At 63.1% G+C, this 55,110-nt stretch carries 57 protein-coding genes and 1 pseudogene (1 of these 58 only partly in view); 31 read left to right on the top strand and 27 right to left on the bottom strand.

What is annotated here, in order from left to right:
* Positions 1-68: 68 nt before the first annotated feature.
* Positions 69-1,220: pseudogene (locus GHK62_RS29760) on the top strand (DUF1513 domain-containing protein).
* Here the strand turns inward: GHK62_RS29760 and GHK62_RS29755 are convergent.
* Positions 1,166-1,720, bottom strand: a complete 555-nt coding sequence (locus tag GHK62_RS29755; RefSeq protein WP_167528399.1) for a GNAT family N-acetyltransferase — start codon at positions 1,718-1,720, stop codon at positions 1,166-1,168. The pseudogene GHK62_RS29760 and the gene GHK62_RS29755 overlap by 55 nt on opposite strands.
* Before the next feature lie 284 nt (positions 1,721-2,004).
* Between GHK62_RS29755 and GHK62_RS29750 the strand changes: the two genes are divergently transcribed.
* From GHK62_RS29750 to GHK62_RS29730, 4 genes are all read left to right on the top strand, one after another.
* Positions 2,005-2,391: a PaaI family thioesterase gene (locus GHK62_RS29750; RefSeq protein ID WP_380785582.1), complete on the top strand. Its 387-nt coding sequence runs from the start codon at positions 2,005-2,007 to the stop codon at positions 2,389-2,391.
* Positions 2,388-3,026, top strand: a complete 639-nt coding sequence (locus GHK62_RS29745) for a 5'-methylthioadenosine/S-adenosylhomocysteine nucleosidase (protein ID WP_153442532.1) — start codon at positions 2,388-2,390, stop codon at positions 3,024-3,026. The genes GHK62_RS29750 and GHK62_RS29745 overlap by 4 nt, the downstream gene beginning before the upstream one ends.
* Positions 3,027-3,116: 90 nt before the next feature.
* The gene (gene guaA, locus GHK62_RS29740) at positions 3,117-4,679 is read left to right on the top strand and encodes a glutamine-hydrolyzing GMP synthase (RefSeq protein WP_153442531.1); all 1,563 of its coding nucleotides are present in this window, start codon (positions 3,117-3,119) and stop codon (positions 4,677-4,679) included.
* 454 nt (positions 4,680-5,133) lie between these two features.
* Entirely contained in the window at positions 5,134-6,195 is a 1,062-nt protein-coding gene (locus tag GHK62_RS29730; protein ID WP_184108407.1) for a M14 family metallopeptidase, read from the top strand.
* A 204-nt stretch (positions 6,196-6,399) separates the two neighbouring features.
* Here the strand turns inward: GHK62_RS29730 and GHK62_RS29725 are convergent, their stop codons facing one another.
* Complete coding sequence (locus GHK62_RS29725) at positions 6,400-6,870, bottom strand: Lrp/AsnC family transcriptional regulator (protein WP_153442529.1); 471 nt, start codon at positions 6,868-6,870, stop codon at positions 6,400-6,402.
* A 218-nt stretch (positions 6,871-7,088) separates the two neighbouring features.
* Here GHK62_RS29725 and tatA point away from each other — a divergent pair, with 218 nt between their 5' ends.
* The 4 genes from tatA (at position 7,089) to ybaK (ending at position 9,823) form a co-directional block, all read left to right on the top strand.
* Entirely contained in the window at positions 7,089-8,258 is a 1,170-nt protein-coding gene (gene tatA, locus GHK62_RS29720; protein ID WP_153442528.1) for a tyrosine aminotransferase, read from the top strand.
* A 14-nt stretch (positions 8,259-8,272) separates the two neighbouring features.
* A complete protein-coding gene (locus GHK62_RS29715) occupies positions 8,273-8,908 on the top strand; it encodes a YitT family protein (protein WP_153442527.1) in 636 nt (211 codons plus the stop codon).
* Positions 8,909-8,988: 80 nt separating this feature from the next.
* Positions 8,989-9,339, top strand: a complete 351-nt coding sequence (locus GHK62_RS29710) for an ArsC family reductase (RefSeq protein WP_153442526.1) — start codon at positions 8,989-8,991, stop codon at positions 9,337-9,339.
* Between the two features lie 10 nt (positions 9,340-9,349).
* Positions 9,350-9,823: a Cys-tRNA(Pro) deacylase gene (gene ybaK, locus GHK62_RS29705; RefSeq protein ID WP_153442525.1), complete on the top strand. Its 474-nt coding sequence runs from the start codon at positions 9,350-9,352 to the stop codon at positions 9,821-9,823.
* A gap of 10 nt (positions 9,824-9,833) precedes the next feature.
* Here the strand turns inward: ybaK and GHK62_RS29700 are convergent, their stop codons facing one another.
* On the bottom strand, positions 9,834-10,283 hold the full coding sequence (locus tag GHK62_RS29700; protein WP_234887096.1) for a MarR family winged helix-turn-helix transcriptional regulator: 450 nt from the start codon (positions 10,281-10,283) through the stop codon (positions 9,834-9,836).
* Between the two features lie 86 nt (positions 10,284-10,369).
* Between GHK62_RS29700 and GHK62_RS29695 the strand changes: the two genes are divergently transcribed.
* The gene (locus GHK62_RS29695) at positions 10,370-11,056 is read left to right on the top strand and encodes a glutathione S-transferase family protein (protein ID WP_153442523.1); all 687 of its coding nucleotides are present in this window, start codon (positions 10,370-10,372) and stop codon (positions 11,054-11,056) included.
* A gap of 151 nt (positions 11,057-11,207) precedes the next feature.
* Positions 11,208-12,464 (top strand): aminopeptidase, encoded by a 1,257-nt coding sequence (locus GHK62_RS29690; protein WP_153442522.1) that lies wholly within the window; start codon positions 11,208-11,210, stop codon positions 12,462-12,464.
* A gap of 135 nt (positions 12,465-12,599) precedes the next feature.
* On the opposite strand, the gene GHK62_RS29685 is transcribed toward GHK62_RS29690, so the two are convergent.
* Positions 12,600-13,475 carry an EamA family transporter gene (locus tag GHK62_RS29685; RefSeq protein ID WP_153442521.1) on the bottom strand — a complete coding sequence of 292 codons (876 nt, stop codon included), beginning with the start codon at positions 13,473-13,475 and terminating at the stop codon, positions 12,600-12,602.
* A 135-nt stretch (positions 13,476-13,610) separates the two neighbouring features.
* Here GHK62_RS29685 and GHK62_RS29680 point away from each other — a divergent pair, with 135 nt between their 5' ends.
* Positions 13,611-14,108 carry a MarR family winged helix-turn-helix transcriptional regulator gene (locus GHK62_RS29680; RefSeq protein ID WP_153442520.1) on the top strand — a complete coding sequence of 166 codons (498 nt, stop codon included), beginning with the start codon at positions 13,611-13,613 and terminating at the stop codon, positions 14,106-14,108.
* A gap of 157 nt (positions 14,109-14,265) precedes the next feature.
* On the opposite strand, the gene GHK62_RS29675 is transcribed toward GHK62_RS29680, so the two are convergent.
* The 3 genes from GHK62_RS29675 to GHK62_RS29665 all read right to left on the bottom strand — a co-directional run bounded on the left by GHK62_RS29675 (position 14,266) and on the right by GHK62_RS29665 (position 18,397).
* On the bottom strand, positions 14,266-14,856 hold the full coding sequence (locus tag GHK62_RS29675) for an NAD(P)H-dependent oxidoreductase (RefSeq protein WP_153442519.1): 591 nt from the start codon (positions 14,854-14,856) through the stop codon (positions 14,266-14,268).
* A gap of 10 nt (positions 14,857-14,866) precedes the next feature.
* Positions 14,867-16,465, bottom strand: coding sequence for an exodeoxyribonuclease VII large subunit (xseA, locus tag GHK62_RS29670; RefSeq protein ID WP_153442518.1), 1,599 nt, complete (start codon positions 16,463-16,465; stop codon positions 14,867-14,869).
* 78 nt (positions 16,466-16,543) lie between these two features.
* A complete protein-coding gene (locus tag GHK62_RS29665) occupies positions 16,544-18,397 on the bottom strand; it encodes a hypothetical protein (protein WP_234887095.1) in 1,854 nt (617 codons plus the stop codon).
* Between the two features lie 263 nt (positions 18,398-18,660).
* Here GHK62_RS29665 and GHK62_RS29660 point away from each other — a divergent pair, with 263 nt between their 5' ends.
* The 3 genes from GHK62_RS29660 (at position 18,661) to GHK62_RS29650 (ending at position 20,800) form a co-directional block, all read left to right on the top strand.
* A complete protein-coding gene (locus GHK62_RS29660; protein ID WP_153442517.1) occupies positions 18,661-19,647 on the top strand; it encodes a glycosyltransferase in 987 nt (328 codons plus the stop codon).
* Positions 19,648-19,728: 81 nt separating this feature from the next.
* On the top strand, positions 19,729-20,421 hold the full coding sequence (locus tag GHK62_RS29655) for a class I SAM-dependent methyltransferase (protein ID WP_153442516.1): 693 nt from the start codon (positions 19,729-19,731) through the stop codon (positions 20,419-20,421).
* 13 nt (positions 20,422-20,434) lie between these two features.
* The gene (locus tag GHK62_RS29650; protein WP_153442515.1) at positions 20,435-20,800 is read left to right on the top strand and encodes a DMT family transporter; all 366 of its coding nucleotides are present in this window, start codon (positions 20,435-20,437) and stop codon (positions 20,798-20,800) included.
* 29 nt (positions 20,801-20,829) lie between these two features.
* On the opposite strand, the gene GHK62_RS29645 is transcribed toward GHK62_RS29650, so the two are convergent.
* Together GHK62_RS29645 and GHK62_RS29640 are read right to left on the bottom strand one after the other, a co-directional pair.
* Positions 20,830-21,609 (bottom strand): helix-turn-helix domain-containing protein, encoded by a 780-nt coding sequence (locus GHK62_RS29645; protein ID WP_153442514.1) that lies wholly within the window; start codon positions 21,607-21,609, stop codon positions 20,830-20,832.
* A gap of 151 nt (positions 21,610-21,760) precedes the next feature.
* Positions 21,761-22,747, bottom strand: a complete 987-nt coding sequence (locus GHK62_RS29640; protein ID WP_153442513.1) for a Gfo/Idh/MocA family protein — start codon at positions 22,745-22,747, stop codon at positions 21,761-21,763.
* Positions 22,748-22,926: 179 nt separating this feature from the next.
* Between GHK62_RS29640 and GHK62_RS29635 the strand changes: the two genes are divergently transcribed.
* Positions 22,927-23,877 (top strand): aldo/keto reductase, encoded by a 951-nt coding sequence (locus GHK62_RS29635; RefSeq protein ID WP_153442512.1) that lies wholly within the window; start codon positions 22,927-22,929, stop codon positions 23,875-23,877.
* A 101-nt stretch (positions 23,878-23,978) separates the two neighbouring features.
* Here the strand turns inward: GHK62_RS29635 and GHK62_RS29630 are convergent, their stop codons facing one another.
* The 3 genes from GHK62_RS29630 to GHK62_RS29620 all read right to left on the bottom strand — a co-directional run bounded on the left by GHK62_RS29630 (position 23,979) and on the right by GHK62_RS29620 (position 26,718).
* On the bottom strand, positions 23,979-24,605 hold the full coding sequence (locus GHK62_RS29630; RefSeq protein WP_153442511.1) for a hypothetical protein: 627 nt from the start codon (positions 24,603-24,605) through the stop codon (positions 23,979-23,981).
* Between the two features lie 109 nt (positions 24,606-24,714).
* A complete protein-coding gene (locus GHK62_RS29625) occupies positions 24,715-25,485 on the bottom strand; it encodes an SDR family oxidoreductase (RefSeq protein ID WP_153442510.1) in 771 nt (256 codons plus the stop codon).
* A 342-nt stretch (positions 25,486-25,827) separates the two neighbouring features.
* Positions 25,828-26,718 carry a LysR family transcriptional regulator gene (locus tag GHK62_RS29620; RefSeq protein ID WP_153442509.1) on the bottom strand — a complete coding sequence of 297 codons (891 nt, stop codon included), beginning with the start codon at positions 26,716-26,718 and terminating at the stop codon, positions 25,828-25,830.
* Between the two features lie 199 nt (positions 26,719-26,917).
* Here GHK62_RS29620 and GHK62_RS29615 point away from each other — a divergent pair, with 199 nt between their 5' ends.
* From GHK62_RS29615 to GHK62_RS29605, 3 genes are all read left to right on the top strand, one after another.
* Positions 26,918-27,913 carry an aldo/keto reductase gene (locus GHK62_RS29615; protein ID WP_153442508.1) on the top strand — a complete coding sequence of 332 codons (996 nt, stop codon included), beginning with the start codon at positions 26,918-26,920 and terminating at the stop codon, positions 27,911-27,913.
* A 101-nt stretch (positions 27,914-28,014) separates the two neighbouring features.
* Positions 28,015-28,374, top strand: a complete 360-nt coding sequence (locus GHK62_RS29610; RefSeq protein WP_153442507.1) for a nuclear transport factor 2 family protein — start codon at positions 28,015-28,017, stop codon at positions 28,372-28,374.
* 20 nt (positions 28,375-28,394) lie between these two features.
* Positions 28,395-28,772, top strand: a complete 378-nt coding sequence (locus GHK62_RS29605; protein ID WP_153442506.1) for a VOC family protein — start codon at positions 28,395-28,397, stop codon at positions 28,770-28,772.
* A gap of 248 nt (positions 28,773-29,020) precedes the next feature.
* On the opposite strand, the gene pheT is transcribed toward GHK62_RS29605, so the two are convergent.
* From pheT to infC, 9 genes are all read right to left on the bottom strand, one after another.
* Positions 29,021-31,447 (bottom strand): phenylalanine--tRNA ligase subunit beta, encoded by a 2,427-nt coding sequence (gene pheT / locus GHK62_RS29600; RefSeq protein WP_153442505.1) that lies wholly within the window; start codon positions 31,445-31,447, stop codon positions 29,021-29,023.
* Between the two features lie 35 nt (positions 31,448-31,482).
* The gene (pheS, locus tag GHK62_RS29595) at positions 31,483-32,565 is read right to left on the bottom strand and encodes a phenylalanine--tRNA ligase subunit alpha (protein WP_153442504.1); all 1,083 of its coding nucleotides are present in this window, start codon (positions 32,563-32,565) and stop codon (positions 31,483-31,485) included.
* Positions 32,566-32,757: 192 nt separating this feature from the next.
* Positions 32,758-33,162: a 50S ribosomal protein L20 gene (gene rplT / locus GHK62_RS29590; RefSeq protein ID WP_153442503.1), complete on the bottom strand. Its 405-nt coding sequence runs from the start codon at positions 33,160-33,162 to the stop codon at positions 32,758-32,760.
* 36 nt (positions 33,163-33,198) lie between these two features.
* Entirely contained in the window at positions 33,199-33,402 is a 204-nt protein-coding gene (rpmI, locus tag GHK62_RS29585; protein ID WP_014330719.1) for a 50S ribosomal protein L35, read from the bottom strand.
* 193 nt (positions 33,403-33,595) lie between these two features.
* Entirely contained in the window at positions 33,596-34,933 is a 1,338-nt protein-coding gene (locus GHK62_RS29580) for a sensor histidine kinase (protein ID WP_153442502.1), read from the bottom strand.
* Positions 34,930-35,595 (bottom strand): response regulator transcription factor, encoded by a 666-nt coding sequence (locus GHK62_RS29575; protein ID WP_153442501.1) that lies wholly within the window; start codon positions 35,593-35,595, stop codon positions 34,930-34,932. Before GHK62_RS29575 ends, GHK62_RS29580 begins: the two co-directional genes overlap by 4 nt.
* 7 nt (positions 35,596-35,602) lie before the next feature.
* The gene (locus GHK62_RS33905; RefSeq protein WP_184108406.1) at positions 35,603-36,163 is read right to left on the bottom strand and encodes a PepSY domain-containing protein; all 561 of its coding nucleotides are present in this window, start codon (positions 36,161-36,163) and stop codon (positions 35,603-35,605) included.
* 227 nt (positions 36,164-36,390) lie between these two features.
* Positions 36,391-36,924 carry a hypothetical protein gene (locus GHK62_RS29565; protein ID WP_153442500.1) on the bottom strand — a complete coding sequence of 178 codons (534 nt, stop codon included), beginning with the start codon at positions 36,922-36,924 and terminating at the stop codon, positions 36,391-36,393.
* A 346-nt stretch (positions 36,925-37,270) separates the two neighbouring features.
* Positions 37,271-37,807, bottom strand: a complete 537-nt coding sequence (gene infC, locus GHK62_RS29560) for a translation initiation factor IF-3 (protein WP_136506618.1) — start codon at positions 37,805-37,807, stop codon at positions 37,271-37,273.
* A 221-nt stretch (positions 37,808-38,028) separates the two neighbouring features.
* On the opposite strand from infC, the gene GHK62_RS29555 reads away from it, so the two are divergent.
* On the top strand, positions 38,029-38,838 hold the full coding sequence (locus tag GHK62_RS29555) for an alpha/beta hydrolase (protein ID WP_153442499.1): 810 nt from the start codon (positions 38,029-38,031) through the stop codon (positions 38,836-38,838).
* Between the two features lie 265 nt (positions 38,839-39,103).
* Positions 39,104-39,724 carry a transglutaminase-like cysteine peptidase gene (locus tag GHK62_RS29550; RefSeq protein ID WP_153442498.1) on the top strand — a complete coding sequence of 207 codons (621 nt, stop codon included), beginning with the start codon at positions 39,104-39,106 and terminating at the stop codon, positions 39,722-39,724.
* 101 nt (positions 39,725-39,825) lie between these two features.
* Here GHK62_RS29550 and mbfA read toward each other — a convergent pair whose 3' ends face one another.
* The 3 genes from mbfA to efp form a co-directional block, all read right to left on the bottom strand.
* On the bottom strand, positions 39,826-40,809 hold the full coding sequence (gene mbfA, locus GHK62_RS29545) for an iron exporter MbfA (protein ID WP_153442497.1): 984 nt from the start codon (positions 40,807-40,809) through the stop codon (positions 39,826-39,828).
* Between the two features lie 322 nt (positions 40,810-41,131).
* Positions 41,132-42,373, bottom strand: a complete 1,242-nt coding sequence (locus GHK62_RS29540; protein WP_153442496.1) for an SAM-dependent methyltransferase — start codon at positions 42,371-42,373, stop codon at positions 41,132-41,134.
* 213 nt (positions 42,374-42,586) lie between these two features.
* Positions 42,587-43,156 (bottom strand): elongation factor P, encoded by a 570-nt coding sequence (gene efp, locus GHK62_RS29535; RefSeq protein WP_153442495.1) that lies wholly within the window; start codon positions 43,154-43,156, stop codon positions 42,587-42,589.
* A 176-nt stretch (positions 43,157-43,332) separates the two neighbouring features.
* Here efp and epmA point away from each other — a divergent pair, with 176 nt between their 5' ends.
* The 5 genes from epmA to GHK62_RS29510 all read left to right on the top strand — a co-directional run bounded on the left by epmA (position 43,333) and on the right by GHK62_RS29510 (position 48,321).
* Positions 43,333-44,385, top strand: a complete 1,053-nt coding sequence (gene epmA / locus GHK62_RS29530; protein ID WP_153442494.1) for an EF-P lysine aminoacylase EpmA — start codon at positions 43,333-43,335, stop codon at positions 44,383-44,385.
* Complete coding sequence (locus tag GHK62_RS29525; RefSeq protein WP_153442493.1) at positions 44,382-45,434, top strand: lysine-2,3-aminomutase-like protein; 1,053 nt, start codon at positions 44,382-44,384, stop codon at positions 45,432-45,434. The genes epmA and GHK62_RS29525 overlap by 4 nt, the downstream gene beginning before the upstream one ends.
* Positions 45,435-45,524: 90 nt before the next feature.
* Entirely contained in the window at positions 45,525-45,956 is a 432-nt protein-coding gene (locus GHK62_RS29520; protein ID WP_153442492.1) for a carboxymuconolactone decarboxylase family protein, read from the top strand.
* A gap of 1 nt (position 45,957) precedes the next feature.
* Positions 45,958-46,845: an RNA polymerase sigma factor SigJ gene (gene sigJ / locus GHK62_RS29515; RefSeq protein WP_153442491.1), complete on the top strand. Its 888-nt coding sequence runs from the start codon at positions 45,958-45,960 to the stop codon at positions 46,843-46,845.
* A gap of 27 nt (positions 46,846-46,872) precedes the next feature.
* On the top strand, positions 46,873-48,321 hold the full coding sequence (locus GHK62_RS29510; RefSeq protein WP_153442490.1) for an MFS transporter: 1,449 nt from the start codon (positions 46,873-46,875) through the stop codon (positions 48,319-48,321).
* A gap of 125 nt (positions 48,322-48,446) precedes the next feature.
* Here GHK62_RS29510 and GHK62_RS29505 read toward each other — a convergent pair whose 3' ends face one another.
* On the bottom strand, positions 48,447-49,112 hold the full coding sequence (locus GHK62_RS29505) for a YiaD family glycine zipper/OmpA-like lipoprotein (RefSeq protein WP_153442603.1): 666 nt from the start codon (positions 49,110-49,112) through the stop codon (positions 48,447-48,449).
* A gap of 332 nt (positions 49,113-49,444) precedes the next feature.
* Between GHK62_RS29505 and GHK62_RS29500 the strand changes: the two genes are divergently transcribed.
* On the top strand, positions 49,445-50,083 hold the full coding sequence (locus GHK62_RS29500; RefSeq protein ID WP_153442489.1) for an exopolysaccharide biosynthesis protein: 639 nt from the start codon (positions 49,445-49,447) through the stop codon (positions 50,081-50,083).
* A 43-nt stretch (positions 50,084-50,126) separates the two neighbouring features.
* Here the strand turns inward: GHK62_RS29500 and GHK62_RS29495 are convergent, their stop codons facing one another.
* Together GHK62_RS29495 and GHK62_RS29490 are read right to left on the bottom strand one after the other, a co-directional pair.
* On the bottom strand, positions 50,127-50,654 hold the full coding sequence (locus GHK62_RS29495; protein WP_153442488.1) for a GNAT family N-acetyltransferase: 528 nt from the start codon (positions 50,652-50,654) through the stop codon (positions 50,127-50,129).
* Between the two features lie 2 nt (positions 50,655-50,656).
* A complete protein-coding gene (locus GHK62_RS29490) occupies positions 50,657-51,235 on the bottom strand; it encodes a helix-turn-helix domain-containing protein (RefSeq protein ID WP_184108405.1) in 579 nt (192 codons plus the stop codon).
* Positions 51,236-51,417: 182 nt separating this feature from the next.
* On the opposite strand from GHK62_RS29490, the gene GHK62_RS29485 reads away from it, so the two are divergent.
* The 4 genes in view from GHK62_RS29485 to GHK62_RS29470 are tightly spaced (at most 58 nt apart) and all read left to right on the top strand, a layout consistent with a single transcriptional unit that may run on beyond the window.
* On the top strand, positions 51,418-52,701 hold the full coding sequence (locus GHK62_RS29485) for an MFS transporter (protein ID WP_153442486.1): 1,284 nt from the start codon (positions 51,418-51,420) through the stop codon (positions 52,699-52,701).
* A gap of 58 nt (positions 52,702-52,759) precedes the next feature.
* Positions 52,760-54,586, top strand: coding sequence for a translation elongation factor 4 (gene lepA / locus GHK62_RS29480; RefSeq protein WP_153442485.1), 1,827 nt, complete (start codon positions 52,760-52,762; stop codon positions 54,584-54,586).
* Positions 54,587-54,642: 56 nt separating this feature from the next.
* On the top strand, positions 54,643-54,876 hold the full coding sequence (locus GHK62_RS29475) for a type II toxin-antitoxin system CcdA family antitoxin (protein ID WP_153442484.1): 234 nt from the start codon (positions 54,643-54,645) through the stop codon (positions 54,874-54,876).
* A protein-coding gene (locus GHK62_RS29470) for a CcdB family protein (RefSeq protein WP_153442483.1) crosses the window boundary here: on the top strand, positions 54,876-55,110 show its 5' portion. Its footprint extends 65 nt past the window's final position; the window shows 235 of its 300 coding nt (coding positions 1-235); it begins with the start codon at positions 54,876-54,878; its stop codon lies off the right edge, out of view. The genes GHK62_RS29475 and GHK62_RS29470 overlap by 1 nt, the downstream gene beginning before the upstream one ends.

Raw genomic sequence — 55,110 nt, 5'->3', positions numbered from 1 at the left:
CCTCGCCCTTGTCGGGAGGGGCTGGGGAGGGGCTTGCCACGGGAAAGCGCCTCCGCCAGCAAAATCATATCAATACCCGGAACCTCATCGATCGACGCAGCTTCGTCAAAATGGCGGGCGCCGCCTGGCTGGCGACGCTTACCCCGCGTAGCGCTTTCGCGCTTGAAAGAACCGACGCCGTCTTCGCCTCGGCCTTCATGGCGCCGGACGGAAGCTACGGCGTCGCGACCCTGACGGACGAGGGCCAGATCATCGACCGGACGCTGCTGCCGGCGCGGGCGCATGGCATGGCCTTCTCCCCGGAAAGCCGGCGCGCCGTCGCCTTTGCCCGCCGGCCTGGCACCTATGCGATGGTCCTTTCGACCGATGGTGCCGCCGAACCCGTCGTGATTACAGCCGCTGAAGGCCGACACTTCTTCGGCCACGGCTGTTTCTCCGCCGATGGCCGCTTGCTCTATGCGACCGAGAACGACTTTTCCGCCAATCGCGGCATGATCGGTATTTACGACGGCACGAGGGGATTTGCCCGGATCGGCGAATTTCCGACCTACGGCATCGGGCCGCATGACATGACTCTTGCGGCCGACCGGCGGACGCTCGCGATCGCCAATGGCGGCATCGAGACCCATCCGGACTTCGGCCGCACCAAGCTCAATCTCGACCATATGGAGCCGAGCCTGACACTGGTCGACACAGTCACGGGGGCGCTCATCGAAAAGCATGTGCTGCCGAGGGAGCTTAGCCGGCTATCAACGCGGCATGTGGACATCGGAACCGACGGAAAGATCTGGTTCGCCTGCCAATACGAAGGGCCGCGCAACGACCTGCCCCCACTCGTCGGCCATTTCTCGCGAGGTGAGAACCTTGCCTTTATCCCCCTTCCCGAGCGAACGACCGAGGCGCTCGCCAACTATGTCGGCGCCATCGCCGTCAACCGTCGCGAAGGGCTCGTCGGACTGACATCGCCGAAGGGGAACGTCGCCGTCACGGTCGATGCGCGCACAGGCGCCGTCTTGAATGAGGAGTTCATCGCGGAGGCCGCAGGCGTCGCCGCGGCCGAACACGGCTTCGCCGTCTCCTCCTATGATGGCCACTTCAACGACCGCAAAAGCGCCGTTGCCTGGGACCAGCATATCGTCAGGTTGGGGTAGAGGTGGAGACTAGGTCACATCGCGGCATATCCGACGCCTGAAAGCGTCGCGAGATCGTCCCAGCGATAGGCGACCTGATCATAACTTTCACCGCCGACGCTGACGCGCCCTCGCCCGACGACACGCGCACCGAGCCGTTCATAAAACGCGCGGTTTGGATTGCCCGCCAGCACCCAGGCAAAAAGCGACGAGGCGCCCGTGTCCCGGCAATGCCGCGCAATCGTGCGTACCAGCGCGGAGCCGATGCCGGCGCCCTGGAACTCCTCCAGCAGGTAGAGCGTGTAGAGTTCGCGATCGAAGGCCGGTGGCATTCCCCGTGCTCGCCCGTAACTCGCCAGACCGATTACCTTCTTCGAGGTCATATCGGCAGCGACCAAATGGAAAGCGGCCGCGGCACGCATTCGCCGCGCATGCCGGATCGCGTGATCCTCGACCGTCATCGCATCGAGATACGCGTCGGAGATGATGCCCCGAAACGTCGACCGCCAGGTTTCGACGAGCACCGATGCCATCATCAGGACATCGTCGGGCTCGGCCGGTCGGATTTCAATGCGTCTGAAGTTCCTCATCGTAGACATATAAGGATCAGGCGGGGTTCGCGAAAGCAAGCGCGCACTCCAATCGGCGCATATTTCGCCCCGGATGTGGTTCGTGTACCGCGTATCGGGCCCGGTGGCGTCCGAGCGTGGCGATTTTCCACCTCGCCCGCGCTTGTCCTGCCTCCACTCGCATGCCACTGTCGGCCCGAAGCGGGCGCTCGGCCCCGCCCTCGGAAAGGCCTTTTCTATTGATCGACGACGAGCCGCATGATTTTCACGCCCGCATCCGGGAAAGCTTCGACCGCCAGGCGGCCATGCACACCATCGGCGCGGAGCTGACGCGCATCGAACCGGGCACGGTCGAGATCGAGCTGCCCTTCGATCCCAAGCTGACGCAGCAGCACGGCCTGCTGCATGCCGGCGTGATTTCCGCCGCGCTCGATGCCGCCGGCACCTATGCCGCCTATTCCGTGATCGACCCCGACGCGTCGCTGCTGACCATCGAGTTCAAGGTGAACCTGCTTTCGCCTGGCCGCGGCGACCGCTTCCTTTTCCGCGGCGAGGTGACGAAGCCTGGCACGACGATCATCGTTTCGGACGGACGGGCCTATGCCATCCGGCCGGACGGGCCGGCAAAGCTGATCGCCTCGATGACGGGAACCATGATGGTGGTACGCGGACGTGAAGGGATCGAGGGATGAGCTTTGAACTGAAGTCCGTGGCAGGCAAGACGATCCTCTACGTGATGGCGGTCGATGCCGAATACGGGCCCAGCCTGCGCACCCGCATCGCGCCGCTGATGACCGGGGTCGGCCCGGTCGAAGCCGCCGTCACCTTGACGAGGGCGCTCGCCAAACTCGATGCAGCCGACAGCCTGCCCGATCTCGTCGTCTCGCTCGGCTCGGCCGGGTCCGCCACCCTCGAACAGACCGAAGTCTACCAGGCGACGTCTGTCGGCTATCGCGACATGGACGCGTCCGTACTCGGTTTCGAGAAGGGGGCGACGCCGTTCCTCGATCTTCCCGCGGTCGTCAAACTGCCGTTGCGCATCCCGGGCGTGAAGGAGGCCCGGCTTTCGACCGGCGCCAACATCGTCTCGGGAAAGGCCTATGACGGCATCGACGCAGACATGGTCGAGATGGAGACCTTCGCGGTCCTGCGCGCCTGCCAGTCCTTCGGCCTGCCGCTGATCGGCCTGCGCGGCATTTCGGACGGCAAGGCGGAATTGAAGCATGTCGACGACTGGAAGGAATATCTCCATGTGATCGACGAGAAGCTCGCCGCCGCGATCGACCGGCTGGAGGCAGCACTCGGAACCGGTGAAATCAGGCTCTGAAAGTCCTAAATTGTCGGGGTGCAATGTAATCGTTGCGCCAAAGGCGGGCTTTCATTAAAGGCTCGCCATGATCAAGCTTGAAGGCCCGCTATGACTGAGACAGCCCATCCCGACACCGTTCTCATCGTCGACTTCGGCAGCCAGGTGACCCAGCTCATCGCCCGGCGCGTGCGCGAATCCGGCGTCTATTGCGAAATCGTGCCGTTCCAGTCGGCCGAGGAAGGCTTCAAGCGGCTGAAGCCGAAGGCGGTGATCCTGTCCGGCAGCCCGGCTTCGACGCTCGAGATCGGATCCCCCCGCGCGCCATCGGTGATCTTCGACAGCGGCTTGCCGGTCTTCGGCATCTGCTATGGCCAGCAGACCATGTGCGCCCAGCTCGGCGGCAAGGTGGAAGGCGGTCATCACCGCGAATTCGGCCGCGCCTTCCTGGAGGTCGAGAAGGAATGCGCCCTCTTCGACGGTCTCTGGTCGGTCGGCTCGCGCCATCAAGTCTGGATGTCGCACGGCGACCGCGTCACCATGATCCCGGACGGTTTCGAGGTCGTCGCGACTTCGTCGAATGCGCCCTTCGCCTTCATCGCCGATGAGAAGCGCAAATATTATGCGGTGCAGTTCCATCCGGAAGTGGTTCACACGCCGGACGGCGCCAAGCTGATCGCCAACTTCGTGCACAAGATCGCCGGCATCAAGAGCGACTGGACCATGTCGGCCTATCGCGCCAAGGCGGTAGAGGCGATCCGTGAACAGGTCGGCGACAAGAAGGTGATCTGCGCGCTTTCGGGGGGTGTCGATTCCTCCGTCGCAGCCCTTCTCATCCACGAGGCTGTCGGCGACCAGCTCACCTGCATCCTCGTCGACCATGGCCTGATGCGCAAGGACGAGGCGGCGAATGTCGTCGCCATGTTCAAGGAACACTACAACCTCCACCTGCTGCACATCGATGCCTCCGACCGCTTCATCGGCGAGCTCGAAGGTGTCAGCGATCCGGAGACCAAGCGCAAGATCATCGGCCGTCTCTTCATCGAGGTGTTCGAGGAAGAAGCAAAGAAGCTCGGCGGCGCCGATTTCCTGGCCCAGGGCACGCTCTATCCGGACGTGATCGAAAGCGTTTCCTTCACCGGCGGCCCGTCGGTGACGATCAAGTCACATCACAATGTCGGCGGCCTGCCGGAGCGCATGAACATGCAGCTCGTCGAGCCGCTGCGCGAACTCTTCAAGGACGAAGTGCGCGTGCTCGGTCGCGAGCTCGGCCTGCCCGACAGTTTCATTGGCCGCCATCCCTTCCCCGGGCCCGGCCTTGCGATCCGCTGCCCCGGCGGCATCACCCGCGAGAAGCTCGAAATCCTGCGCGAGGCGGACGCGATCTATCTCGACGAGATCCGCAAGGCCGGCCTCTACGACGCGATCTGGCAAGCCTTCGCCGTGCTCCTGCCGGTGCAGACCGTCGGCGTCATGGGCGACGGGCGCACTTACGAATTCGTCTGCGCGCTCCGCGCCGTCACCTCCGTCGACGGCATGACCGCCGATTTTTACCACTACGACATGGAATTCCTCGGCCGCGCGGCAACGCGCATCATCAACGAGGTCCGCGGCATCAACCGCGTCGTCTACGACGTGACCTCGAAACCGCCGGGCACGATCGAGTGGGAGTGATCCCACTCTCCACGTCGCCGCATCGATCATCAACCCAGCTTGTCGCGTCGCGCACTACAGCGCCGCGCGTCCAATCGGACGCGCAAAGGTCGCTGTAGCACTTTGATTTGCTGCGTGATTTTATCCTTAAATCGATTCCGATTTAAGGAATCATGCAGTAGACAGGATGCTACCCCGTGGGGGATCATCTGACCCCGCGTTTCATGAGGGAGCAAGTAGCTGCGGCGCGCCGAAATCGATAGCCAGAACCGCTGCCAGCTCAAGCGCCAGCGCGACTACCGCCTGGCGGTGGATATCATCACTCGCGCCTGGATGACGTTCCCGGAGGTTAAGGCAATTGCCGTGATCGACTCGGTCACAAAGCCGCTGTGGAAGGAGGTTCCCCGGTTGCGCTGAGCACTTCAAAGTCCCATAAACCGCATTCCGACGGATCGCCTATCGAGGGACAGCAAAAGTGGAAATTACGGAGATCATCATCGCCGGCGATACGCCGGGCGTCGAATGGCGGCTGCCGGTGTTCCGGTTCAAGGGGACAAAACCGGAAGCACCGCGGACCTATGTCCAGGCGGCGCTTCATGCGAACGAACTGCCGGGCACGGCGCTCTCGCATTTCCTTCTGGGGAAGCTGCGCCGGGCGGATGCCGAAGGCGCGATCCTCGGCGATATCACGGTCGTTCCGCAAGCAAATCCGATCGGTTCGGCGCAGTCGCATTTCGGCGAGTTGCAAGGTCGCTTCGATCTCGGCTCCCGCACCAATTTCAACCGTGACTTCCCGCTGATTTCCCTTGGCGAACGCGACGGCCTGGTCGAGGATCTCGACCGGTACTCGGCGACCGACCGACTGAAGCGGCAGCTGCTCCATATGGCGCTTGGCGCCGAGCTGGTGCTCGACCTCCACTGCGACGACGAGGGGCTGCAATATGCCTATATCAACGAGGCCTTCTGGCCGGAAGCCGCGGACCTCGCTGCTGCGCTCGATATGAAAGCCGTGTTTCTCTCCGATGGCGAAAGCTCCGCTTTCGAAGAAGCGGTCGGCCATGCCTGGAAAAACGAGGACAAGAGCCGGAAGAAAACGTCCCTGCCCGGCCGGCTTTCCGTAACCGTGGAGCTGCGCGGCACGCGTGACGTCTATCCGGCAACCGCAAGCAAGGATGCCGACGGCGTCTGGCAGTTTCTTCTCGCCCGCGGCGTGGTTTTCGGGGCACGCACCGATGTTCCAGCCTTCTCCGGCAAGGCCGTGCCACTCGACAACATCGAGATGATCCGCGCGCCCGCAGCCGGCGCGATCCTCTTCCATCGCGATATCGGTGAAAGCGTCCATGCGGGAGACCTGCTCGCGACGATCCTTGCCAAGCCCGGCACTCCGGAAGGCGCGATCGAGGTCCGGGCGCCGCAGGACGGGCTGATCGTCACCCGGGTCTCCACCCGCTTCGCACGCCGTAGGTCGGACCTGATGAAGATTGCCTGCGAGGAGCCTTCGCGAGCGGTGCGCAAGCCGGGCACGCTGGAGGCCTGATCCTCTGAGATGCCCCCTCATCCGGCCTGCCGGCCACCTTCTCCCCGCAAGCGGGGCGAAGGAGACTCGCGGTAACGCGCCGCTCCCCAAATCCCCGTCCCTGCGCGGCGGAGGAGGAGACTGGCGGGTGCGGCATTGTCCCTTCTCCCCGTCCAAACGGGGAGAAGGTTGTGGCAGCGGGATGAGGGGCCGTTGAGCTACCACCTACGGCGTGGCACCAGCTTGCATTTTCGGACTGTCGAGAAGGATGGTCGAGCGGAGCGTCTTGATTTCGGCGATCTGCTCGAACTCGCTCCAGAGCAGGCGCTTGTAATCCGCAACATCGCTGACGGCGATCTTCAGCAGGAAATCGAAATCGCCGGCAACCGTGTGGCATTCGACCACTTCCGGCATGCGCGAGACCAACTCGATGAACCGCTGCCCCACTTTGCTCGCGGTGCGCTCCAGCGTCACCTCGACAAAGGCCTGGAAGCCGATGCCGGCCGCCTGTGGGTCCACCACAACCGTTTGGCGGATGATGCCTGCCGAATAGAGGCGCGCCAGCCGTCGCGACAGTGGCGCCGGCGAGAGGCCGACCTTTTCCGCCAGTTCGTTGTTGCTTCTCGATGCGTCTTCGACGAGCAGGCGGATGATCCGCCGGTCGATCGCATCCAGTTCCGTTTTTCCGCGCTCCATCGCAAACTCGCTCCAACTCCATAACCGAGCAAATCCGTAGAAAAATCTGGCCGACCTGCGCAAAAACATATAAGCGATCTTGGAACGTGGGCAAACTGTGCGTCGAATTTGCGTTCAGACTAGCTTACAGAGGTTGCGGACAAGTCGCGCATACGGCTTGCCTTTCCGCCTGCCCAAAACAACTATGCCCCAATTGTTAGCACCAGAGGGAACCCGGCATGTTCGATGCTCTCGCCCGTCAACCCGACGACCCGTTGCTGGCCCTGATCGGCCTCTACCGAAACGACGCGCGCCCCGGCAAGGTGGACCTTGGCGTCGGCGTCTACCGTGACGAAACCGCCCACACGCCGATCTTCCGGGCCGTGAAAGCGGCGGAGAAGCGGCTGCTGGAGACGCAGGACACCAAGGCCTACGTCGGACCTGAAGGGGACCACGTGTTCCTAGACCATCTCTGGACGCTTGTCGGCGGCGATACGGTCGAACGGAGCCATATGGCAAGTGTGCAGACGCCGGGCGGCTCGGGCGCGCTCAGGCTCGCGGCCGACCTTATACACCGCGTGGGCGGCCGGCGGATCTGGCTCGGCCTGCCGAGCTGGCCGAACCATGCGGCAATCTTCAAGGCGGCGGGCCTCGAAACGGCAAGCTACGAGTTCTTCGACATTCCGTCGCAGGCGGTGCTCTTCGACAATGTCATCAGCGCGCTCGAGGGTGCGGCGGCCGGTGACGCCGTCCTGCTGCATGCAAGCTGCCACAACCCGACCGGCGGCGCGCTGACAGAAGCGCAGTGGCTGGAAATCGCCGCGCTTGTCGCGGAGCGTGGGCTCCTGCCGCTGGTCGATCTCGCCTATCAGGGCTTCGGCCGCGGCCTCAACGAAGACGTTGCAGGCCTGAGGCATCTCATCGGCGTAGTCCCAGAAGCGCTCGTCGCCGTTTCCTGCTCGAAATCCTTCGGCCTCTATCGCGAACGCACCGGCGCCATCTACGCGCTCACCGCCTCGGCGAGCTCCGCCGACACCGTGCGGTCCAATCTCGCCGGGCTCGCCCGCACCAGCTATTCCATGCCGCCGGATCATGGCGCCGCCGTCGTGCGCACGATCCTCTCGGACAAGGACCTCGCACGCAGCTGGGCAGAGGAGCTGGAGGCGATGCGCCTGCGCATGACCGGCATCCGCCGGGCGCTTGCGGAAGGACTGAGAACCCGCTGGCAGGCGCTCGGCGCGATCGCCGCTCAGGAGGGCATGTTCTCGATGCTGCCGCTCTCGGAAGCGGAGGTGCTGCGGCTTAGAAGCGAGCATGGCATCTACATGCCGACATCGGGCCGCATCAACATCGCCGGGCTGAAAACGGCGGAAGTCGCCGGCGTCGTCGGCAATTTCACGAGCCTCTGAGGGAGACAGCGGGGATGGAGGTCGACGGAGAGGGAAGCATTGCCGTTGCGCCCACCGAGCGCCACAGGCTTTACGAGGATGCGCTTGCCATCCTGACCGGCACGCTCATCGTCTCGCTCGGCGTGGTGATCTACAGCAAGGCGGTGCTTTTGACCGGCAGCACGGCCGGCCTCGCCCTGCTTCTGCAATACGCAACCGGTGCCGGATTCTGGCTGGTCTTCTCGCTCGTCAACCTGCCCTTTTACGTTCTTGCGGTCGGGCGGCTTGGCTGGCCGTTCGCGTTGCGCACGTTTCTCGCCGTCAGCCTTGTCTCGCTGTTTTGCCGCCTGACGGCGCGGTGGGTGGAGTTCGCGCATGTAGATCCGATCTACGCCGCCGTTGTCGGCGGCGGGTTGATGGGAATGGGCCTGCTCGTCCTCTTCCGGCACCGCACCGGTCTCGGCGGCATCAACATCGTGGCGATCTATCTGCAGGAGAAATGGGGGATCCGCGCCGGCTATTTCCAGCTTGCCGTCGATCTGGCGATCCTGGCAGCCGCCTTCTTCGTGTTGCCGCCGGCGAACCTCGTGCTCTCGATCGTTGGCGCTTCTGTCGTCAACATGATCCTCGCGATCAACCACAAGCCCGGCCGTTATGTCGGCGTAACCTGAGCGGGCGCTTCCGGGCTTTTCTCCGAGGCGTCGCCCCGCTATTTGTTGCCCGCATTGGTAGAGACGGGAAGAGATTCGGCATGACGGTTACGATCTACGGAATCAAGAACTGCGACACGATGAAGAAGGCGCGCAGCTGGCTCGAAGACCACGGCGTCGCCTACCGGTTCCACGACTACAAGCAAGAAGGGATTGACCGGGCGCATCTTCAGCGCTGGTGCGACGAATTCGGTTGGGAAACAGTGCTCAATCGCTCGGGCACGACCTTCCGCAATCTGCCGGAGGAGGACAAGCAGGACATGACGGCTGAAAAGGCCATCGCGCTCATGCTCAAGCAGCCGTCGATGATCAAACGCCCGGTGCTCGATGCCGACGGCAAGCTCATGATCGGCTTCAAGCCGGAGCTCTACGAAGCCCGGTTCGGCGCGTAAGAGGCAGTCGATGTCGAAGACGACCCGCGCCACGCAGACGCTTGCAAAGGCTGGCGTTTCCTTCACCGTGCACAGCTACGACTACGATCCCGGTGCCGAGCGCGTGGGCCTGCAGGCGGCCGAGGCGCTGGGAGAGGATCCTTCCCGCGTGCTGAAGACGCTGATGGCCGAAGTGGACGGCAAGCCTGTCTGCTGCATCGTGCCCTCCGACCGCGAAGTCAGCATGAAGAAGCTCGCCGCGGCCTTCGGCGGAAAGTCGGCCAGCATGATGAAGCCCGCCGACGCCGAGCGCCTGACCGGCTACCATGTCGGCGGCATCAGCCCCTTCGGCCAGAAGAAGATCGTTCCGACCGCGATCGAGGAGGCAGCGCTTGCCGAAACGCTTGTCTATATCAATGGCGGCCAGCGTGGTCTGCAGGTGCGGCTCGCGCCAAAGGATGCGCAGTCGGTCCTGAAGGCGATCACTGCTCCGCTGATAGCCTGATCCGGCCGTCTCAGGCCAGCCGCGAAAGCAGTTCGGCGAGCTTGCCCGCCTCATCCTCGCCGAACTTTGCGCCGACATGCCTTTCAATTGAGCGCGCATAGGTTTGCCACATGCGGGCTCGCATCTGACGGCCCGTCTCGGTCACGACGATCCAACAGCCTCGCGCGTCCTCGTCGAAGGCTTCCCGGCGCACCAGGTCTTCCTTTTCCAGCCGATCGATCAGGCGCGAGAGGTTGTATTGGGCAAGCAGCGTGCGGGCCTCGATCTCGAATGGCCTGAGCCTGCCGGCTTCGGCGCGCACCAGTTCCCAAAGCACATCGTACCAGCCAAGCGGAGGCAGGCCTGCCTCCTTGAAATCCTTCTCGATCGCCGAAAGCACGCGCCGCTGTGCGCGCATGAGCGCGACCCACGCCCGCGTGGCCGCCAATGTCGGCTCGTAGTCTGCTGATCTTTCATTCATAGATGCAATTACATCTATCTTGACTGATTTTGCAAGCCGATATATATGCAGTTGCATCTACATTGCCCCAAACAGGGAGAATATCGATGACCGCGCCACTGACCCTGATCAGCCATCATCTCTGCCCATACGTCCAGCGCGCCGCAATCGCGCTCGCCGAAAAAGGCGTGCCGTTCGAACGCGTCTATATCGATCTCGCCAACAAACCGGACTGGTTCCTGAAAATCTCGCCGCTCGGCAAGGTGCCCCTGCTCCGCATCCCGCAGGACGGCGGCGAAGCGATCCTCTTCGAAAGCACAGTGATCTGCGAATATCTGGAGGAGACCCAGCCGGGAGCGAAACTGCACCCGGCCGACCCCCTGACCCGGGCGCGCCATCGCGGATGGATGGAGTTCGGATCGGCGATTCTTTCCGACCTCTGGACCTATGAAACCACCCAGGACGCCGACGTGCTCGAAACCAAACGTGGCGTGCTCCGGACGAAATTTGCGACCGTCGAAGCAGAGCTCGGCGACGGCCACTATTTTGCAGGCATCGATTTCAGCCTGGTCGACGCCGTCTTCGCGCCCATCTTCCGCTATTTCGACGTGTTCGACACGATTTCGGACATGGGCATATTCGACGGACTGCCGCGCGTCGCCGCCTGGCGGAAGGCGCTTGCCGCAAGGGCAAGCGTGAAGGCGGCGGTAACCCAGGACTATCCCGAGCGATTGATGGCGTTTCTCGAGAAACATGACGCGGCGCTTCTTCGCTCAAGGCGCGCCGCCGCGTGACATGCGGCTTGAACCGGTCTAAAACGAGCGCACCGCTCGACCGCGCGCGTCCCCGACGTGCAAGGCGGCGACGGCACGCAAAAGCCATGCGCTCGTTTCCACCGGCAGCGTCCATCGTCGGGAACGGCGCGAGAGGACAGCAGGAGCCGCGATGAACGCCCCCCTTCAATCCGCCAGGAATCCCGTCGATCCCGTAAAACTCGAAAAGCTCGCGGAGGTCGCCGTCAAGGTCGGCCTGCAGTTGCAGAGGGGCCAGGACCTCGTGGTGACAGCGCCGATCGCGGCGCTGCCGCTCGTCCGCCTCATCACCAAACACGCCTATGTTGCTGGCGCGGGCCTGGTGACGACGTTCTATTCCGATGAGGAGACCACTCTTGCCCGCTACGCCCATGCACCGGACGAGAGCTTTGATCGCGCAAGCGACTGGCTCTACGAAGGCATGGCCAAGGCCTATGCAGGCGGCGCCGCGCGGCTCGCCATTGCCGGCGACAACCCGATGATGCTTTCCGCTCAGGATCCGGCGAAGGTCGCCCGGGCGAACAAGGCGAACTCGATCGCCTACAAGCCGGCGCTCGAAAAAATCTCCAACTTCGACATCAACTGGAACATCGTCTCCTATCCGAACCCGTCCTGGGCGAAGCAGATGTTTCCGGATGATCCCGAGACGGTCGCCGTCGAGAAGCTTGCGAATGCCATCTTTGCCGCCTCCCGCGTCGACATCGACGACCCGATCGCCGCCTGGAAGGAGCACAACGCCAATCTCAGCAGGCGCTCCGCATGGCTGAACGGCGAGCGCTTCGCCGCGCTGCATTTCTCCGGCCCGGGTACCGACCTGACTGTCGGGCTTGCGGATGGCCACGAATGGCACGGCGGTGCCTCGACCGCCAAGAACGGCATCACCTGCAACCCGAACATCCCAACCGAAGAGGTGTTCACGACGCCGCATGCGCTCCGCGTCGAGGGACACGTCTCGAGCACCAAGCCGCTCTCCCACCAGGGTACGCTGATCGACGATATCCAGGTGCGCTTCGAAGGCGGCCGGATCGTCGAGGCCAAGGCCTCGCGCGGCGAAGAGGTGCTGAAGAAGGTTCTCGATACCGACGAGGGCGCGCGCCGGCTCGGCGAAGTGGCGCTGGTGCCGCATTCCTCGCCGATCTCTGCGAGCGGCATCCTCTTCTACAACACCCTCTTCGATGAAAATGCCTCCTGCCACATCGCGCTTGGCCAATGCTACTCGAAGTGCTTCCTCGATGGCGCCAACCTCAGCCAGGAACAGATCCGGGTGCAGGGCGGCAATTCGAGCCTGATCCACATCGACTGGATGATCGGCTCCGACAAGGTCGATATCGACGGCGTACGGGTGGATGGGAGCCGCGTGCCGGTCATGCGGAAGGGCGAGTGGGCCTGATCGGTCTTCCGCCCGGGCATCCGCCCCCTCATCCGCCTGCCGGCCAGCCCCTCATCCGGCCTACCGGCCACCTTCTCCCCGCTTGCGAGGAGAGGGGCAAATCCGCCCTACTCTTGCGATTCGTGCCGCATCCCACTACGCCCGGACGGGCGCTGCACGACGCCGCATCTGTGCCTGCTGACTCATCCAGACGCTCACGAACACGACGATGATCCCGAACACCTGCAGGGCCGTCAGTTGCTGATCGAGCACGCCCCAGCCAAGCAATATCGCCACGACCGGGCTCAGGAATCCGAGCGGCGAGACTTGGGACGGCTCCAGCCGTGACAGGCCGCGGAACCAGAGCAGGTAGGTGAATGCGGCGCCGATCAGGCCGAGATAGGCAAAACCCATGAAGTTTGCGGCGGTGAGCGGCGGCAAGGCCGGCTCGAAAATCAGCGCCACCGGCGCCAGCAGGAAGCCGCCGGCGGCCAGTTGCCAGGCGGTGAAGGTCAGCGGCGAGACGGGCGGTACCCAATGGCGGGTGAGCACCGTACCGAAGGCCATGGAGACGGCGCCCGCGAGGCCGGCTGCAACACCCACTCGGTCGAGAGTGGCTGCCGGCGTCAGCACCAGCAATGCCACGCCGACCATGCCCGCGACCCCAGCCACGATGCTCAAGACCCTGATCGGGGAGCCGAGAATGATCCGCGACAAGACGACGACGATCAGTGGCTGGATGGCGCCGACGGTCGCGGCGACGCCGCCGGGCAGGCGATAGGCGGAGACGAAGAGCATCGTCTGGAAGAACGAGAAGTTGAGCGCCCCCAACAGAAAGCTGCGCAGCCACCAGATGCCCTTTGGCATTTGCCGGACGAGGAGCAGCAGGAGCAACCCCGCCGGGAGAGCCCTCAGCATCGCGACGGTGATCGGGTAGCCGGGCGGCAGGAATTCCGTGGTGACGAGATAGGTGCTCCCCCAGATCGCCGGTGCTACGGCCGTCAGGCCGATGTCGAAGTTGCGTGTAGTCATGTCTTTGTCTCAAGTATCTTTATGTCAAGATATCTCCATTCTATCCGCAATTATCTTGACGTCAAGATATCTGCAGATTAGAGCGGACATGACGGCGCGGAACGGTTCGGCGCTGCCTCGCTGTGGCGGATCGATATGGAAGAGCCAAATAAGGACCACGTGGACAGGATCCTGGCGCAGTGGCGCCGGGAGCGGCCGGAGCTCGACGTTCAGGCGATGGGCCTTCTCGGGCGCCTGGGCCGGCTGAGGGCCCATATCGCCCGGCAGCAGGAAGCGGTCTTCGCCGAATACGAGCTGACATCGGCGAGCTTCGACGTGCTGGCCACGCTCCGGCGCTCCGGTCCCCCTTTTCAGCTTTCCCCCGGCGAATTGCTTGCGGCGACCATGGTCACCTCCGGCACGATGACCAATCGTATCGACCAGCTCGAGAAGGCCGGTCTCGTCGAGCGGCTCGACAATCCAGAAGACCGGCGCGGTGTGATCATCGCCCTGACGCCGGAGGGGAAAAAGCGCATCGACGCGGCGGTAACGGCCCATGTCGCCAACCAGCAACGCCTGGTCGCCAGCCTTGACCCAGAGGAGCGGAAAGCGCTCGACGCGATGCTCCGGAAATTCCTGGCGACGTTTGAATGAAATCACCTTGGAGCGAGATGCGGAAAACCGCGCACACTTATCCTCATCCTGCTCTAAGAGCGCCGTGCGTTCAAATGAACGCACAAAGCACGCTCTAGCACTTTGATTCTAGAGCATCTTATCCGCTTTCAGTGATTCCACTTGAAAGCGGGATGCTCTAGATCCGGCTCACCAAAGCGCCCACGCGTTCGAGATGGCGCTTGCGCTTCGCCTCTGTCGCCCGGTCCATGTCGTGAAGGCTGATCATGCGGAAGTCGAGACCCTTGCCGCAGAAGGCGGCGATGCCGCGCTTGAGCAGTCGCCCCACCGGATTGCCCATGTAAAGATGCACGACCCACCAAGGCGAACCCGTAGTGGTCAGCGCCCAGAATAGCTTGATGTTGCCGAGCCGCGGGACTATCCTCCCGCCCGCCGGATCATGATCGAAGGCGACGCCGGGTGCGAAGACGCGATCGAAGAAGCCCTTGAGGATCGCCGGAAAATTGAACCACCACTGCGGAAAGACGAGTACGAGTCCGTCGGCCGCCCGCAACCGGGCAATCCACGAGGCTGCCGCCGAGGAGTCGTAGCGATCGGAGAAATAGCTGCCGCGCTCTCTCGCACTCAGCCGCGGGTCGAAATCCTCGCGATAAAGATCGAGCAGATCGACCGTGTGCCCATTCGCTTCCAGCGTCTCTTTGGCTATCCGCGCGACGCTCGCCGCAAAGCTATCTTCGAGTGGATGAGCAAGCACCATCAGGATGCGCATCGTACCTCACTCAAAATAGGCTGCCCTGCTTGGGCGGCCCGGAAGCAGGCTCCGGCGACCGTGACGGACGCTTTTTCGGCTCTTGCGGCGAAGGGGGCGTGCCGCCCTCGCCCGCGATTGCCGATACACTGCCATCGGCGAATTCCAGCGAAAGCGCCATGCCGGGCGCGACCGCCGCCGCCTGTTTCACCGGCTGCCCTGCAGCATCGCGCACCAGCGCAAAGCCGCGCTTCAGGACGTTGCGATAGGATAGCGATTGCAGCACCCGGTCCTGCGCAGTGAGCACGCCCTTGAGCCTGCGTATCTCGCCGGCAATGGCAGCATCAGACCGTGCGCAAAGGCCTGCGACGCGATCAGAGGCGCGGTGGAGCTGTCCGATCAGCCGCGACGGCAGGGCGCGAAGCGAGGCGTCGGCGGCAGAGACGCGCGACTGGCCGCGGTGGACCTGACGCTCGACGATCCGCTCGGCACGGTTCATCGCCTCCGAGAGACGCCGCCGGCGGTCGCTGATCCGCGTCGTCAGCAGATCCGAGCGGAGATGCGCACCGATCCGCTCAAAGGCACGGCGCTTGTTGGCCGTATTCATTTGCAGGCCACGGCCAAGACCGGCCGACGCCTCGTCGAAACGGCGTCGCGGCAGAGCCAGCAGTTGATCGAGCGAAGGCAGGGCGCGGGAAAGCGCGCGCAGTTCCTGCCGGCGGTTGTCCATCTGCCGTGTCGCGGCCGCCTTCAGCCGTGCGGACAATGCGGACACCTCCGCCTCGAGGTCGGCCTTCACCGGCACTGCCATTTCGGCGGCGCCAGTCGGCGTCGGCGCCCGCTGGTCGGCGGCATAATCGATCAGGGTCCAGTCCGTCTCGTGGCCAACGGCCGAGATCAGCGGAATATGGGAAGCGGCCGCCGCACGCACGACGGCCTCGTCGTTGAAGCTCCAGAGGTCTTCGAGGCTGCCGCCGCCGCGCGCGACGATCAGCACGTCCGGCCGCGGAATCGGCCCGCCGGTCTCCAGCGCATTGAAGCCGCGTATCGCCGCTGCCACTTCTTCACCCGAACCGTCGCCCTGGACACGCACCGGCCAGACGACGACATGGACCGGGAAACGGTCGGATATGCGGTGGAGGATATCGCGGATGACGGCGCCGGTCGGCGAGGTCACCACGCCGACCACCCTGGGCATGAATGGCAGCGGCCGCTTGCGCCCGGCATCGAACAGACCCTCGGCGGCAAGCTTGCGCTTGCGCTCCTCGAGCAGCGCCATGAGCGCGCCGGCGCCCGCCGGCTCTAAAGATTCGATGACGATCTGGTATTTGGACGAGCCGGGGAAGGTCGTTACCTTGCCGGTGGCGATGACCTCCATCCCCTCTTCCGGGCGGAACTTCAGCCGCGAAAACGCGCTTTTCCAGATCACCGCGTCGATGCGGGCGCGATCATCCTTCAGCGAAAAATAGGCGTGGCCCGAGGAGTGCGGACCGCGATAGCCGGAAATCTCGCCGCGGACACGAACCTGGTCGAACGCCTGCTCGACGGTTCGCTTGATCGAACCGGAAAGCTCCGAAACCGAATATTCGGCGAGATTCGACGGCGCAGGGGAATCGAAGAACGAGTTCATGCGCCCTTTGTAACCGACAGCGCCGCGAAGATCAGCAGCCGCGCGCCCCTATCTACCGTTTTTCTGCGTGATGGCGGCTCATTCCGCGACTTGCGGTAGAAAATTCCCCTTGAGTCGGAAGAGTTTTACCCCCGTCTCCGCCGTAACCGGCAATGGTTCGAGGAAATCCGGTATTTCTCCCGCGGCGAGACGGCCATAAAACCCCTTGGGCTCCCTCTCGACGATCGTCCGCGTCTGCGGATCGTCCGCGCAGAAGGCCAAAACAGGCTCGCCCAGCGCCTTGAGCATCCCCGCTGCCTCACCCGGTGCTGCCAATCCGATTCTGAGCTCCGCCAGCATACCTTGCGGATTTCTGTGATAAGGCGCACTCAGTGCGCGGTGCGCCGTGAAGCGCAGGATCGAGGCGCCCATGTTGGAGGGGTCGACAACGAGGGTCGGCTTGATCTTCTGCAGATCCGCCATCGCCGCCGCCGAATAGCAACGCTCCGCCTTCTTCTGCCCATTGGCCGCGCCGCCTCCCATCTCCTTGGTGCCGTTAACCGTCAATTCACCCGCCAGCGCCCAGACGGCGGGGACGGAAGCGAGCACAGCCAAGGCATAGATGCCGGATGCGAACGGACCGCCACGCCCCTGCATCATCCTCGACCTTAGATCGACAAGCAGAAGCGAAATCGGCAGGATGGAAAGCAGATTGGAGAAGACGGCGGCGCGAACCTGCATCAGCGCGATGCCCCAATTGACGGCAACCACGGCCAGCAGGATGAGCGACAGGCCGGCGCGTTCGCCCCGCCAGATGCGCCAGAGGCAGAGCCCGGCGGCAAGGAGGCCCGCTGCGTAGAAACCGCCGAGGCTGCCCGAATCCTGCCCCGCGATGAACAGGAACGATCGTGCCTCGATAACACGGTCGAGCCACAGCTCGCGCAGGAGCGGATCGAGATCGGAAAGCGGATTTCGCAGGCACTCCGGCGCAATGCCGAGAAGCACGCCAGCGGCCACGACGCCGTTGCCGGCGAGGACTGCAAACCGCGCGGGTCGGGCAAGGCGGCTTGCCACCGCGGCCGCGACCGCAAGCAAGACGCCGCCCGTCATCGACAGAGCATAAAAAGCGATCGACAGGCTATCGCATGTAACGGTTCGATAGAGATCAGGCGACACGGTCAGAAAGAACGCGGCGCTCACGGTGGTCGCAAGAGCTGCACCGAAGGCGGCGGCCGCAGCGGCGAATACCTGCCCCTCGCACGCCCAGATGACAGCGACGACAAGGCATACCACGGCAACGAAGGGTGTCGTCTCGACGCCGATGGCGAGTGCCAGCGCCGCGGCGGCACCGGCGATCGCGAAGTTGATCACCCGATATCGCTGATCGACCACCATCGCCACCATTGTCGCCGCCAGGACGAGTTGGACATTGTGGTGGTCAATCGCTCCCGCCAGGAAGCGGTTACTGGTCGCGACGAAGATCGCGGTCAATCCGAGGCAGAAATGCATGCATTGTGGGCCGCCAATGCGCCTGCCCGCCAGCCCCATGACGGTAAGCAGCGGAAAGACCAGCAGGAACGGCCAGATCGCCAAGGCGATCATTTCGGCTCGCTCGGGACCTGCGATCGGCTCGAAGAGGGCGATGAGTGCGGCAAGCGGCAGGTCGATGAGACGCGACCAGTGCATCAACGTGCCGCCATCAAGGCCGAGCCTCGTCTGAGTGAGGTCGAACCAGCTTTGCCCGGCCAGCAGATCGCGAACCTGAACAAGCCGCATCGCGTCGTCGTTGTCGCGGCCGACATAGTCCTCGGCGTATAGCATCCTGACGAGGAAGAAAGCAATGACCGGCAGGCCGTAGGCGAAGACCATCCACGGCAAGCGCGACCAAAGCGGAGCGTGCCTTGCACCGGCGTGCTCATCCGACGCAATCAATGTCCCAACCGTCTCTGCCATCAGACTGTCCGCCCGCCGCCGGGATCACGGCCGCGACTGGACGCGATCCAAGAGCGCTGCGTGATCGGTCAATTGGATGCGAAGAACCGCGTCACGGCTTTCGCTTGAAATGCGCCGCAATCTTAGCGAGCGGCAATCAAGAAAGCGTAAAGCCGCAGCCGACACGCTTCCCGATCACGCAGCAAAGTCCCGGCAGGCATAGCGTCTTGTTAACCGCACCGCGTGTAGGATCGCCTGAGTTCCCGCCACCGGAGCAGCGATCCATGTCCGATCAGCTAGACATCGCCGTCCTCCTGCCTTGCTACAATGAGGCATCGACGATCGGTCAGGTGGTGCGCGGCTTCAGGGCGGCGCTGCCGTCCGCGCGCATCTATGTCTACGACAACAATTCGGTCGACGGCACGCCGCTGCAGGCGATGCTCGCCGGAGCCACGGTCGTGCGCGAGCGCCGTCAGGGAAAGGGCCATGTCGTCCGGCGCATGTTCGCCGACGTCGACGCGGACATCTATGTGATGGCCGATGGGGACGGCACCTACTCTCCTGCGGATGCCGAAGACCTCATCCGCACGCTTCTGACCGAGCAGGCCGATATGGTGGTCGGGACCCGCAGGGATATCAGGGTCGAAGCGGGACGCCAGGGTCACGCCTTCGGCAACCATATCTTCAATTTTCTTTACCGTTCGATCTTCGGTACCGATTTCAGCGATGTCTTCTCGGGCTACCGGGCGTTTTCGCGCCGCTTCGTGAAGAGTTTTCCCGCCGTCTCCAATGGATTCGAAATCGAGACGGAAATGTCCGTGCACGCATCCCGGCTCAAGCTGCCCGTCAGCGAACTCGAACTCGACTATGGCCGGAGACCGGAGGGTTCGCATTCGAAACTTTCGACCTTCAGGGATGGCGCCAGGATTCTCTGGATGTTCGCCATGCTGATGAAGGAGACGCGGCCCTTCGCGTTTTTCGGCCTGATCAGCGCGGCGTTCATGGGTGCGAGCCTCATCTTCATGGCGCCAGTGCTCATCGTATATTTCGAAACCGGCCTCGTGCCGCGCATGCCGACCTGGGTGCTTTCGATGGCGCTCATGCTGGTGGCGATCATGCTTTTCACCGCCGGCCTCATTCTCGACTCCGTTTCGCGCGCTCGAACGGAGCAGTTGCGGATCCACTACATGACAATCGCCCGGCAAAGACCGCGCCGCGATGAAAAATCGCCTCCTGCCTCCCTGCCGAAGCCGCAGGTCAGGAAAGCCTGAGACCTAACTCTTTGAACTTACGCAATTCCGGGCGGAAAACCGCTAGGCACTTTTCCTGGAATTGCTCGAGGGACACTGCCGATGAACCGGGAAACGACAAACCGCATACGCTTCGTCATCGAGGACGTCATCCCGCCCATCCTGCGCGACTCGCGCCTGTTTAAGGGGATGGCGAGCCTTGCCTGGGGGGACCATATCTCCCATCTCGCGCGCTTTCGCGAAAGGGCGCCATTCCTCTCGGCCGTGGAGTACGAGCAGCTCTACCGGCAGCATCCGCGCGTGCATGAAGGAACCGATAACTCCGAGGCCTGCATCCGCAAGATCACGGCCGGGATCCGCGGCACCAGCGTCTGCGACGTCGGCTGCGGCACGGGCGCGCTTCTCAAGCGGATCAGAAGCGCCAACCCGACTCTGGAACGGCTCGCCGGCGTCGATTTCGCCATCGACGATGCCTCGGCGATCGACGGTGTCGAATATGTTGCCGCCAAGATCGAGGAACTGCCGTTTTCGGACGGAGAATTCGACACGGTCGTCTGCACCCATGTGATCGAACATATTCTCGACTATCGCCGGGCGATATCCGAGCTCCGGCGTATCGCTCGGCAGCGCGTGATCATCGTCGTGCCGCGCGAGCGGGAATACCGCTACACCTTCAACCCGCATTTCAACTTCTTCCCCTACACGCATTCTTTCCTGCGGGCGATGCATCCGGTACCGGAACGCCATGAGTGCGTCGACATCGGGCGCGACATTTTCTATCGCGAAGATAAGTGATGAGGCTCAACGGATGACGGCTTTCAATCTCGCGCCGGCCGTCTGGTTCGGGCTGATCTTCACGCCGATCCTGATTTCGACCGGGCAGATCCTGTTCAAGCTGACCAGCGCCAGAACGGGCGGCTTCGACATCCGCGGCCTTGCGGCGCTAATGTCCAATCCAATGCTGCTCACGGCGCTGGCCCTCTATGGCCTCGGTACGATCATCTGGATCTTCACCTTAAGGTCCGTGCCGCTGACGCTTGCCTACTCCTTCATGGCGCTGACATTCTGCTTCGTACCGCTGTTTGCGGCCGTTTTTCTCGGCGAGGCGCTCACCGTTCGCTATGCCGCCGGCGCCGCCCTGATCATAGGCGGCATGATCGTCATAAACTCCTGAACCGAGCTCGTCCTGGCTTCTCACAAATATCAATCCGGTTGCTCGAAGAAGCGCCGCGTCGCGTCGTCAGCCGGAAAGAAGGATTCGATCAAGACACCCTCAACCAGTGCGTCCTGAGTGGAACCAAAGGTCGAAAGCGTCGTGATGAAACGCAGTTCGGCAGCACCGACGCGCAGTTCAACCGGCAGCACCGGCAGCCGGTCGGTCTCGGGATAGTTGTCGATTGCCCGCGCGACCGCAGGATCGGCGACGAGCCGATCAAGCCGTCTTTGCAAGGGACTTCGCGGCCCCTGCAGCCAAGCCTCCATGCGCACTCTCTGGACAAGGTCCGCGGCGGCCGTCTCCCAGTTTATGACGAGCGCACGGATGCTCTCCGATCCGAGAAAGGCGTCGAGGAAGTTCTGACCGGGGTTGATAGGAATATTGGTGGCTTCCGCAAGCGCGGCAAAGGCGGGAGTCGTGAGCAGCACGGTATATTCGTGGTCAAAGACGAGACCGGGATAGGGAGCATGGCGATCGAGCATCAGCCTAATTGCGCTTGCTACGGCGGCAGGCATGGCGTCGAGCCCACGAGCGGGACGCGTCGTCATCCGCGGCCGGTAGCCTGCTGCGGTGAAGAGCGAGCCCTGATCCCGAGCCGGAATATCGAGCACCGATGCCAGCCGCAGGATCATCCCCTCGGACGGTTTCGAGCGGCCGTTTTCCAGGAATGAAAGGTGGCGTGCCGAAATTCCTGCCGCGACCGCTAGATCGAGCTGGCTCATGCGGCGATGCCCGCGCCATTCCTTCAGGTGACGGCCGAATTCCATGGATGTCTTTCCTCCGTGCGCCGGGAGATTGGCCCGACGGAAGTGCAAAATCCATTACCTCTGAGGTAATCGGCTTGATGATCGCCTGCCGCAACTCCCAGCAGAAGGCCCGCTCAAGGCGTGCCATCATTCGTCGGCTAATGTGTTGGATTTAGACCGTCTCCCAACCGTCCTTTTCGCTTGCCCGGTAGATGGCGTCGATAAGTTTCTGGTTGAGGCGCGAGTTCTCGAGCGTCACCACTTCCTCCTGTTCGCCGGTTGCTGCGCGCGAGAAGGCCTCGGCCTCGAGCTTGTACTGGCGCGCATCCTGGAAGCGGAAGAGTTGCGACTGGCCGTGGTTTTGGTTGGTCAGTTCCACCTCCTCGCGGCCGTAGCGGTCGGCATTGAAGGGCGACTTCACCTCGATGTAGCCCTTGTCGCCGTGGAAAACCATGACCTGACGGGCAGCAAGCTGGGTCGAAATGTAGAAGCTCAGCTCGAAATCGCCGAAATCGGCGCGCACGCTCGAATAGATGTCGGTGCCGAATTCCGGATCGCGGTCGGTATTGGCCTGGACGCGAACGGGTTCCTTGCCGGTCACGAAACGGGTCGTGATCGTCGGATAGACGCCGATATCCGGCAGGCCGCCGCCGCCGAGTTCCGGGACGTTGCGCATGTTGGCGGGATCGCGATTGTAATAGGTGAAGGCGCCTTGGACATGCCTGAGCTTGCCGATCGCCCCTTCCGCAAGCAGCGAGCGCACCTTCCGCCACACGGGGCTGTAGGTCACCATGAAGGCTTCCGAAACCAGAACCTTGTTGCGGTCGCGCGCCGCGATCAGCGCGTCGATCTCCTCCGCCTTGAGCGCGATTGGCTTTTCGCAGAGCACGTGCTTGCCGGCATCGGCGGCCTTGATGGTCCATTCCACGTGCTGCGAGGTCGGCAGCGGAATGTAGACGGCATCGATCACATCGGATGCCAGCATTTCCTCGTAGGATCCAAACGCATGCGGCACCGAGAAGCGGTCGGCCATCGCCCTCGCCTTGGCGAGATCGCGACTGGCGATTGCCGAGACCACGCAGTTTTCCGCATCCTGAATGGCAGGCACGACGAGTTCGCGGCCAATCTTGGCCGTCGACAGAATTCCGAAACGCAGCATGGTTAGACTCCTTCCCTGGCTGCGCCGACACTAGCTCCGAGGTACGTACCTAGCAACTGTGCGGCACGCAGAAAAACGTCGGCTAGCAGGTGTCATTCTGCGCAATGGTGGCCTATCTTTTGAGCCCGCAATCCTCCCGATCGCAAACTTGTTTTCATCCAACCTTGTGGAGCGAAACCATGGAAAAGCGCAGACTTGGCCGAACCGGCCTCTCGATCGCGCCGCTCGTTTTCGGCGGCAACGTCTTCGGCTGGACCGCAGATGAGAAGACATCCTTCGCCCTGCTCGACGGCTTTTTCGACGCCGGCTTCAACGCCGTCGATACGGCGGACGTCTATTCCTCATGGGTGCCCGGAAACAAGGGCGGAGAATCCGAAACGATTATCGGCAAGTGGCTGAAGCGGTCGGGCCGTGCGCGCGATGAGGCGGTCATCGTCACCAAGGTCGGGTCGGAGCTGGGGCCGGACCGCAAGGGCCTGTCGCGACGCTGGATCATGCAGGCGGTCGAGGATTCGCTGCGCCGTCTGCAGACAGACCATATTGATCTCTACCTGTCGCATTGGCCGGATCCGGAGACACCCTATGAGGAAACGCTTGCCGCCTACGATGCGCTTCTCGCCGAGGGCAAGGTCCGCGCCATCGGCGCATCGAACCTCGATGCGACGCAGTTGCGCGACGCCCTCGACGTCTCGGCAATGGAGGGGCTGCCACGCTACGCCGTGCTGCAACCGGAATACAATCTCTATGACCGGGCGTCCTTTGACGGCCCCTTGCGAGAACTCTGCATCGCCGAGGAAATCGGTGTCATCACCTATTTCAGCCTGGCGAGGGGATTCCTTTCCGGCAAATACCGTTCGCACATCGACCTCGAGGGTTCCGCCCGCGGCGGCGGCGTCGAGAAATACCTCGACGGGCGCGGCATGCGCATCCTCGGCGTCCTGGATGAAATCGCCGAGGAAACCGGGGCGAAACAGGCGGAAATCGCGCTTGCCTGGATCATCGCCCGCAAAGGTGTGACCGCGCCGATCGCCAGCGCAACCAATCTCGATCAACTGGCGAGCCTCGTGAGGTCTGCGGAACTCAAGCTTTCCGACGAGGCGATCGGCAGGCTGAACGACGTGAGCGAGTAGCGGAAGGCGCAAAACCCCTCCCCACAAGGGGGAGCGGCTGCCCGGGGGCAGCGTTCGCATTTGGTCTTGACCGTTGGCCCTTGTTGAGCTGTTGGGCAGAATTATGAGCTCACCGTCACAAGCGATGGAAAGCCCGCATAATGCTGGGCGTGGCTGCCCTCGTGATTGGCCATGCCCGGTTTCGTCAAAAGCCCGCGCGGTTCGGCATAGCTTCTGATGGTGCGGCGCGGCCTCTCGTGCCACTGGATGTTGAAGGCCCAGAGTTTTGGAAAGAAGCAGAGCGAGGCATAAGGCAGGTGGTCGTGGATCCACCAGGCAAGGCTCTGCCAGCCGCCGTCCTCACGCTCACGATCCCAGACCCAGGGAATGACGATGCAGGCGGTTGCGCCCATGCATCCGTCGGCATCGCGCATATCCCATATGTGGTCGGCCGCCGTCGCCGCATTGGTGGAGCAGTTGAGCTTGTTGGCGTTACCGAAAGCGTTGACCGCACGATTGCGATAGGCCGAGCGGATGTGGAGGCGACCGAAGGTCGCCTGCAGCGGTTCAAGCAGTTCTTCACACAGCCTGCTGCCCGCCTCGATGGCGAGGTCCGGATCGTCCGGAATGTTCGGAATGCGATAGAAATCGGCAATCTCGGAATGCAGGAAGTCCCGAAGGAAGAAGTTCTGCGAGAGCCGGGCGCGACCGAGGTCCTCGAGCGATTTCATCGATCCGGGTTTCTTCATGCTCCGACCTCCCTACAGCGCCGCGCGTCCAACCGGACGCGCAAAGGATGCTGTTGCGCTCTGATTGCTGCGAGACCGCACTGTGACCATGCGCTCGGTGATTGCAAGATCAGGTCCGGTTGATCGAGACGCCGCCGTCGACGAGCAGCGCCGCTCCCGTGACAAAGCTCGCGGCGTCGGAGGCGAGATAGAGCGCGGCTTCGGCGATCTCCTCGGGGCGCGCCAACCGCTTCAGCGCATGCAGGCTCTCGATGAAGCCTCGTGTTTCCGGGCTAGCGCCCGGCAGGTTCGCGTGGTTGGACGGCGTATCGGTCCCGCCCGGCAGCAGCGCGTTGACGCGCACGCCCCGCGTTCCGAATTCGACCGCCAGCGATTGTGTGAGGCCAACAAGGCCGGCCTTGCTCGCCGCATAGGCGGTGGTGCCGGGAAAGCCGGCGGTGTGTCCGACGAAACTCGCCGTGAAGACGAGCGAGCCGCCGCCACGGGCCACCATCGCCGGTAGCTGATGCTTGGCTGCCAGGAAAGCGCTCGTCAGATTGATGTCGAGCGTTTCCCGCCAGTCGTCGATGGAAAGCGATGGGAGTTCGCCCATCGCGCCCACCGTCCCGGCATTGTTGAAGGCGATATCCAACCCGCCGAAGCGGCGGATCGCCAGAGCGACCAGCGCCTCGTTCAGTGCCTCGTCACGGATTTCGCCGGCAAGGAAGGCGGCCTCACCGCCCTCGCCCTCGATTTCCCGCGCAAGCAGCGTGAGTTCGCGCTCGCGCCGCGCAGTGACGACGAGCTTTGCGCCCTCGCGAGCAAAAAGCACGGCGGCGGCGCGGCCGATACCCGAACTTGCCCCGGTTACGATCGCGATCTTTCCTTCAAGTCTTGGCATCACGGATTCCTTTCTCGATAGCGACGAAGGAGTCGCAGATCCGGCGCGAGGCGGCCACCCGATTCCCGAGGCCGCGAGAGCGCCGGTTTCACCGGATAGTCGACGTGAGGAACGCATCTACGCAGTGCCCGGAACAAACGCGGTCCGACAGGATCGCGGGGGGGTTACCGCAAAGCCCGCAACGACACCGGCGAACAGGAAGGCTGCATGATCGTTGGCGGCCGGCGCTACTGCATGTTTCCTTAAATCGTAGCCGATTTAAGGATCAAAACATGCAGCAAAGTACTACAGCGTCTTTTGCGCGTCTCATAACACGCGCGGCGCTGTAGACGCCGGTCGCCGTCACTCCACATGCCGGAAGAAATCGATGAAGGCTCTCAGCGCCGGGCGCATCTGGCGACGACTGGGATAATAGAGATAAGGCCCGGCATAGGGGGCGCACCAATCTTCGAGCACACGCTCCAGTCTGCCCGCGACTACGTATTCTGCCACCCGCGTTTCGAAGAGATAAGCGAGGCCGGCTCCGCCGAGCGCCGCCTTGATGATCGGGCGGTCCTCGCCGAGGATCAAAGGGCCCGCCACCGACACGGTTACCTCCTCGCCTTCCTTCTCGAATTCCCAACGATAGAGCGTGCCGTTCGAAAAGCGCCGGCGAATACAGCGATGCCCGGCGAGATCGCGCGGGTGGGAGGGCCTTCCGTGACGTTCGAAATAGGAAGGCGCCGCAACCACGGCGCTCGTCAGGTCCGGACCGACCTTCACCGCGATCATGTCGGCTTCCAGGCTTTCGCCGAGCCTGATGCCCGCGTCATAGCCCTGTTCGACGATGTCGGTGAAGCCGTCCTCGTTGGCGATCTCGAGAACGATATCGGGATAGCGATTGAGAAAGGCGCCGAGACGAGGCGCAAGGATGAGATCGGCGGCGAAGCGCGGCGCGGTAATGCGCAGGTTTCCTGCCGCGCGCTCGCGTGCCTCGGCCGCAGCCTCCAGCGCATGGGCGATTTCGTCGAGTGCCGGGCGCAGCCGTTCCAGAAGCCGCCGCCCCTCTTCCGTCGGCGCGACGCTGCGGGTGGTGCGGGAGAGCAGGCGGACGCCGAGGCTCGCCTCGAGGCTGCCGACGGCATGGCTGACGGCGGATGGAGCGACACCGAGTTCCTTTGCCGCGCCGCGGAAACTGCCATGCGCGGCGACAGCGGACAGAACGGCGAGTTGGGAAAGCTGGGTGCGGTTCATTGGTCGAAATAATAGAACAACCCGTGAGAATTGACAGAGATTTTCAACTATCGACGACCGCCCTATCTTCGCCTCGACATCTGGCGTCGGCGCTGGATGAAGAGACCACTCTGCGAACGCATCCATCGGCCCGAACCGCCCGCCTACGCGGCGTACCTTGAATGCGCGCTCCCCATGTTGCAGCCTGAAAGGACCTCCCATGAAAACCCGCAAGCTCGGAAATCAACTGACCGTCTCTACCATCGGCCTCGGCTGCATGGGCATGAGCTTCGCCTATGGCGAGGCTGACGAGCAAGAATCGATCCGCACGCTCCATCGCGCCGTCGAACTCGGCGTGACCTTCTTCGACACGGCCGAAGTTTATGGCCCCTATGAAAACGAGAAGCTGCTCGGCAAGGCATTGAAGGACCGGCGCGACCGGGTGACAATCGCGACGAAGTTCGGCTTTCGCATCGAGCCGGGCAAACCGGCGGCCGAAGCGATCAAGGGTGTCGACGGGCGGCCGGAAAATGCGAGAGCCGTCGCCGAAGCCTCGTTGAAGCGGCTCGGAACCGATGTCATCGATCTCTATTATCAGCACCGCGTCGACCCGAACGTACCGATCGAGGAAACGGTCGGCGCGATGGCGGAACTCGTGAAGGAGGGCAAGGTGCGCGCGCTTGGCCTTTCGGAGGCGAGTGCCGCCACCATTCGCCGCGCCCATGCGGTGCACCCGATCGCGGCGGTGCAGAGCGAATATTCGCTGTGGTCGCGCGACCCGGAAGAGGAGGTGCTCGCCACCTGCCGCGAACTCGGCATCGGCTTCGTACCCTATAGCCCGCTGGGGCGCGGCATGCTGACCGGCACGATCGCCAAGGTCGATGATCTCGCCGCCGACGATTTCCGCCGATCGCTGCCGCGCTTCCAGGCAGAAAACCTGAGCGCAAACGCGGCCCTGGTCTCGACGCTCGAAACGCTGGCTGCGCAAAGAGGCATCACCGCCGCCCAGCTTGCGCTCTCCTGGGTGATCAACCAGGGTGACTTCATCGTGCCGATTCCGGGAGCCCGCAGGATCCGGCATCTGGAGGAGAACGTTGCCGCCGCGGATATCGTGCTTTCCGACGCCGAGCTGGCGAAACTCGCCGAGATCCTGTCGCCGGCCCTTGTCGCCGGCCAGCGCTACCCCGAGGCGTCGTTGGCGCTGACGAACCGGTAGACGCATTCACCTCCGGACATTCCGGCATGCGGTAGGCATCGCATTTCGTCTGCGATGCCCTACCTATAGTGCAGTCGGCCCCCAATGGAGGAGGATAAGGAATGTCCGAAGAGCAGGCGATCAGCGCAGTGGTCCATCTCTACGTCGACGGCATGGCCTTCGCCAACGAGGCGGCGCTGCGCAAGGCCTTCCACCCGAACGCCTCGATCGTCGGTAATTATGAGGGGGCCATCGAGTGGCTGACCCGCGACGCCTTCATAGCAGCGATCCTGAAGGAAGGCTCGGCACCGCCGGAAACACAGCCGCTCATGGACGTGGAAATGATCCAAATCACCGGTGACGCGGCGAGCGTGAAGGTCGTCGATGAATTCGCCGGCTCACGCTATACGGATTACCTCTCGCTGCTGAAAGTCGACGGGCGGTGGCTGATCGTCAACAAGGTCTGGCACGTCCATTCATGAGTGCTGGCGCGGACGAGCCAATGTCGGCCGCTGGAATCGTGATCGGGATCGATCACGTGCAACTCGCGATGCCGGAGGGCGGCGAAGGCGAAGCGCGGCGTTTCTATTCCGGCCTTCTCGGCATTCCTGAGGTGCCGAAACCATCCAACCTTGCCGCGCGCGGCGGCTGCTGGTTCGAGCGTCCCGGACTCAAAGTCCACCTCGGTGTCGAGAAGGACTTCTCACCCGCCGGCAAGGCGCACCCCGCCTTCATCGTCGATGATCTATTCGCGTTGATCGCGCGCCTTGAGGCGGCTGGATTTCAAGTAACGGAGGACGAGTTGCTTGCGGGATTCGTCCGCCGGTATGTCCGCGACCCGTTCGGCAATCGGATTGAGTTGATGCAGCCCTTAGACTGATCGCTTCCGACGGGCCGATCGTTAGGCGACGCGCCTTGCCCCTCACCCTGGCCCTCTCCCCGCTTGCGGCGAGAGGGGACTGAGTGGGCGCCACCAGTCCCCTTCGCCCCGTCAAAACGGGGAGAAAGTGGCCGGCACGCCGGATGAGGGGCGAGCGCGGCGCAAAGAACACATCGTCTCGGTCTCGGATTGCCAGACTTTTTGGCCGAACAAGCCCGCCGCCTCCTGCGGCGGCCTCTTATGTTTCATCAGGCGCGGAGCACGCCACCCGTGCTCTTCGCCACATTGGCGATGATCTTCGAAGTCAAAGCCTCGAAATCCTCGTCGGTCAGCGTGCGTTCGACCGGCTGGATCGTCACCTCGATCGCCACCGACTTCTTGCCCTCGCCAAGGGAGGCCCCCTCGAACACGTCGAAGACGTTGACGCCGGTCACCAGCTTGCGGTCCGCACCGGACGCCGCCCTCAGGATCGCAGCCGCCTCGACCGTCCTGTCGACGACGAAGGCGAAATCGCGCTTGACCGCCTGGAATGGCGAAAGCTCCAGCGCCGGCTTGGTGCGCGTTGCCTTTTTCTTCGGCTCGGGCATGGCGTCGATATAGACCTCGAACCCGCAAAGCGCGCCCGATACGTCGAGGGCATCGAGCGCCTTCGGGTGGAACTCGCCGAAGCTGCCGAGAACGATCTTCGGACCAAGCTTGATCGTGCCGGAGCGGCCGGGGTGATACCAGGCCGGGCCACCGGCCTCGAACTGGACATTGCCCATCGGCACGCCGCAAGCCTCGAGCACGGCGATGGCATCGGCCTTGGCGTCGAAAACATCGACCGGCTTGCCGCCGCCCTTGGCCACATTCGACCAGAGCCGGCCGGAGCCGTTCAGCGACGCGGTACCGCGGCGGACACCGCCGGCGACACGGCGCTGGCCTTCCGGCGTATCGTCTTCATAAGTCCCGGAAACCTCGAAGATCGCCACGTCGCCATAGCCCTTGTCGGCATTGCGCTGCGCGGCAGTGAGAAGCCCCGGCAACAGCGAGGGCCGCATGTCGGACATGTCAGCGGCGATCGGATTGGCGAGTTTCAGCGCCGGCTGGCCGCCGCCGAAGAGCTTCGCCTGCTCTTCTGAAATGAACGACCAGGTAACCGCTTCGAGCATGCCGCGGCTGGCGAGCGTGCGTTTGGCCTGGCGCGTGCGGATCTGCAATGTCGTCAGGATCTTGCCGTTGACGACATTGTGGCTTTCGAGCGGGGCCGCAACAATGTTGTCGACGCCGTGAATGCGCATGACTTCCTCGACGAGATCCGCCTTGCCATCCACGTCCGGGCGCCAGGAGGGTACGGTGACGCGGAAGCGCTCGCCGGAGCCATCGACGCCGAAGCCAAGCTTGGTCAGGATCGAGACGCTTTCCTCGGTCGACACCTCGAGGCCGGTCAGCCGCTTCACCTCAGAAACCGGGAAGTCGACGACCTTGGGCGTGTGCCCCTCGTAGCCGACTACATCCAGCTTGGCGGCCGTTCCACCGCAGAGTTCCAACACCAACTCGGTCGCCCGCTCCAGGCCCGGCACCATGTATTCCGGATCGACGCCGCGCTCGAAGCGATAGCGCGCATCGGTGATGATGCCGAGCATGCGGCCGGTCTTGGCAATGTTCATGGGATCCCAGAGCGCCGATTCGATCAGCACGTCCGTGGTGTTCTCGTCGCAGCCGGAGTGCTCGCCGCCCATGACGCCGCCGATCGACTCGATGCCGTCCTCGTCCGCAATCACCACATTGGCCGGCGACAGCGTGTATTCGCGCGTGTCGAGCGCCAGCACCTTCTCGCCCTCCTTCGCCCGGCGGACCGTGAGGTTGCCGGTGACCTTGGCGGCATCGAAGACGTGCAGCGGACGGCCCTGGTCGAAGGTCAGGTAGTTGGTGATGTCGACAAGCGCGTTGATCGGTCGGAGACCGATGGCCGTCAGCCGCTGGCGCATCCAGGCCGGGCTCGGGCCATTCTTGACGCCGCGCACGAGGCGGAGCGCGAAGCCGGGGCAGAGGTGCTTGTCTTCACCGAGATCGAGGCTCACCTTGACCGGCGTATTGCCTTCGACGGCGAAGGATGGTGCCGGTTGGGCCTTCAAGGTGCCGAGACCGGAGGCGGCGAGATCGCGGGCGATGCCGTGAACGCTGGTGCAGTCGGGCCGGTTCGGCGTCAGGTTGATCTCGATGACCGGGTCGTCGAGGCCGGCGTAAGCCGCATAGCTCGTGCCGATCGGAGCATCCTCCGGAAGGTCAATGATGCCGGTGTGATCGTCGGAAATCTCCAATTCCTTTTCCGAGCACATCATGCCGCGGCTTTCGACGCCGCGGATATTGCCGACCGAAAGCGTTACATCGATGCCGGGCACATAGGTGCCGGGGGCCGCGAAAGCGCCGATAAGACCCTTGCGCGCGTTCGGTGCGCCGCAGACGACCTGCACCGGCTGGCCGTTGCCGGCGTCGACCATCAGCACCTTCAGCTTGTCGGCGTTCGGATGCTGCTCGGCGGAGACGACCTTGGCGATGACGAAGGGCTTGAACGCCGCCTTGTCGTCGACGTCCTCGACTTCCAGCCCGATCATCGTCAGGCGGGCGCAGATTTCCTCGAGCGTGGCGTCGGTTTCCAGATGGTCCTTCAGCCAGGAAAGCGTGAATTTCATGTTTTCACCTGTGTCCCAAAAATATCAGCGCGCGGTCAAGCGGAGAGGCCGCCGAAGAGCGTCGGCATGTCGAGCGGGCGGAAGCCGTAGTGCGTCATCCAACGGACATCGGCGTTGAAGAAGTCGCGGAGATCCGGCATGCCGTATTTCAGCATGGCGATGCGGTCGAGGCCCATGCCCCAGGCGAAGCCCTGATACTCGTCCGGATCGAGACCGCCGGCGCGCAGCACGTTCGGATGGACCATGCCGCAGCCGAGGATTTCCATCCAGTCCTTGCCTTCGCCGAACTTGACGATCGGGCCGGAACGGTCGCACTGGATATCGACCTCGAAGGACGGTTCGGTGAAGGGGAAGAAGGACGGGCGGAATCGCATCGTCACCTGATCGACCTCGAAGAAGGCCTTGCAGAATTCTTCCAGGACCCAGCGCATGTTGGCGACATTCGCCGTCCTGTCGATCACCAGGCCCTCGACCTGGTGGAACATCGGCGAGTGGGTAGCGTCCGAGTCCTGCCGGTAGGTCTTGCCGGGAATGATGATGCGGATCGGCGGCTTCTGCGCTTCCATCGTGCGAATTTGCACCGGCGAGGTGTGCGTGCGCAGCACCTTGCGCTCGCCCTTCTCGTCCGGATGGAAGAAGAAGGTGTCGTGCATCTCGCGGGCTGGATGGCCTTCGGGGAAGTTCAGCGCCGTGAAGTTGTAGTAATCCGTCTCGATGTCCGGCCCTTCGGCGATCGAGAAGCCCATGTCGCCGAAGATCGCCGTGATCTCGTCAACGATCTGGCTGATCGGATGGATGCGCCCGCGCTCGGCCGGCGAGGAGCGCACCGGCAGGCTGATGTCCACCGTTTCGCGCGCCAGCCGCTCGGCGATTGCCGCATCCTTGAGCGCCAGCTTACGGGCGGAAATTGCATCCGTTACCGTGTTCTTCAGCGCATTGATCTGGGCGCCGCGCGTCTGGCGCTCCTCCGGCGTCATCGTGCCGAGCGTCTTCAAGAGTTCGGAAATGGAGCCCTTCTTGCCGAGAGCGCCGACGCGCACCGCCTCGATCGCTCCCTCGTCGCCGGCGGCGTCGATTTCCGCCAGCAATGTTCGTTCCAATGTTTCCAATTCGCTCATTCTGTCCTGCCTCGATGCGGGAATGGTTCGGTATATCGGTTCAATTCTTCAGCAATGTGATCGCGCAATGTCGGTCGGAGGGGTCGACTGTGGCTGCGACCACTGCTGGCGAGCCGAAAAGAAAAACCCGCGCCAGCCCTGCCAGCGCGGGTTTCCCAACAATTTCAGAAACGGTCTTGGGAAAACGCTGGCTTAACGGACAGCGCTTTCAAACTCGTTTGCCGTGCCGGCTTCCTTGAGGTAGGCGAGCGCCTTCTTGGCAGCTTCGACCAGCGCCGTGAATGCAGCCGTCTCATGGATTGCCATGTCGGACAGGACCTTGCGGTCGACTTCAATGCCGGCCTTGTTGAGACCGTCGATGAAGCGGCCATAGGTCAGGCCATGCTCGCGGACGGCAGCGTTGATGCGCTGGATCCAGAGAGCGCGGAAGTTGCGCTTGTTAACCTTGCGGTCGCGGTAGGCGTACTGCTTGGAACGATCCACTGCGGCCTTGGCGGCGCGAATGGTGTTCTTGCGGCGGCCGTAGAAACCCTTGGCGGCCTTGAGCGTCTTCTTGTGCTTGGCGTGGGCGGTCACACCGCGTTTTACACGTGCCATGTCATGATCTCCTTAAAATCCAAATCGCCAGACGTCTTAGAGACCGTTAGGCAGGTAGTTCTTGACGACCTTCTTGCCATCAGGCTCAGCGAGAACCATGGTTCCGCGTGCGTCGCGAATGAACTTGTTGGACCGCTTGATCATGCCGTGGCGCTTGCCAGCAGCGGCAGCGCGGACCTTGCCGGTAGCGGTGACTTTGAACCGCTTCTTGGCAGACGATTTCGTCTTCATCTTGGGCATTTTGCTACTCCATTGTTCTTAATAGTGCGAAACAGGCAGACGAGGCCCGTTTCCAGCGTTAAGAACGGCCACGGCATGCCCTGCCGGACCGTTCGGACGGGGGCTTATAACCGCACGCCCTGAAAAACGCAAGCAGGCAAACGCCGGCAATGCGCGAGGCGAAACAGGCACAGCGGCCGCCCGATCGCGCGCGCTACCGCCGCGGAAAAATCAACGCGGCCTGCAATCCGCCAAGAGGGGAACGCGCCAGCCTCAGCGTCGCCCCATAGGCCTCGGCGATATCAGCGCTGATCGCGAGACCCAGACCCGAGCCAGAGCGCTGTTCGGGGCCATGGTCGTCGAGGTGCGCGCCGCGCCTCAGGACCAACTCGCGGTTCTTATCGTCGACCCCAGGTCCGTCGTCGTCGATCTCGATCACGACGCAATCCTCGGCGTTGCGCGCACCGAGGCGTATACGCGAGCGCGCCCACTTGCTCGCATTGTCGAGCAAGTTGCCGATGCACTCGGCGAAGTCCGCGGGATCGATATCGAGCGACAGAGCCGGCTCGATGTCGACCTCCCAGGCGATGCCTTTTTCGACGGTGACCGGTCGCAATACATTGACCACCCTTGTGCCGAGCTCGGCGACAGTGGTCGCGGCCATGCGTTCGACGCCCATGCGAGCGGCCTGCAATTGCCGATCGGCACGCTGACGCACGGCATCCACCTGCTGAAGCGCGGCCGCGCGCTCGTCCGGCGGCAGGTGCTCGGCAAGATGCGCCAGTACCGTCAAGGGCGTCTTGAGGCCGTGAGCGAGATCGCTCGCCCGCGCCCGCGCACGTTCGAGCGCAGACTCGCGTTCGGCGAGCAGCATGTTGATCTCACTGACGAGCGGCTGCACCTCGCTCGGGCCGGCCGTGCCGAAATCGCTCTCCCGACCGGCACGTACGGCGGCGGCCCGCTGCCGCAGGCGCTGAAGCGGCATGAGGCCGATTGCACCCTGAAGAAAAGCCGCGCCCGCAAGCACGCCAGCCATGGCGAGGAGCATCAGCCGCATGCGGTCGTGGAATGCGCCAAGCGCGTCGTCCAGTTCCTTGCGGGAAAAGCCCGCATACGCCGTGAAGGACACCGCCGCAGGTCCGTCGCCAAGCGATAGGTGTTCGCTGTGGACGAGCATCGGCGAGCCGTCGGGGCCCTCGACCTGCGCGAAGCCTTGGTAGGCGTGTACCGGCGGCGAATCCGTATCAATCACGACGTCCCACAGCGATCGCGACCGCTGGGGCTCGCCCGACGCTGGAGAGATCTGCCAGTAGCGCCCGCCTGTCGGGAGGCGAAAGCGCGGATCGGCAGGCTCGCGTTCCAGCTGCAGTCCGCCGCCCGAGGCGGTCGTCTCGGCGGCAATGGTGTCGATGATCGACGTCATCTCTGCTCGATACTGCTTCAGCACATAGTCGGTGAAGAGCCTGCTCAAGGAGATCCATGCCATCAGCAGGACGAATGCGATCGCAATCATCGCCCCAATCGCCAGCCGCAGGCGCAGCGACCGCATCATGGTTGATCGTCCGGCAGGATGTAGCCGAAACCCCGGCGCGTCTCGATCGCGCCGCTGTCCGTCTTTTTCCGCAGCCGGGCGATCATCGCCTCAACCGCGTTCTTGGCGGCGTCATCCTCCCGCCCCTGAACATGGCTTGCGAGCTCGAGCTGCGTCACCACCTGGCCTTTTCGCTCGATGAAGAGCGCGACCATGCGGTATTCGAGAGGGCTGAGATCGAGCACCTTTCCATCGAAGGTCACCCGCCGCCTTTCCTCGTCAAGCGTGAAGCGCCCCGCGGCCCTGATGCCGCGCAGGCGCGGTCCTGCGCGTCGCAGCAGCGCCTTCAGTCGGGCGAGGAGCTCCTCGGTCCGGAAGGGTTTCGGCAAATAGTCGTCCGCCCCGGCGTCGAAGCCGTCGACACGTTCCATCCAGGATCCGCGCGCCGTCAGAACCAGCACCGGCGTCTCCACGCCCGCTTCGCGCCAGCGCTTTAGAATCGACAACCCGTCCATGCCAGGCAGGCCAAGATCGAGAACGATCGCAGCGTAGGCATCCTGTTCGCCCCTCTCCCAAACGTCCGGGCCAAAGGCGACGGTATCGACTTCATAGCCGTTTACGCTCAGCCTGGCCGCGACATGGGCGGCGATATTGGGATCATCCTCGGCCAGAAGAATACGCATGCCCGCCTCAAAATCCGAGAATATTCATGAATTTACCGGTACGCGCGTTGATCCTGAGATCACGGATGACGCCCTTGCCGTCACGGGTCGTCAGCCGGTAGACGTCGCTCCCGCCGTAGCGCCTCAGATCGATGCCGATGACGGCGCCGTACTTGTCCTCGTCGACGAGGCGCAGCACGTCCTTGAGCGGCAGGATCCGCCCTTCAACTACCGCGTCGCGGACGCGCTCCTGATCACTCCGGCGGCCGCCGGCGTCCTCGCCGTCATCATCCTGTCCGTGACCTCCGTGGCCGCTGCTGCCAGACCCGCTATTGCTGCTGCCCGAGCCACTGTTGCTGCCGCCCGAGCCACTGTTGCTGCCGCCCGAGCCGCTATTGCTGCCACTACTGCCAGAGCCACTGTTGCTCCCGCTGCTGCCGGAGCCACTGCTGCCGGAGCCGCTGCTGCCGGAGCCGCTGCTGCCGCTGCCGCTTGCGGCATGGGCAGCAAAATCCACCGGATGCGGCGCCAGCAAGGGGAAAACGCAGCAGCTAAGAAGCGCAATGAAGAGGCGGCGTTTCACCCGCATGACATTGACCAATCGACAGAGGTGCCGCTACGCGGACGCGGAGACGTTAATACGTCGCAGTGATGGCGCTTCGTCAAGCCTACAGCAAGAGCCGAACGGCGCGTTCGCTTATGGGACGCCGCGACGTCGAAAATCCCACGCGACCCAAAGCGTGGGATATTCGGGCAAGCGGGCGCGGCCGGGCTCGCAACTCACCTCATCGCGCCGTCACGATCGCGAAGTGCCCGTCACGGCGTCCGCGCAGACCTGATCGAGACGGACCCGATCGGCCCCGGATTGCGGCGCGCATCCGACCCGTGCGGCTTGACGGTGACGAAACGAGCGCCGTGCTCGAATTCTACCTCGACCTCCAGGACCCGCCCGAGATTGTCGACGGCGACCAGCGAGCCATTGAGGAGACCACGAAGTCTTTCTTCGGGGACCTTCAACGCGACTTCCGGGCGATCCGGCCTGTCGCGCCTGCGATCATCGTCGTCGTCATTGCCGGCGCGGCGGTCGTCGCCATTGTCGTTGTCCTGTCCGTGACCGCCACCGCCATTTCCGCCGCCAGAACCGCCATTGCTTCCCTGACCGCCGGAATGGCCGCTGCCGGAATGGCTGCCGCCGCCCGATCCGCTGCTACCGCCACCCGACTTGCCGCTGCCGGAACCGCTGCCGCTCGCAACCGCATCGGCCGAAAGAGGATTTGCCGAATCAGGGGCAAGCAGAGACGAGGCAAATGGTCCCGCCGCCGCACTGAAGACACCGAGGGTCGTCGCCAAAAACAAATTCCTGAACTTGGATTGCATGTTTCCATCCTTCCCTTCGCCTACCAACCCCGGAAGAATGGCATACCGTCGCTGACAGCTCGCTGAGCCGCCTTGTCAGCGTTCTGTCAGGCAGGATCGGCGACAGCGGAGCACATCTAACGCGCGTCGCGTTCAATCGGACTCACGCGACGCGCTTTACAACGCCGCGCGTCTTAAGAGACGCGCAAAGATCGCTGGAGCACGTGGAATTGCTGAATGGGTTTAATCGGCTCCGACTCGGGGAGAACATGCTGCGGGGCCAAAAGCGAAGAAGCCGCCTAACGGCGGCTTCTTGCTGGAAACGCGACGGGTTTCCCGATCACTTCGGTGCGAGCACCATCATCATCTGGCGGCCTTCGAGCTTCGGTTCGGCTTCCACCTTGGCGATCGCCTGGGTGTCGTCCTTCACCTGCAAGAGCAGCTTCATGCCGAGTTCCTGGTGGGCCATTTCGCGACCGCGGAACTTCAGCGTCACCTTGACCTTGTCACCTTCCTCGAAGAAGCGGTTCATGGCCTTCATCTTCACCTCATAGTCATGGGTGTCGATGTTCGGACGCATCTTGATTTCTTTGATCTCGACGATCTTTTGTTTCTTGCGCGCTTCGGCGGCCTTCTTCTGGTTGGCGTATTTCAGCTTGCCCAGATCAAGAATCTTGCACACCGGCGGTTCGGAATTCGGTGCGATCTCTACCAGATCAAGACCGGCTTCGTCCGCCATGCGGAGCGCCTGGTCGATCGGAACGACGCCGACATTCTGGCCTTCGGCATCGATAAGCTGAACCCGGGGGACCCGGATTTCCTTGTTTGAGCGCGGTCCCTCTTTAACCGGGGCGTCCGCTTTGAACGGTCTGCGAATGGTCGTACTCTCCTCGAGCTATTGACGTATCTTTGGTCTGCTTGAACGGTCAGCGCGATCTCAGGCGAAGCGCTTGAAACTGTCACCGACGGCAATGTGTGAATTGCGGCGCCAGAGTCAATAGCATGGCTCGCAAGGAAAATCACCCTCTGTCGAAGCATAGGCGAATCTGTTTTAGAAGGAAATCTTGCGCCCGCCGCCGTCTTTCAAGAGGACATCCGATGTCAACAGCATCAGCCGAAACTGAAATCACGCGGATCGAGGTGGGCAGCGGTGCATCCGCGCGCACGATCGCCATGCGGATCTTTCGCACCGAGCCGCGCTCTCAGCGCCCCGCGCTCGTGTGGCTCGGCGGCTATCGCTCCGATATGACCGGCACGAAGGCCGTCGAGGTCGAGCACTATGCCCGCGCAGCCGGAACCGACTGCATCCGTTTCGACTATTCCGGCCACGGCGCCTCGGGCGGCGATTTCCGGGACGGCACGATCTCGCGCTGGATCGAGGAAAGCCTTGCGGTCATCGACCACGCCGCGCCGGCATCGCGCCTGATCCTCATAGGCTCCTCGATGGGCGGCTGGGTCGCCTTGCGTCTCATTCAGGAGCTCAAACGGCGCGGCGAGGCGGGTCGCGTCGCCGGCCTTGTACTGATCGCCCCCGCCCCGGACTTCACGGCGGAACTGATCGAACCCAATCTCACCGAGGCCGAGAAAACCTCGCTTGCCGAACGCGGCTATTTCGAGGAGCCGTCGCAATACAGCCCCGAGCCCAACATCTTTACGCGGGCGCTGATCGAGGACGGCCGCGCCAATCGCGTGCTCTTGGGCCCCGTCGAGACGGGCTGCCCGGTCCATATCCTGCAGGGCATGCGCGATCCCGATGTGCCCTACAGCCATGCGCTGAAGCTGATGGAGCACATGCCGGCGGACGATGTGGTGATGACCCTTATTCGCGACGGCGACCATCGGCTCTCGCGCGACGAGGATATTGCCAAATTGAAACAGGCGATCGGCGCGATGCTGACGCAAGCCTGACGATCGCATAGCGAGGCATCTTTTCACTGCGCGCCGCGCAATGCCATTGCGGCGCAAGCGTTATTGCCGCCAATTCTTGGCGTTTTTAACCATAACGGCCGATCCGCGAATCAGAAGATTGACTCCATCGATCTAACAATATTAACTCTTTGTTAACGATTAGAGCAGCAGTCGGGGGAAATCCTACAGAAGCTGTCGTCAACTCAGGATTGCGCGGACAGGTCCGGACAGGAAGAGCCGGTACGCCGCGTTGCAGGGGATCTGTATGACGTCTTGGACAGGGGTTAAGGCAAGCATTGCGGCTTTCTGCGCAGTATTCATTTCAGCAAACACGGCAATTCCCGCCCAGGCAGGGCCCTCTCCATGGATGCAGACCGGCTCGGTAACCTCCCAGCCGATCGGGCATTACGAGTTTTGCCAGAAATATCGCGGTGAATGCCGTGCGCGGTCCAAGACCACCGTCGCGCCGCGTGTTACCGACCGCGGCTGGGCCGTCATCCGACAGATCAATGCTCAGGTCAACCGCGAGATCACGCCCGTGACCGACCAGCAGGTTTTCGGCAGGGACGAGGTCTGGTCCTACCCGACCACCACCGGAGATTGTGAAGACTTCGCACTCGAAAAACGTCGCCGGCTGATGAAGCGGGGCTTTTCTGCCAGCCAGTTGCTGATGACCGTCGTGCGCAAGCCTGATGGCGAGGGCCATGCGGTCCTGACCGTCCGCACCGCGCAGGGCGACTTCATCCTCGACAATCTCGAAAACAGGGTGAAGCTCTGGACACAAACGCCTTATCGCTATCTGAAGCGCCAGGCGTCCTATAACAGCGGCCGCTGGGTGACCATCGACAACAGCGGCGAGATCGTCGTCGGCTCGGTCGGCAACTGACAAGCCAGAAGACGCGCTATTAAAAAGGGCCGGTTTGCGCGGCCCTTTTTTCATGTCGTTTTTCGCCACATGGCGTTACCTCGAAACTGCGGCGGCATGCATCAGGCATTGCCGATCAGGACGCCGGCGGCGAGTACCAGACTGCCGCCGAGCACGACCTGGAAGGCTGCCCTGAGGAACGGCGTCTCCATATAGCGGTTCTGGATGAAGGCGATCGCCCAAAGCTCGAAAAAGACGATCGCGGCCGCCGTCACCGTCGCCGTCCAGAAGTGCGGGATCAGATAGGGCAGCGCATGGCCGAGCCCTCCGAGCGCCGTCATGATGCCCGAGGCAAGCCCGCGCTTGATCGGTGAGCCGCGCCCGGAAAGCTTGCCATCGTCATGAGCAGCCTCGGTGAAGCCCATGGAAATGCCGGCACCGACCGAGGCCGAAAGGCCTACGAGAAAGGTCTGCCAGGTGTCCTGGGTCGCAAAGGCGGCAGCAAAGATCGGCGCCAGCGTCGAGACCGATCCGTCCATCAGGCCGGCAAGGCCCGGCTGCACGTAAGTGAGAATGAACTGCCGGCGCGACGTCTGCTCTTCCTCCGCTCGCACATCTTCGGGCGTGTGCTTCTCGCCAAGCCGGCGGGCGAGCGATTCATGCGACTTCTCGGCAATTGCGAGGTCTCCGAGCAATTTGCGCGTCGCCGCATCCCCTGTGCGCGCGGCCGCCTCGACATAGAAACGGTGGGCCGCCTCCTCCATCGCTTCCGCCTCGTCGCGCGCCTTTTCGATCGGCATCTCGGCGATCAGCCAATCGGGCTTGCGCTCCGGGAAGTCGCGCACGTGTTCGCGCCGGATGAGCGGAATGCGGTTGCCGAAACGGGCGACATGCAGGTCGATCAGCGCCTGGCGATGATGGCTTTCCTCCTCCGCCATATCCTCAAAGACCTTGGCCGAGTGCGGATATTTTGCGCGCAGCGCATCCGCATAGGCGAGATAGATGCGGCCATCGTCCTCCTCCGAGGAGATCGCCAGCGCCAGGATTTCCTGTTCGCTTAAGGAAAGAAAGGGACGCTTGAAGCGGGAGAAGAGGCGGGAAAGCATTGGTGAAACCTTCTTTAGAATAATTCTAAAAATAGGAGCCGGAACATGGAGCGTCAAGGCTCGGTGCGGGCGAGCCTTGCGGCGCAGTAACGCCCGCTCATCTCGCTGCCGCGACCTTCTCCCGCACCTAGAACAGACCCTCCCCAACCCCTCCCCACAAGAGGGAGGGCCAGGCACCGCGACACACTTCCCTGCCATTTCCAACCTTCGCGCCTGCCGTACAGGTCTCCCTGAGGCGTGAACAGAGCGGACCAGCAACCCCTTCCCCTTGTGGATGCCTTGTGGGGATGGTTGGGGAGGGGTGAAGGCTTAGGGTGAGAACTCAGATCGCGAGATTGAGCGCCCGTTCCTGGTCGATATAGGCGCGCTGCTGATCGGTGATGTAGTCGCGGACGATCGGGGCGGCGTCGCGGGAGCGCGACAATTGCATGTGGAAGACGAGCTGGCTGCCGGTGCGGAACATCATCTCCGCGCTGATCAGGTAGAACTCCCACATCCTGGCGAAGCGCTCGTCGTACATCGCGATCACCTTGTCGCGGTTTTCCTCGAAGCGCTTGCCCCAGTGAGCCAGCGTCGTCGCATAGTGCACCCGCAGGAATTCCAGATCGGTCACCCACAGGCTGTTCTGCTCGACAACCGAGAAGACTTCCGAAAGCGCCGGCGAATAGGCGCCGGGGAAGATGTATTTGCGCAGCCACGAACTCGCCATGCCGGGCGGGCTCATGTGCCCGATCGAGTGTAGCACCGCGAGCCCGTCGTCCGGCATCAACGCATTCAGCTTCTTGAAGAACTCGTCATAGTGGTGAACGCCGACATGCTCGAACATGCCGACCGAGACGATGCGATCGAAGGGGCCCTGGACGTCGCGGTAATCCTTGAGCTCGAAGCGCACGCGATCGGCCATGCCCGCCTTGCGAGCCCGCTCGGACGCGAGCGCCTGCTGCTCCTTCGAGAGCGTCACGCCCAGAACCTCGACATTCTCGAGCGCCGCCAGGTAGAGCGCCAGATCGCCCCAGCCGCAGCCGATATCGAGCACCTTCATCCCCGGCTTCAGGCAGAGTTTCGCGGCAAGCAGCCGGAGCTTGTTTCGCTGCGCCGCCTCCAGCGTCTCGTCGGGAGCGCGGAAATAGGCGCAGGAATAGAGCATGTTCTCGTCGAGGAAGAGCTTGTAGAAATCGTTGCCGAGATCGTAGTGGTGCGCAACGTTCTGCTGCGCCTTGCCCTTGGGGTTTGCCTGCTGGCGCTTGCGGAAGCGCATCTTGATTGCGCGCAAGACCTTCTGGATCGGATAGGAACCGAGCGAGAGCCGGTTGATCGAGAACAGCGTGAGAAAGTCCCGGAGCGTCGAGCCCTCCTCGAAGCGCATCGTGCCGTCCATATAGGCCTCGCCGGCCGCAAGCTCGGCATTGAAGACGAGGGTGCGGTAAAGCCGCTTGTCCGTCAGCCGCATCGTCACGTGTGGCCCGGGCTCTCCGGAGAAGACGTGGCGCTTGCCATCGGCATCGATCACCGTCAGGCGACCCTTGCGAATGAAGGACTTCATCATATGCGACAATGGGAACATGCAAAACCTCGCGTGACAGGATCGCCGAGATGAGAAAGGACGCAGTTGGCAAGCCACTTTGCGTCGCGCCCCGCTTCGGACGGCGGCATCCTAGCACCGGCTTCACAAAATGCGCCCCCTATTTGCAGGTATAGGCAGCCGAATGTGAATCGAAAACGGGGACGGCAGTCAGCGACAACCGTCCCCGTTTGATTTCCCATGCGGGTTTCTCAATCAGTCCTTGGCGCGTTCGACATAGGATCCGTCTTCCGTCGCGATGACGACGCGGGTGCCGGCCTGGATGTGCGGCGGCACGGAGGTGCGCACGCCATTCGAGAGAAGCGCCGGCTTGTAGGAGGACGACGCCGTCTGGCCCTTGACCACCGGTTCGGTCTCGGTGATCTCGAGGATGACGTGCCGCGGCAGGTCGATGGCGATCGCAACACCTTCGTGGATCGACAGCATCACGGCCATGCCTTCCTGGAGATAGGCCTTCTGGTCGCCGATGTCTTCAGCCGACATGACGAGCTGGTCATAGCTTTCCGGGTTCATGAAGTGGAACCCTTCGCCGTCTTCATAGAGAAACGTGTGTTCGCGGTCTTCGACGAAAGCGCGCTCGACCTGCTCGGTCGTGCGGTAGCGCTCGGAAACCTTCACGCCATCGGAAATGCGGCGCATGTCGACCTGCGTGACCGGCGTGCCCTTGCCCGGGTGGAAGTTCTGTGCGGTAAGCACGACATACAGCTTGCCGTCGACGTCGAGAACGTTGCCCTTGCGGACAGAAGAAGCGATGACCTTGACCATTAGTCTTCCTTGTAACAGAGGTATGCGCGACACGGCGAGCCGGGAAACCCGGCCCTGCAGGACGCGAAAACTAGGATTTCGCGCCGCAACTACCCTAAATTCGCGCAAATAGCCAGCCTGCGCCGGCTCTCTCGCGAAGAAACTTGGCACGCGAAGAAAGTTTGGACAGACCGATCATGCCGCATGCTTCTCCCTGGTGGACACCGGATGTCCATGCCGATCGGCGCCCGTTTCTGATCGGGCGCAACCGCATCCAATCGGCATTGCGGCGTTACTTCGACGAGCGGGATTTCACCGAGGTCGATACGGCGAGCCTTCAGGTATCTCCGGGCAACGAAGCCCATCTGCATGCCTTTGCAACGCAGGCGCTCGGCCACGACGGCTCCGCCCAACCGCTTTATCTTCACACCTCGCCGGAATTCGCCTGCAAGAAATTGCTTGCCGCGGGCGAAAAGCGCATCGCCTGTTTTGCCCATGTCTACCGCAACCGGGAGCGCGGGCCGCTGCACCATCCCGAATTCACCATGCTCGAATGGTATCGCGCCGGCGAGAGCTACGAGGCGCTGATGCGCGACTGCGCCGAAATCCTCGCACTTGCCGCCGAGACGACCGGCACACGCTCCCTCTCTTACCAGGGCAGGACCACCGACCCGTTTCTTGAACCGGAGCGGCTTTCGTTGGCCGAAGCCTTCGAGCGCTTTGCGGGCATCGACCTGCTCGCCTCTATCGCCGAGGACGGGGCGACGGATCGCCACCGGCTGGCCGCGGCCATGAGGGTTTCGGGCTTGCGCGTCGCCGACGATGACACCTGGGCTGACCTCTTCAGCCGCGTGCTCGTGGAAAAGGTCGAGCCAAATCTCGGTTTCGGCCGGCCGACGATCCTCGACGAATATCCGACAGCCGAGGCGGCGCTCGCCAGACCGACCGCGCGAGACCGCCGCGTTGCCGAACGTTTCGAGCTCTATGCCTGCGGCGTCGAGCTTGCCAATGCCTTCGGCGAACTGACCGATGCAGCGGAGCAGCGCCGCCGCTTCGAACTCGAAATGGCGGAAAAGGCGCGCGTTTATGGCGAAACCTATCCGCTCGACGAAGACTTCCTGTCGGCTCTCGCAATCATGCCCGAGGCGAGTGGCATCGCGCTCGGCTTCGATCGCCTGGTGATGCTGGCGACGGGGGCTTCGCGCATCGATCAGGTGCTGTGGGCGCCGGTCGCGGAGGCAAGCGCATGACTGCACAGCGCTCCATCAGAACGGCGCGCGAGCTCGTCGATGCCGGTCTTGTCGCGCCGACGGACGAGGAGGCGGTTTTCCGCGTGGCGTCGCGCTATGCCGTTTCGATCAGCCCGGCCATTGCGGATCTCATCGACCGCCAGGACCAGGACGACCCGATCGCCCGGCAATTCGTGCCGAACGCGGCCGAGCTGACGCTCACGCCGGAAGAGCGCGCCGATCCGATTGGCGACGGTTCGCACAGCCCGGTTACCGGGATCGTCCACCGCTATCCCGACCGCGTGCTGCTCAAGGCGGTGCATGTGTGCCCCGTCTATTGCCGCTTCTGTTTCCGTCGCGAAATGGTCGGGCCGCAGGGGCTCGGCACGTTGACGCCTGCCGAGCTCGACGCCGCGATCGCTTACATTGCGCACCATTCGGAAATCTGGGAAGTGATCCTCACCGGCGGCGATCCGCTGGTTCTTTCGCCCCGCCGGCTCGGCGAAATCATGGAGCGGCTCGGCGCGATCGAGCATCTCAAGATCGTCCGCTTCCACACACGCGTGCCCGTCGTCGAACCGGAGCGCGTCGATGCGGCCCTTATCGCGGCGTTGAAGGCGAGCGGCAAGGCGACCTATGTGGCACTTCATGCTAACCACCCGCGCGAGCTGACGCCCGAGGCGCGCGCCGCTTCGGCCCGCCTCATCGACGCGGGCATCGTCATGGTCAGCCAGTCGGTGCTGCTCAAGGGCGTCAACGACGATGCGAACGTGCTTGCGGAACTGATGCGCGCCTTCGTCGAAACACGGATCAAGCCCTATTACCTGCATCACCCCGATCTCGCGCCCGGCACCGGCCATTTCCGGTTGTCGATCGAGGAGGGACAGAAACTCGTCGCCGCGCTTCGCGGCCGCGTTTCCGGCCTCTGCCAGCCGACCTATATCCTCGACATCCCCGGCGGTCACGGCAAGGCCGTCATCAGCGCAAGCACGATCGCTGCGGAAGGGGGCGGCTGCTACACCATCACCGATTTCCGCGGAAACGAGCACGCCTATCCGCCCGGCGGCTGACTTCCGAAAAATTCGCAGCGCACGTCACAGGCGCCGACGGTCAATCGTCAACTGGTCGAAAGCTTCAATTGACCTCAATGGAGACAGACCATGACCGATATGAAAGCCGTGCGTTACGAACAGGAAATCCCGGATGTGCTCGACGCGCTTGCCGGCGTGCACACCAAAATGGACAGCCACGGCCTCGACCGGACGATCCACCACCTCGTGCAGCTGCGTGCCTCGCAGATCAACCGTTGCGGCTTCTGCGTGAAGATGCATACGAAGGAAGCCCGTGCCGACGGCGAGACGAGCGAACGGCTCGACCGCATTATCGTCTGGGACCAGGTCGGCGATTTCTCCGAGCGTGAAAAGGCCGCCCTCGCCTGGACCGAGGCCTTGACGGAACTCGAACCCCGGACGGATTTCGCCAGTCTCCGTGCCCGGCTTCGCGAGCACTTCAGCGACAACGAGATCAGCGTCATCACCTCGACCGTGGCAATGATCAACCTTTGGAACCGCATCCAGATTTCGAGGCACTGACATGGTTCGCAACGACAAGGGCCGCATGTTCGAGGAGGCGCAACCGCGCCTCCTCGGCCTCGCCTACCGCATTCTGGGTTCGCGTGCGGATGCCGAGGATGCTGTGCAGGACACGTTTCTGAAATGGCAGGCGACCGATCTTTCCGCGGTCGAAAATCCGGCCGCCTGGCTCACCACCGCCTGCACGCGCCGTTGCCTCGATCTGCTCAAATCCGCGCATCGCAAACGCGTCGACTATGTCGGCGCGTGGCTGCCGGAACCGATCCACACCGCAAGCGACGACAATGTGGAGGAGAAGCTTGCGCTCACCTCCTCCCTCACGACCGCATTCCTGCTGATGCTCGAGCGGCTGACGCCCAAGGAACGCGCTGCCTATCTGCTGCATGAGATTTTCGGCCAGCCCTATGACGAGATCGCCGAAACGCTCGACATGCAGGAGGCAGCCACACGCAAGCTGGTCTCACGCGCGAAATCCAACATCGGTGTGGTCCGGACCAGACATGCGACACCGCGCGAACGGCAGGAGGAACTGCTTGCCGCCTTCCACAACGCCATTCACGGCGGCAACATTGCCGGCCTTTCAGCGCTGCTGTCGGCCGACGTGAAGCTCACCGCCGATGGTGGCGGCAAGGCCGCGACCGTGCTCGGCATCGTTGCCGGCAAGGAGACCGTCATGGCCTTCATTGCCGAGCGCCTGACCGAATACTGGTCGCACTACCAGTGGGAAACCGCCGAGCTCAATGGCGGACGAGGCATCGTCCTCAGGAGCGATGGCGACATCGCCGCAACGGTTTCCTTCGGCTACGACCACGACGACCGGGTGGCCGATATCTTCATCGTCCGCAATCCGGACAAGCTCGCTCATCTTGACGACGCAGCCGTCCATTGAGACGGTCGCGGATCAACGAGGCTCAACATGCTCGACAAGACCAAGAACGCCGCGGCCGCGTCCGATGCCGGCTGGCTCACCCTTTTCTTCGGCGGTAATGCCATCCATTCGCTTGTGCTCAGCGGCGGCGTCGCGTTGCACGCGCTCAACATCTATATCGTCACGACCGTCATGCCATCCATCGTGCGGGACATCGGCGGGCTCGGCTATTATGCCTGGAGCACGACGCTTTTCGTTGCCGCGTCCATTCTCGGTGCGGCGCTCTCGGCGCGGCTGCTCGGTCGGGCCGGTGCCGGGGGCGCCTATGCCGTCGCTGCGCTGGTTTTCGGACTGGGCTCGCTCACCTGCGCCGTCGCACCCGGCATGGCCCTGCTGCTTGCCGGCCGCGCAATCCAGGGCTTCGGCGGCGGGCTTCTCTACGCACTCGCCTATGGCGTCATCCGCATGGTCTTCCCGGCCGCGCTCTGGGCCCGCGCGATCGGGCTCATATCCGCCACCTGGGGCACGGCGACGCTCGTCGGCCCAGCCGTCGGCGACATCTTTGCCGAATACGGCGCGTGGCGGGCTGCCTTCTGGTCGCTGCTGCCCCTGACGGCAGTGCTCGCGACCCTCGCCCTCTCCACCCTGCCGCGGACGACGTCGGGTGCGCGCGGTCCACTGCCGCTGACGCAGCTTGCGCTTCTCATCGGCATCGTCCTGGTACTCTCGGTGAGCGGAACCCTTACGGCGACCGCCGAACAGATCGCCGGCGTCAGTGCCGCGCTCGTTCTCTTCGCAATGCTCATCGCCGGCGAACGCCGCGCGGCGGCGCGGCTGTTGCCGCAGGGCGCTCTCAACCCTCGCTCGCCGCTCGCGGCGCTCTATGCGACCATTGCACTGGCCATGATCGGCATGCAGCCGGAGATTTACGTTCCCTATCTATTGCAGGAACTGCACGGGCGATCTCCCCTCGCTGCCGGTTACATTGCCGCATTGATGGCGCTCGGCTGGACGGCCGGCTCGATGACAAGCGCCCATTGGGAAGGCAGTCGCGCGCGCAAGACGATTACTGCCGGCCCGTTCTTCGGCCTTGCCGGTCTCCTGACGATCGCCGCCTTCATGCCAATGATATCGGGTGGATTCGCCGCGATCGCGGTGCCGCTGTGCCTCGGCATCGCTGCGGTCGGCTTCGGCATCGGGGTTGCGTGGCCGCACATCGTCACGGCGGTCTATGCCGCAGCGCCCGCTGGCGAGGAGGAAAAGGCGGCAGCGTCGATCACCACGATCCAGCTCTTCGCCGCATCTCTCGGCGCCGCACTTGCCGGCATGACGGCCAACCTTGCCGGCATTGGCGAGGGCACGGCGGCGGGCGCCACCTCGGCAGCGATCTGGCTCTTTGGGCTCTTCGCACTCGCGCCGGCTTCGGGCGTCGTCTCTGCCCGGAGGGCGCTTGGCGCAGGCCCCAACCGACATATGCAGAACCAAGACATGCATTAGTGCCGGGAACGCGGCCGGCACTGCAGACGCGCCGGGAGAGGCTTCGGCGAAGATGGTCTGCATCCCCGAAAGGAAAAGGGCCGCGCGGCATGCCGGCGGCCCTTGTCGTATCCGTGATCTTGCGATCAGCCCTGCTTGATCGGAGCGATCGAGATTTCGACGCGGCGGTTTTGCGCACGGCCGGCCTCGGTGGCGTTCGACGCGATCGGCCGCTCCATGCCGTAGCCCATGGTGGAAATGCGGCGCTGGTCGATGCCGCGGCTGCCGAGATAGTTGGCAACCGAAGCCGCGCGGCGCTCGGAGAGAGCCTGGTTGTGGGCGGCGCTGCCGGTCGAATCGGTGTGGCCGTCGACGTCGATCAGCGTGCGGTTGAACTTGCGCAACACGATCGCAACCGAATCGAGCGTCGAATAGAAGTCCGGGATCACCTGGTCGCGGTCGGTCGCGAAGGTGATGTTCGACGGCATGTTGAGGATGATACGGTCACCCGCACGCGTCACCGACACGCCCGTGCCCTGCAACTGGGCACGCAGCTCCGCTTCCTGCTGATCCATGTAGTTGCCGACCAGACCGCCGCCGAGCGCGCCGATGCCGGCGCCGACAAGCGCGGCATCACGTCGTCCCGCGGCGCTGCCGCCGACCAGAAGACCGGTTGCGGCACCAAGGCCCGCGCCGATCAGCGCACCGCCCGCCGTATTCGACATCTTCTGCTCGCCCGTATAGGGATCGGTGGTGGTGCATCCGGAAAGATAGACGGCCGCAATGGCCAGGATGGCGCATTTCTTGATCATCGAATCGATTGTCCCCATTGGTGCTCGAAGGGCTTCATACTATCGATTAAGGCAGGAAGATGAAGAGCCATTCCGTTAGCACTGCAACCGTCGGAATAGCCTTTGATGTTGCACGGCGGCAACGGTCGCGGCAGTCGGATGAAACGGCCGATCGCCGCCACATTGCTGTCCAGAGCACGCGCTAACCGATCCTTCACATGCCCGTGCTACACGGGGCCGCTGCATGGCATCTTAAGGACAAACCCATGCAGCCGATGAGAGTGTTACAGCGACCTTTGTGCCTCTGAAAGACGCGTGGCGCTGTAAGGGGTCAGACAAGCGGGGACAACGGCATGGCGATCGAGTTCGGCGACACGGAACGCAGTCTCAGTGACACGCTGAACGGCATGATCGCCTCGATCAAGGGCAATACGATCACGCTGCGCGAGCTTATGATCGGAATCGGCGAGCATGGTTTTCTGCTCCTTTGCGCGCTTCTGACGCTGCCGTTCCTGATTCCGGTTTCGATTCCGGGCGTCAGCACCGTGTTCGGCGCGGCAATCATCCTTATCTCGCTGGCAATCACACTCAATCGCCTTCCCTGGCTGCCGCAACGCATCCTTGATCGAAAGATCGAAACCGAGAAGCTCGTGCCGACGCTCAAAAAGGGAGCCGCATTCGTCTCCAAGCTCGACCGTTTCGTGCGGCCGAGGCTGAGCTTTCTCACGCAAGGCGCATTCATGAACCGCTTCAACGGGCTGATGATCATGGCCGGCGGTGTGCTCCTGATGTTTCCACTCGGACTTATTCCGCTGTCGAACACGCTGCCCGGCATCGCGATCCTGCTCTTGTCGCTGGGCATCATCCAGCGCGACGGCCTGATGGTGGCCGGGGGCTATCTTTTCCTTATCGCGACGACGATCTATTTCGCCGTTCTCGCCTATCTGGCCCTTGCCGCCGGTCAGGGCCTTTCTCACTTCTTCGTTTCGTGAGCGGAAAACCGCCGAATACAGGTGGCGGGCTCGTGAAACTGCCTTAAAGCGCGAGATGCTTGTAGAAGAAGGTCGTGTCGCAATAGCGGCCATCCGGCATCAGCGCATAGTCGGGAACGACGCCGGCGCGCATCCAGCCGAAGCGGTCATAGATCGCCTCCGCCGGCTCACCGGTGGCAGTGTCGAGCACCAGCACCCGGCGGCCGCGCTTCACCGCTTCCGCTTCGGCTTTGTCCATCAGCCGGCGCGCAAGACCGAGGCCCCGGGCATCCCGGTGGACGAGCAGCTTCTTGATGTCGGCGCGGTGCGGCTGGTTTGGCATGGTCCCGATGCCGAGTTGCACTGTACCGACGACCCGGCCGTCGACATCGGCAGCAATCAGCACCGTTTCGCCTCGGGCGACGGAGGCGCAAACCGCCTCCCAGAAAGGCAAGGCATCCTTCGGTGCGAAAGGCTGCATGAAGCCGACCGACGCGCCACCCTCGACGCAATCGGAAAGGATCTCGGCAAGCGCCGGCAGAGCGGCGCGGGTTTCTTCTTCGCAGAGCACGCGGATGTTTATTTCAGACATGGCTAGACCTTGGTGCGGCAGAGAATGACGGCGTAGTGTGCCGGTTCGTCATGAGGGTTATGAAAGACATGCGCCTCTTCCAGCCCCATGAAGAGGCAGTCGCCCGCCTCGAGCAGATGGGATCCGCCCTCCATGGTCAGTTCGAGCCGGCCGGAAAAGAGCCAGAGGTGCTGCGTGATGCCGCGGTCGGCCGGCTGGCGCTCGAAGACGACCCGAGCATGGGGCGGAAACTCGACCTGGACGATATCGACCGGTGAGCCGACCCCTTCCGGCGAGACAGACCGGCGCAAATATCCGCTTTCCGGATCGCGCCAGAGCCGCTGATCCGCGCGCCGCGCCACCGGTGAGGCATCCTTCACGTCGAAGGCGAAGAGCGCCGAAAGCGTCGTGCCGAGCGCGCTGCAAAGCTTTGCCAGAAGCTGCGCCGTCGGGCTTGTTTCGCCGCGTTCGATGCGCGATATCATCGCCCGGCTGACGCCCGAGCGCGTGGCGAGATCGTCGAGGGTCAGCGCCTGCTCGCTTCGCAGTTGCCGCACCCGTTCGCCGATGGCCCGTTCGAGAGGGTCGTTGAGATATTCCATTATTTGAGATTGCATTTCTCATATAGTGGAGTCAAGACGCCGCCGGCCTCCAAAATAAATTTTGCCGATGGCGCTTTGACGACAACATGCCGGCGCGTCCGGCGCTATGGTTGCCGACGAGCGGTAATTCGCAAACGCATTGTTCTTCAATAGTTTAGAAATTTCTTGTCGAGGGGGGCAGCATGGACGTTGCGGAAGCCAGTTACAGATCTCCCTCCTCGCTTCTATCGATCGCCAGCATCGTCGTCTCGATGACGGCGGTCGCGATCGGCAACGGCATGATGCTCGCCTATGTGCCTTTCGTGCTGACACGGTCCGAGGCACCGGACTGGGTTCCGGGCGCAGCCGTGACCGCCATTGCCTTCGGCGGGCTCGTCGGCTGCGTGATCGCCGGACCGCTCATCCGCCGTGTCGGCCATGCCCGCGCGTTCTCCTGTTCAATGGCCCTCGTGATCCTCGCTGCGCTGCTGATCAGCCTTGGCGTCCATCCCCTGCTCTGGGTGTTCGCGCGCTGCCTCTACGGTGCGGCCGGCAATACCAATTTCATCATCAGCCAGAGCTGGCTGAACCACGCCAGCGAAAACCACTGGCGCGGCAAGGCGATGGCGCTGTTCTACATGGCCTATGTGATCGGCCTCGGCGCCGGCGCCTGGCTCTTCGGCCAGATCCCTGCGGAAGGCAACCTTGCGCCGATCATCACGATCTTCTTCACAACGATCGCGATCCTGCCGATCGGCCTCACCCGCCTGCCGACGCCGCCGGCGCCCGCCAAGGTCAGCATCGACATTCCGATGGCGTGGCGAAATTCTCCCGTCGCCTTCGTCGGCATCCTTGCAGCCGGCGGGCTTTCGATGGTCGTGCAGGGCTTCACGCCGATCTATGCCGCCGCCAACGACGTCAGCCAGAAGGACGTGGCGGCGCTGATGTTCGTCATGCAGTTCGGGCTGATGTTCATCCAGTATCCGATGGGCGCTCTTTCCGATCGGATCGATCGCCGTGTCGTGTTGATCGCCACCTGCGCGCTGATCGTCGCCGCCGGACTTGCGGCGCTCAGCGTCTCCTTCGCCAACCTCATCCTGCTGATGCTGGTCTTCGCGCTCTTCGCCGGTGCGGTCGAGACGGTCTACTCGATCGCCAATGCGCATGCCAACGACCGCGCCGACCCGTCCGATTTCGTGCCGCTCGCCAGCACCATGCTCGTTGCCTGGTCGACATCTGCGACCATCGTTCCGATGCTTGTCACCATGCTGACGCCGGTCCTGGGGCAGCGCACCTTCATTTACGCCGCCATGGCGGTGGCGCTGCTTTATGCCGCCTTCGTGTTCTTCCGCCTTGGCAGCCGCGAGAGAGTGCCACCGCAGCTCTGCGAAAGTTTCGAATTGAAGAGCGCGCAGGTGCCGAACGCCGGCGCGTTGATCAAGATCGAAACACAGGCCGAGCAGGTGTCAGCGGGCACGAGACTATAGTGAACAAAGCCCTCATTTCCCGCTTTGCGCCGCCTGATCGCGCTGCTATATGCGGCCCATGAGCACAACATCTTCCAAGACGCCCCTGTCGCATATCCGCAACTTCTCGATCGTGGCCCATATCGACCACGGCAAATCGACGCTCGCCGACCGGCTGATCCAGTCGACCGGTGGTCTTGCCGAGCGCGAAATGTCCGAGCAGGTGCTGGACAGCATGGATATCGAGCGCGAGCGCGGCATCACGATCAAGGCCCAGACCGTGCGCCTGCACTACAAGGCCAATGACGGCGAAACCTATGTGCTGAACCTCATCGACACGCCCGGCCACGTCGACTTCGCCTATGAAGTCTCGCGCTCGCTTTCAGCCTGCGAGGGTTCGCTGCTCGTGGTCGATGCCAGCCAGGGTGTCGAAGCCCAGACGCTCGCCAACGTCTACCAGGCGATCGACAACAACCACGAGCTCGTCACCGTGCTCAACAAGATCGACCTGCCGGCGGCCGAACCGGAGCGCATCAAGGAGCAGATCGAGGAAGTGATCGGCATCGACGCTTCCGACGCCGTGCTGATCTCGGCCAAGACCGGCCTCGGCATCCCGGACGTGCTCGAGGCGATCGTCCAGAAGCTGCCGGCCCCGAAGAGTTCGGGCGGCGAGAAGGCGCCGCTGAAGGCGCTGCTCGTCGACAGCTGGTACGACACCTATCTCGGCGTCATGGTGCTCGTGCGTATCATCGACGGCGTGCTGACCAAGGGCCAGACCATCCGCATGATGGGCACCGGGGCGAAATACACGATCGAGCGCGTCGGCGTGCTGACGCCGAAGATGGTCGCGATGGATTCGCTCGGGCCCGGTGAGATCGGCTTCATCACCGCCTCGATCAAGGAAGTGGCCGACACCCGCGTCGGCGATACAATCACCGAGGACAAGCGCCCGACGTCGGAGGCGCTACCGGGCTTCAAGCCGGCGCAGCCGGTGGTGTTCTGCGGCCTATTCCCGGTCGATGCCGCCGATTTCGAGGAACTGCGCGGCGCCATGGGCAAGCTCAGGCTCAACGACGCCTCGTTCTCGTTCGAAATGGAATCCTCCGCCGCCCTCGGCTTCGGCTTCCGCTGCGGCTTCCTGGGGCTTCTGCATCTGGAAATCATCCAGGAACGGCTGTCGCGCGAGTTCGACCTCGACCTCATCGCGACCGCCCCCTCGGTCGTTTATCAGCTGACGATGACCGACGGCACCGAGAAGGAACTGCACAACCCGGCCGACATGCCGGACGTCGTCAAGATCTCCGAATTCCGCGAGCCCTGGATCCGGGCGACGATCCTGACGCCGGACGAATATCTCGGCGGCATCCTAAAACTCTGCCAGGACCGGCGCGGCATCCAGACGGAACTGACCTATGTCGGCAACCGGGCGATGCTCACCTACGACCTGCCGCTCAACGAAGTGGTCTTCGATTTCTACGATCGCCTGAAGTCGATCTCCAAGGGCTACGCCTCGTTCGACTACAACCTCTCGGACTATCGCGAGAGCGACCTCGTCAAGATGTCGATCCTCGTCAACGGCGAGCCGGTCGATGCGCTTTCGATGCTCGTCCACCGCTCGGCCGCGGAAAAGCGCGGTCGCGTCATGTGCGAGAAGTTGAAGGACCTGATCCCGCAGCACATGTTCCAGATCCCGATCCAGGCCGCAATCGGCGGCCGCATCATCGCCCGCGAGACCGTCAGGGCGCTCCGGAAGGACGTGACGGCGAAGTGCTACGGCGGCGACGCCACCCGCAAGCGCAAGCTTCTGGAAAAGCAGAAGGAAGGCAAGAAGCGCATGCGCCAGTTCGGCAAGGTGGAGATTCCGCAGGAGGCATTTATCGCGGCGCTCAAGATGGGCGATGAGTGATCGTTTGCTTCCAGTAAAGGTGCGCATATAATGTGCGCATCTTCATCGAGGCGAATATGACACGATCAACCGCAAGACGGCCAACCAATCTCTCGCTGGACGGCGATTTGCTTTCAAAGGCGCGCGATCTGAAAATCAACGTTTCGCGCGCGGCGGAAGAAGGCATCGCGCAAGCGATCAAGACCGAACGAGAAAAGCTCTGGCGTATTGAGAACGCGAAGGCGATCACCGATGCCAACGCCTTGGTCGAAAAGCGGGGCCTGCCGCTGGCGAAACATCGGCAGTTCTAATGGCCCGCTTCCATGTCTATCGTTTGAAGCAGGGCGACACATTGGTGGTCGACCTGCAAGCCGATCTGTTCGAGGCATTGAACACGAGGATCATGGCGCCGCTCATTCCGGCATCCGAATTCGATCAGGTGATGTCACGCCTTAACTCGAGCACGAAAATCGACGATAAAAATTACGTCATTGCGATCCATCTCATGGCCGCAATACACTTGAGCGAACTCGGCGACATGGTCA

Source organism: Sinorhizobium terangae (assembly GCF_009601505.1).
GTDB classification, from domain to species: Bacteria; Pseudomonadota; Alphaproteobacteria; order Rhizobiales; family Rhizobiaceae; genus Sinorhizobium; species Sinorhizobium terangae.
Note: the sequence above shows the minus strand (reverse complement) of the source record. Positions and strands in the feature narration are given on the sequence as shown.

Coding starts and splice junctions, on each gene's coding strand:
- GHK62_RS29755 (WP_167528399.1), bottom strand. CDS start 1,720: ATGAGGAACTTCAGACGCATTGAAATCCGACCGGCCGAGCCCGACGAT.
- GHK62_RS29750 (WP_380785582.1), top strand. CDS start 2,005: ATGCACACCATCGGCGCGGAGCTGACGCGCATCGAACCGGGCACGGTC.
- GHK62_RS29745 (WP_153442532.1), top strand. CDS start 2,388: ATGAGCTTTGAACTGAAGTCCGTGGCAGGCAAGACGATCCTCTACGTG.
- guaA (WP_153442531.1), top strand. CDS start 3,117: ATGACTGAGACAGCCCATCCCGACACCGTTCTCATCGTCGACTTCGGC.
- GHK62_RS29725 (WP_153442529.1), bottom strand. CDS start 6,870: ATGGAGCGCGGAAAAACGGAACTGGATGCGATCGACCGGCGGATCATC.
- tatA (WP_153442528.1), top strand. CDS start 7,089: ATGTTCGATGCTCTCGCCCGTCAACCCGACGACCCGTTGCTGGCCCTG.
- GHK62_RS29715 (WP_153442527.1), top strand. CDS start 8,273: ATGGAGGTCGACGGAGAGGGAAGCATTGCCGTTGCGCCCACCGAGCGC.
- GHK62_RS29710 (WP_153442526.1), top strand. CDS start 8,989: ATGACGGTTACGATCTACGGAATCAAGAACTGCGACACGATGAAGAAG.
- ybaK (WP_153442525.1), top strand. CDS start 9,350: ATGTCGAAGACGACCCGCGCCACGCAGACGCTTGCAAAGGCTGGCGTT.
- GHK62_RS29700 (WP_234887096.1), bottom strand. CDS start 10,283: ATGAATGAAAGATCAGCAGACTACGAGCCGACATTGGCGGCCACGCGG.
- GHK62_RS29695 (WP_153442523.1), top strand. CDS start 10,370: ATGACCGCGCCACTGACCCTGATCAGCCATCATCTCTGCCCATACGTC.
- GHK62_RS29690 (WP_153442522.1), top strand. CDS start 11,208: ATGAACGCCCCCCTTCAATCCGCCAGGAATCCCGTCGATCCCGTAAAA.
- GHK62_RS29685 (WP_153442521.1), bottom strand. CDS start 13,475: ATGACTACACGCAACTTCGACATCGGCCTGACGGCCGTAGCACCGGCG.
- GHK62_RS29680 (WP_153442520.1), top strand. CDS start 13,611: ATGGAAGAGCCAAATAAGGACCACGTGGACAGGATCCTGGCGCAGTGG.
- GHK62_RS29675 (WP_153442519.1), bottom strand. CDS start 14,856: ATGCGCATCCTGATGGTGCTTGCTCATCCACTCGAAGATAGCTTTGCG.
- xseA (WP_153442518.1), bottom strand. CDS start 16,465: ATGAACTCGTTCTTCGATTCCCCTGCGCCGTCGAATCTCGCCGAATAT.
- GHK62_RS29665 (WP_234887095.1), bottom strand. CDS start 18,397: ATGGCAGAGACGGTTGGGACATTGATTGCGTCGGATGAGCACGCCGGT.
- GHK62_RS29660 (WP_153442517.1), top strand. CDS start 18,661: ATGTCCGATCAGCTAGACATCGCCGTCCTCCTGCCTTGCTACAATGAG.
- GHK62_RS29655 (WP_153442516.1), top strand. CDS start 19,729: ATGAACCGGGAAACGACAAACCGCATACGCTTCGTCATCGAGGACGTC.
- GHK62_RS29650 (WP_153442515.1), top strand. CDS start 20,435: ATGACGGCTTTCAATCTCGCGCCGGCCGTCTGGTTCGGGCTGATCTTC.
- GHK62_RS29645 (WP_153442514.1), bottom strand. CDS start 21,609: ATGGAATTCGGCCGTCACCTGAAGGAATGGCGCGGGCATCGCCGCATG.
- GHK62_RS29640 (WP_153442513.1), bottom strand. CDS start 22,747: ATGCTGCGTTTCGGAATTCTGTCGACGGCCAAGATTGGCCGCGAACTC.
- GHK62_RS29635 (WP_153442512.1), top strand. CDS start 22,927: ATGGAAAAGCGCAGACTTGGCCGAACCGGCCTCTCGATCGCGCCGCTC.
- GHK62_RS29630 (WP_153442511.1), bottom strand. CDS start 24,605: ATGAAGAAACCCGGATCGATGAAATCGCTCGAGGACCTCGGTCGCGCC.
- GHK62_RS29625 (WP_153442510.1), bottom strand. CDS start 25,485: ATGCCAAGACTTGAAGGAAAGATCGCGATCGTAACCGGGGCAAGTTCG.
- GHK62_RS29620 (WP_153442509.1), bottom strand. CDS start 26,718: ATGAACCGCACCCAGCTTTCCCAACTCGCCGTTCTGTCCGCTGTCGCC.
- GHK62_RS29615 (WP_153442508.1), top strand. CDS start 26,918: ATGAAAACCCGCAAGCTCGGAAATCAACTGACCGTCTCTACCATCGGC.
- GHK62_RS29610 (WP_153442507.1), top strand. CDS start 28,015: ATGTCCGAAGAGCAGGCGATCAGCGCAGTGGTCCATCTCTACGTCGAC.
- GHK62_RS29605 (WP_153442506.1), top strand. CDS start 28,395: ATGTCGGCCGCTGGAATCGTGATCGGGATCGATCACGTGCAACTCGCG.
- pheT (WP_153442505.1), bottom strand. CDS start 31,447: ATGAAATTCACGCTTTCCTGGCTGAAGGACCATCTGGAAACCGACGCC.
- pheS (WP_153442504.1), bottom strand. CDS start 32,565: ATGAGCGAATTGGAAACATTGGAACGAACATTGCTGGCGGAAATCGAC.
- rplT (WP_153442503.1), bottom strand. CDS start 33,162: ATGGCACGTGTAAAACGCGGTGTGACCGCCCACGCCAAGCACAAGAAG.
- rpmI (WP_014330719.1), bottom strand. CDS start 33,402: ATGCCCAAGATGAAGACGAAATCGTCTGCCAAGAAGCGGTTCAAAGTC.
- GHK62_RS29580 (WP_153442502.1), bottom strand. CDS start 34,933: ATGATGCGGTCGCTGCGCCTGCGGCTGGCGATTGGGGCGATGATTGCG.
- GHK62_RS29575 (WP_153442501.1), bottom strand. CDS start 35,595: ATGCGTATTCTTCTGGCCGAGGATGATCCCAATATCGCCGCCCATGTC.
- GHK62_RS33905 (WP_184108406.1), bottom strand. CDS start 36,163: ATGCGGGTGAAACGCCGCCTCTTCATTGCGCTTCTTAGCTGCTGCGTT.
- GHK62_RS29555 (WP_153442499.1), top strand. CDS start 38,029: ATGTCAACAGCATCAGCCGAAACTGAAATCACGCGGATCGAGGTGGGC.
- GHK62_RS29550 (WP_153442498.1), top strand. CDS start 39,104: ATGACGTCTTGGACAGGGGTTAAGGCAAGCATTGCGGCTTTCTGCGCA.
- mbfA (WP_153442497.1), bottom strand. CDS start 40,809: ATGCTTTCCCGCCTCTTCTCCCGCTTCAAGCGTCCCTTTCTTTCCTTA.
- GHK62_RS29540 (WP_153442496.1), bottom strand. CDS start 42,373: ATGTTCCCATTGTCGCATATGATGAAGTCCTTCATTCGCAAGGGTCGC.
- efp (WP_153442495.1), bottom strand. CDS start 43,156: ATGGTCAAGGTCATCGCTTCTTCTGTCCGCAAGGGCAACGTTCTCGAC.
- epmA (WP_153442494.1), top strand. CDS start 43,333: ATGCCGCATGCTTCTCCCTGGTGGACACCGGATGTCCATGCCGATCGG.
- GHK62_RS29525 (WP_153442493.1), top strand. CDS start 44,382: ATGACTGCACAGCGCTCCATCAGAACGGCGCGCGAGCTCGTCGATGCC.
- GHK62_RS29520 (WP_153442492.1), top strand. CDS start 45,525: ATGACCGATATGAAAGCCGTGCGTTACGAACAGGAAATCCCGGATGTG.
- sigJ (WP_153442491.1), top strand. CDS start 45,958: ATGGTTCGCAACGACAAGGGCCGCATGTTCGAGGAGGCGCAACCGCGC.
- GHK62_RS29510 (WP_153442490.1), top strand. CDS start 46,873: ATGCTCGACAAGACCAAGAACGCCGCGGCCGCGTCCGATGCCGGCTGG.
- GHK62_RS29505 (WP_153442603.1), bottom strand. CDS start 49,112: ATGATCAAGAAATGCGCCATCCTGGCCATTGCGGCCGTCTATCTTTCC.
- GHK62_RS29500 (WP_153442489.1), top strand. CDS start 49,445: ATGGCGATCGAGTTCGGCGACACGGAACGCAGTCTCAGTGACACGCTG.
- GHK62_RS29495 (WP_153442488.1), bottom strand. CDS start 50,654: ATGTCTGAAATAAACATCCGCGTGCTCTGCGAAGAAGAAACCCGCGCC.
- GHK62_RS29490 (WP_184108405.1), bottom strand. CDS start 51,235: ATGGAATATCTCAACGACCCTCTCGAACGGGCCATCGGCGAACGGGTG.
- GHK62_RS29485 (WP_153442486.1), top strand. CDS start 51,418: ATGGACGTTGCGGAAGCCAGTTACAGATCTCCCTCCTCGCTTCTATCG.
- lepA (WP_153442485.1), top strand. CDS start 52,760: ATGAGCACAACATCTTCCAAGACGCCCCTGTCGCATATCCGCAACTTC.
- GHK62_RS29475 (WP_153442484.1), top strand. CDS start 54,643: ATGACACGATCAACCGCAAGACGGCCAACCAATCTCTCGCTGGACGGC.